Consider the following 56,472-nt stretch of genomic DNA (forward strand, 5'->3'; position numbering starts at 1 on the left):
GGGCGTAGCTCAGTTGGTAGAGCACGGGATTGTGACTCCCGTTGTCGTGGGTTCGATCCCCATCGTCCACCCCATATTTCGAAAGGCGCCAGATGTAACAGTCTGGCGCCTTTGCTTTAAAAAGCTTCATCCGCGGATGTGGTGGAATTGGTAGACACACTGGATTTAGGTTCCAGCGCCGCGAGGCGTAAGAGTTCGAGTCTCTTCATCCGCACCAATCAAAGCTTCATTCATGCCGTTGGCCGGGTGAAGTTCTACAAAGAAGTTGTTTGGCTTCTTTGGCACGCAATATGGTGGGCGTAGCTCAGTTGGTAGAGCACGGGATTGTGACTCCCGTTGTCGTGGGTTCGATCCCCATCGTCCACCCCATATTCCGAAAGGCGCCAGATTTAACAGTCTGGCGCCTTTTTTGTTTTACGGTTTCGGATTTTGGCGGCTGCCGGTTTCGGGTCGCAGGGCAGGGTGCTTCGTCGTATCAATGTTGCTCGATGATGCTGCGCTGCCCGCCGGCCTTGCTTGCGAGGTCGGCTGTCAGGGAGATGACTCAACCGCCTCTATATATAGAAGAGGTTGGCGCAGAGCCCTGGCTTGAATTGGCTGTATTTGCTAACAGGGCGAGGCGCAACCGTTTGTCCCCGCCTTCAAATGGCCTGCTGTTTTTTTACCCGTTTTCAGTAGGGTGACTTCTTGAGTTTGACCTACTAGAATGCTTGCCCTTGATTCTTGGGTCGGAAACGGCCGGCTAACGTCTGTGCAACGAGGAATATCCATGCAAGTTTCTGTTGAAAATACTACTGCTCTTGAGCGCCGCATGAGCATCACCGTGCCGGCTGAGCAGATTGAGAGCCAGGTCAACAAGCGTCTGCAGCAGACTGCCCAGAAAGCCAAAATTGCTGGCTTCCGTCCAGGCAAAGTGCCAATGAGCGAAATCAAACGTCGTTTCGGTGCTGACGCACGTCAGGAAGCGATCGGCGACGTGATTCAAAAATCTTTCTACGAAGCTGTGGTTGAGCAGAAGCTGAACCCGGCCGGTTCGCCATCGATCGAGCCTAAGTCGCTCGAAGCTGGCAAGGACCTGGAATACGTAGCCGTATTCGAAGTGTTCCCTGAGTTCACCGTTGCCGGCTTCGAAGGCATCACCGTTGAGCGCCTGAGCGCTGACGTGGCTGACGCCGATCTGGACAAGATGCTGGACATCCTGCGCAAGCAGAACACCCGTTTTGAAGTGGCCGATCGCGCTGCCCAGAACGAAGACCAGCTGAACATCGATTTCGTTGGCAAGGTTGACGGCGAAGTGTTCGCTGGCGGTTCCGCCAAGGGCACTCAGCTGGTACTGGGTTCCGGCCGCATGATCCCAGGCTTCGAAGAAGGCCTGGTCGGCGCTAAAGCCGGCGAAGAGCGCGTTCTGAACCTGACCTTCCCAGAGGACTATCAGAACCTGGACCTGGCTGGCAAAACCGCTGAGTTCACCGTGACTGTAAACACCGTTTCCGAGCCAAAGCTGCCTGAGCTGAACGAAGAGTTCTTCGCTCAATTCGGCATCAAGGAAAGCGGCATCGACGGTTTCCGCACCGAAGTTCGCAAGAACATGGAGCGTGAACTGCGTCAGGCGATCAAATCCAAGGTCAAGAATCAGGTAATGGACGGTCTGCTGGCTACCAACCCGATCGAAGTGCCTAAGGCTCTGCTGTCCAACGAAGTTGACCGTCTGCGCGTGCAGGCTGTTCAGCAGTTCGGTGGCAACATCAAGCCTGACCAACTGCCGGCCGAGCTGTTCGAAGAACAAGCCAAGCGTCGCGTTGTACTGGGTCTGATCGTGGCTGAAGTGGTCAAGCAGTTCGACCTGAAGCCAGACGAAGCCCGCGTTCGCGAAATGATTCAGGAAATGGCTTCGGCTTACCAAGAGCCTGAGCAGGTCGTGTCCTGGTACTACAAGAACGAGCAGCAACTGAACGAAGTTCGTTCGGTTGTGCTGGAAGAACAAGTTGTGGATACTGTTCTGCAGAAAGCTAGCGTGACCGACAAATCGGTCTCTTACGAAGAAGCGGTCAAGCCGGTAGAAGCTCCAAAAGCCGACTGATTGTTTTTGCGTTAGAAGCACACACCATAAGCCAGCCTTCGAGCTGGCTTATGCGTATTCAAGACATGACTATTTGGGAGTGACTGCAGAGCATGTTCCGTAATTCCTATATTCAGCAGAACTCTGATATCCAGGTCGCCGGCGGCCTGGTCCCGATGGTTGTCGAGCAGTCTGCTCGTGGCGAGCGCGCCTATGACATCTACTCGCGTCTTCTCAAGGAGCGAGTAATTTTTCTGGTGGGTCCTGTAGAGGACTACATGGCCAACCTGATTTGCGCGCAATTGCTGTTCCTTGAAGCGGAAAACCCGGACAAGGACATCCATCTTTACATCAACTCCCCGGGCGGTTCGGTGACAGCGGGCATGTCGATCTACGACACCATGCAGTTCATCAAGCCGAACGTATCGACTACCTGTATCGGTCAGGCGTGCAGCATGGGCGCATTCCTGCTGACGGCCGGTGCACCTGGCAAGCGTTTCTGCCTGCCGAACTCGCGCGTGATGATTCACCAGCCACTGGGCGGTTTCCAGGGCCAGGCATCGGACATCGAAATCCATGCCAAGGAAATCCTCTTCATCCGCGAGCGTCTGAACACGCTGATGGCCAAGCACAGCGGCCGTACGCTTGAAGAAATCGAGCGCGACACCAACCGCGACAACTTCATGAGTGCAGAAGCTGCGAAGGAATACGGTCTGATCGACGAAGTGATCAACCAGCGCCCAGCTTAAAAATAAGCAGCTCAAAATAGGCTTGGTCGGCGCGTCTGATCAGCGGCGGGCTTGAAAAAGCCCGCAATAGCCTTCATCTTGTGTTGCAAGCCTATCGGATTTGGATCGAACGAATGACTGACACCCGCAACGGCGAGGACAACGGCAAGCTGCTCTATTGCTCCTTCTGTGGCAAAAGCCAGCATGAAGTGCGCAAATTGATTGCCGGCCCCTCGGTCTTTATCTGCGACGAGTGCGTCGACCTGTGCAATGACATCATCCGCGAGGAGGTGCAGGAAGCACAGGCCGAAAGCAGCGCGCATAAATTGCCTTCGCCTAAAGAAATCAGCGGCATCCTTGATCAGTATGTAATTGGTCAGGAACGTGCCAAGAAGGTTCTGGCAGTAGCGGTGTACAACCACTACAAGCGTCTGAACCAGCGTGACAAAAAGGCTGACGACGTCGAACTCGGCAAGAGCAACATCCTGCTGATCGGCCCGACAGGCTCCGGTAAAACCCTGCTGGCCGAAACCCTGGCCCGCTTGCTGAACGTTCCGTTCACCATCGCCGACGCAACCACCCTCACCGAGGCGGGTTACGTGGGTGAAGACGTCGAGAACATTATTCAGAAGCTGCTGCAGAAGTGCGATTACGACGTAGAGAAAGCCCAGATGGGCATTGTCTACATCGACGAAATCGACAAGATTTCGCGCAAGTCCGACAACCCGTCGATCACCCGGGATGTTTCCGGTGAAGGCGTGCAGCAGGCCTTGCTCAAACTGATCGAAGGCACGGTCGCTTCCGTTCCGCCGCAAGGTGGCCGCAAGCATCCGCAGCAGGAATTCCTTCAGGTTGATACCCGTAACATTCTGTTCATCTGCGGTGGCGCATTCTCCGGTCTGGAGAAGGTCATTCAGAACCGTTCCACCAAGGGTGGCATCGGTTTCAACGCAGAAGTGCGCAGCAAGGAAGAAGGCAAGAAAGTCGGTGAATCCCTGCGTGAAGTCGAGCCTGACGATCTGGTCAAGTTCGGTCTGATCCCGGAATTCGTCGGTCGTCTGCCGGTCCTCGCGACGCTGGACGAGCTGGATGAGGCTGCTTTGATGCAGATTCTCACCGAGCCGAAAAATGCCCTGACCAAACAGTATGCCAAGCTGTTCGAGATGGAAGGCGTGGATCTGGAATTCCGTTCCGACGCGCTGAAATCGGTCGCCAAGCGTGCCCTGGAACGTAAAACCGGTGCCCGTGGCCTGCGTTCGATTCTCGAAGGTGTGCTGCTCGACACGATGTATGAAATCCCCTCGCAGTCCGAGGTGAGCAAAGTCGTGATCGATGAAAGCGTGATCGAAGGCAAGTCCAAGCCACTGTATATCTACGAAAACAGTGAGCCGGCTGCCAAGGCTGCACCGGACGCGTAAGCGCCCGGTCTGCCGGAACAAAGAAGGGGCCTTCGGGCCTCTTTTTTTTTATGTCGTTTTTTACATCCGCTTTGCGCTTGTTTTTTTTCAAGTCAGCCCCCATCTTGGTTTCAAGCTCAATTCCATCTGATTACGGCCATATGGCCGCCGTAGAGGCGAAATCATGAAGACCACCATCGAATTGCCTCTCCTGCCATTGCGTGATGTCGTTGTGTATCCGCACATGGTTATCCCGCTGTTCGTGGGGCGCGAGAAATCCATCGAAGCCCTCGAGGCCGCGATGACGGGTGACAAGCAGATCCTGCTGTTGGCCCAGAGAAACCCGGCTGATGATGATCCCGGTGAAGAAGCTCTCTATCGCGTAGGTACCATCGCCACTGTTCTGCAGCTGCTGAAACTGCCGGACGGCACCGTCAAGGTGCTGGTCGAAGGCGAGCAGCGTGGCGCTGTCGAGCGCTTCAGCGAAGTCGATGGCCACTGCCGTGCCGAAGTGTCGCTGATCGACGAAGTCGACGCCGCCGAGCGCGAATCCGAAGTGTTCGTGCGCAGCCTGCTGTCTCAGTTCGAGCAATATGTGCAGCTGGGCAAGAAAGTCCCCGCTGAAGTCCTGTCGTCGCTCAACAGCATCGACGAGCCTGGCCGCCTGGTAGACACCATGGCCGCGCACATGGCGCTGAAGATCGAGCAGAAGCAGGAAATCCTCGAAATCATCGATTTGTCGGCCCGGGTCGAGCACGTTTTGGCCTTGCTGGACGCCGAGATCGACCTGCTGCAAGTCGAAAAACGCATTCGTGGCCGCGTCAAAAAGCAAATGGAGCGCAGTCAGCGCGAGTACTACCTGAACGAGCAGATGAAGGCCATTCAGAAAGAACTCGGCGACAGCGACGAAGGCCACAACGAAATCGAAGACCTGAAAAAGCGTATCGACGCTGCCGGTCTGCCGAAAGATGCCCTGGCCAAGGCCACTGCCGAGCTGAACAAGCTCAAGCAGATGTCGCCGATGTCTGCCGAAGCCACCGTGGTGCGCTCGTACATCGACTGGCTGGTTCAGGTGCCGTGGAAGGCCCAGAGCAAGGTACGTCTGGACCTGGCCCGTGCCGAAGACATTCTCGACGCCGATCACTACGGCCTCGAAGAGGTCAAGGAACGCATCCTTGAATACCTCGCCGTGCAGAAGCGCGTGAAGAAAATCCGTGGCCCGGTGTTGTGCCTGGTCGGTCCTCCGGGCGTGGGTAAAACCTCGCTGGCCGAGTCGATCGCCCATGCCACCAACCGCAAATTCGTGCGCATGGCCCTCGGTGGCGTGCGTGATGAAGCGGAAATCCGTGGTCACCGTCGGACCTACATCGGTTCGATGCCAGGAAGATTGATTCAAAAGATGACAAAAGTGGGTGTGCGCAACCCGCTGTTCCTGCTCGATGAAATCGACAAAATGGGCAGCGACATGCGTGGCGACCCGGCGTCGGCGTTGCTGGAAGTGCTCGATCCAGAGCAGAACCACAACTTCAACGACCACTACCTGGAAGTCGATTACGACCTCTCGGACGTGATGTTCCTGTGCACCTCGAACTCGATGAACATTCCGCCAGCGCTGCTGGACCGGATGGAAGTCATTCGTCTGCCGGGCTACACCGAAGACGAGAAGATCAACATCGCGGTCAAGTACCTGTCGCCGAAGCAGATTGCAGCCAACGGCCTGAAGAAGGGCGAGCTGGAATTCGACGAAGAAGCGATCCGCGACATCATCCGTTACTACACCCGCGAAGCCGGTGTGCGTGGCCTCGAGCGGCAGATTGCCAAGGTCTGCCGCAAGGCGGTCAAAGAGCACGCGCTGGAAAAACGCTTCTCGGTAAAAGTGACAGCTGATCTGCTGGAGCATTTCCTCGGCGTTCGCAAGTTCCGCTACGGTCTGGCCGAGCAGCAGGATCAGATCGGTCAAGTGACCGGCCTGGCCTGGACTCAGGTCGGCGGCGAACTGCTGACCATCGAAGCCGCTGTGGTGCCGGGTAAAGGTCAACTGATCAAGACCGGTTCGCTGGGTGATGTAATGGTCGAATCGATCACTGCGGCCCTGACCGTGGTGCGCAGCCGTGCCAAGAGCCTGGGCATTCCCCTGGACTTCCACGAGAAGCGCGACACGCACATCCACATGCCGGAAGGTGCTACGCCGAAAGACGGCCCGAGCGCCGGTGTAGGCATGTGTACAGCGCTGGTGTCGGCGTTGACGGGTATTCCTGTGCGTGCCGATGTCGCCATGACCGGCGAGATCACCCTGCGTGGTCAAGTTCTTGCCATTGGCGGTCTGAAGGAAAAACTGCTGGCCGCTCACCGTGGCGGAATCAAGACAGTGATTATTCCGGAAGAGAACGTGCGCGATCTGAAGGAGATTCCTGACAATATCAAGCAGGATCTGCAGATCAAACCGGTTAAATGGATTGACGAGGTCCTGCAAATTGCGCTGCAATACGCGCCGGAGCCCTTGCCGGATGTGGCTCCGGAGATAGTTGCCAAGGACGAAAAACGTGAGTCTGACTCTAAGGAAAGAATTAGCACGCATTAATACGCTTTTGCCTGGGGGGCTTCCTTGACAGCTTTTTAGAGCCCTTGTTATAAAGCGGCTCTTAAGTGTCTGTAGGCCATTCAGCACTCGTTTTTGCTTTCACCAAAAAACTTAGAATCATACTCAAATAGATATAAGGGGACTTAGAGTGAACAAGTCGGAACTGATTGATGCTATCGCTGCATCCGCTGATATCCCGAAAGCTGCTGCTGGCCGTGCGCTGGACGCTGTAATCGAATCCGTCACTGGCGCTCTCAAGGCTGGCGACTCCGTTGTTCTGGTTGGTTTCGGTACTTTCTCCGTAACTGATCGTCCAGCTCGCATCGGTCGTAACCCACAGACCGGCAAGACTCTGGAAATCGCGGCAGCCAAAAAGCCAGGTTTCAAAGCCGGTAAAGCCCTGAAAGAAGCCGTCAACTAAGTTTGATTCAGGTTTTTACCCATCCGGGTCGGGGTCATGCCTGACTTGGCAGCGGAGCGGTAGAGCAGGCGGTTGGAATAGCTGCCTGTCACACCGGGATCGAGGGTTCGAGCCCTGTCCGCTCCGCCAGTTACGAGAAGGCGCATCCTCGGATGCGCCTTTCTTCTATCCGGATTCTACCCACGCTCCACGGTTGCCTAATTTTGAAGTTCAACCGTTTCTGGGGGACGCATGCTGCAGAATATCAGGGACAATTCACAAGGCTGGATTGCCAAGACCATTATCGGAGTCATCGTTGCACTGATGGCTCTGACCGGTTTCGACGCCATTTTCCAGGCCACGACTCACAAGAATGAGGCGGCCAAGGTCAACGGTGAAGAAATCAGCCAGAACGAGCTGAGCCAGGCGGTGGATATGCAACGCCGTCAGCTGATGCAACAACTGGGCAAGGACTTCGACGCTTCCTTGCTGGACGAAAAAATGCTGCGCGAATCGGCCCTCAAGGGTCTGATCAATCGCAAGCTGCTGCTGCAAGGCGCAGAACAATCGAAATTCGCTTTCTCCGAAGCGGCCCTGGACCAAGTGATCCTGCAGACGCCTGAATTCCAGGTCGACGGCAAGTTCAGCTCCGACCGTTTCGATCAGGTGATCCGTCAACTGGGCTACAGCCGCATGCAGTTCCGCCAGATGCTGGCTCAGGAAATGCTGATCGGCCAACTGCGCGCCGGTGTGGCGGGCAGCGGTTTCGTGACCGACGCTCAGGTGCTGGCCTTCGCCCGTCTGGAAAAACAGACCCGCGATTTCGCCACGCTGAACATCAAGGCTGACCCTTCGGCCGTCAAGCTGACCGATGACGAGGTCAAGGCTTACTACGACGAGCACGCCAAGGAATTCATGACCCCGGATCAAGTGGTCATCGATTACCTGGAGCTGAAGAAGGCTTCGTTCTTCGATCAGGTTGCCGTAAAGGACGAAGACCTGCAGGCGGCGTATCAGAAAGAGATCGCCAACCTGTCGGAACAGCGTCGAGCGGCGCACATTCTGATCGAAGTCAACGACAAGACCACCGAAGCTCAGGCCAAGGCGAAGATCGAAGAAGTCCAGGCGCGTCTGGCCAAGGGCGAGAAATTCGAAGCGCTGGCCAAGGAGTTCTCGCAGGATCCGGGTTCGGCCAACAACGGCGGTGACCTGGGTTATGCCGGTCCTGGCGTTTACGATCCAGCCTTCGAGAAAGCCCTGTACTCGCTGAACAAGGATCAGGTTTCCGAGCCGGTTCGCACCGACTTCGGTTTCCACTTGATCAAGCTGCTGGGTGTCGAGGCGCCTGAAGTGCCGACCCTGGCCAGCCTGAAGGACAAGCTGACCCGCGAGCTGAAAACCCAGCAAGTCGAGCAGCGTTTCGTCGAGGCGACCAAGCAACTGGAAGACTCGTCGTTCGAAGCGTCCGACCTGGCCCAGCCAGCGCAGGACCTGAAACTGACCGTGCACACTTCCAAGCCATTCGGCCGTGAAGGTGGCGAAGGCGTTGCAGCCAACCGTGCTGTAGTGACGGCCGCGTTCAGCACCGAAGTGCTGGAAGAGGGTGCCAACAGCACCGCCATCGAGCTGGATCCGGAAACCGTGATCGTGCTGCGCGCCAAGGAGCACCTCAAGCCTGCTCAATTGCCGCTGGAAAGCGTGGCTGCTGCCATTCGCACCCAGTTGACCAAAGAGCACGCCAGCGCGGCTGCCAAGACCCACGCCGAGCAACTGATCGCGAGTCTGCGTGATGGCAAGACCCCGCTGGACAAGGCGGTGGACGGTCAAAGCTGGAAAGTCACTGAAGCGGCGAACCGCGCTCAGGAAGGCGTTGATCCGGCAGTGCTGCAAGCGTTGTTCCGCATGCCGAAACCGGCTGCCAAGGACAAGCCGACCTTCACCAGCGTGACGCTGGCGGACGGCAGCCTGACCATCGTGCGCCTGAACGGCGTGAACGAAGCGGCGGCTCCGACCGATGAAGAGAAAGCGCAATACCGTCGCTTCCTCGCATCGCGTGTGGGCCAGCAAGACTTCGCGGCGTACCGCAAGCAGCTGGAAGCCGAAGCCGACATCAAGCGTTTCTGATGCTTGGCTGAGCCGCAAGACCCGAGCCCCGGATGAAAATCCGGGGCTTTTTTGTGCGCGCTATCTGGCGTTCGGGAAGCCATGGCTTCGGGCATTGATGGTCGCATACAAGGTCAGCAGCAACAGACCTGCGACCAGCCACGGGTAAGTCCCGACGCCCAGATTGTTCAGCAACAGGCCTCCTGCAAGTCCACCGCCGGCAATGCCGACATTCCACAGGGTCACCAGCATCGATTGCGCGGTGTCGGCAGCCTCCCTGGCGGTTTTCGCCAGGGCCGTCTGCAACAGCGAGGGCATCGCGCCGAACGCCAGACCCCAGACGGCGGTGGCGGTGTAGACCACACCCGGCCATTCGCGCCACAGGCCCAGAGCAATCGCCGACAGCAGGAACAGCGTGGCACTGACCAGTACCAGCTGACGCAGCCAGCGATCAATCAGACTGCCGACGATCCACAGGCTCAATACCGACGCCAGGCCAAACACCAACAACACTCTATCGATTTCTGCGCCAAGTCCCGACGGCTCCAGAAATGGCGCGATGTAGGTGTACAGAAGGTTGTGCGCGACGACGTAGGACAAGGTCACAAACAACACGGATCGCACGCCCGGCAAGGTAAACACCTGGCGCAGTGGCAGGCGTTTGCCGGCGCGTTCACCGGCGAAGTCCGGTACTTGCCAACGCACCCAGATCACCAGCAGCACGGTCAGCCCGGTCATGATCGCGAAGCTCAGGCGCCAACCGACGGCCGTGCCCAGCAAGGTGCCGGCGGGAATGCCCAGTGACAGCGCAAGCGGCGCCCCGAGCATGGCCACCGTAATCGCCCGGCCTTGTAGGTGGGGTGCGACCATCCGGCTCGCGTACCCCGCCAGCAAAGCCCACAGCAGCCCCGCAAACACGCCTGCGATCAAGCGTGCAATCAAAGTCAGCCAGTACAGTTCCGACAACGCAGTGATGCTGTTGGCGATGGCAAACCCACCAATGGCCGACAGCAGCAGCGGACGCCGACGCCAGCCTCGGGTGGCGATGGTGAGAGGAATTGCCGCCAGCATCGAACCAATGGCGTACAGCGTGACCAGTTGCCCGATCAGGGCCTGAGAAACATCAAGCCCAGCACTCATCTGCGGCAGCAGGCCGGCGGGCATCGCCTCGGTCAGCACGGTGATGAATCCGGCGGTGGCCAGTGCGAGCAGTGCGCCCAGCGGTAATCGCTCTGCGGGTTCGACGGTGCCGACGAGCGTGGGGGAAGTGAGTGGCGCATCGTTCATGGGCGGGTTTCCATTTTGCCAAAGGAGACGAAGACCATAGGGTAGGGCGCTGCACATTCGGGAAAAACAGGTTAGGGTTCCGAACATCTCGGACAAGAATGTCGTGAATCAGGGAGGGATGAATGGACAGCCTGGGCAGTATTTCGGTGTTCGTGCAGGTGGCGGAAACCCGCAGTTTTACCGAAGCGGGACGCTTGCAGGGCGTGTCTTCGTCGGCGGTCGGCAAAAGCATCGCCCGCCTGGAAGCGCGGCTCAATGTGCGCTTGTTTCATCGCACCACCCGCAGCATTACGCTGACCAGCGAAGGCGCGCTGTTTCTTGAGCGTTGCCGCAAGATTCTGGCCGAAGTGGAAGCGGCGGAGTTTGAACTGTGTGACGCCGCAGCGGCGCCTCACGGCAAGTTGCGGGTCAGCCTGCCGCAGGTGCATGACCTGGTGATGCCGGTCATGAATGAATTCATGGCGCTGTACCCGCAGATCGAGCTGGATCTGGACCTGACCGATCGCATGGTGGATGTGGTTGAAGAGGGCTTCGATGCGGTGATCCGGACGGGTAAGCCGCGAGACTCGCGATTGATGGCGCGACCGTTGGGCGAGTTTCACATGGTGCTGGTGGCCAGCCCCGCGTATCTGCGCGAGCGCGGCGAACCGCAGACCCCGGCTGATCTGGCGGAGCACGCCTGCTTGCGCCATACGTTTCACGCCACGGGCAAACTGGAGCCCTGGCCGCTGAAGCGCGAGGAGGGCGCGCCCGAGCCGACCTTGCCGACACGTCTGGTCAGTACCTCGATCGAAGCCGTGCGGCATGCGGCGCTGGCGGGGATGGGCATCGCCTGTCTGCCGGACTTCATGATCCATGAAGCGCAGCAACAGGGTCGCCTGCAGCGCGTGCTCGATGAGCATCTTGAGCACGTCGGGCAGTTCTGGGTCCTGTGGCCGTCGAGCCGGCACGCAACCGCCAAATTGCGCGTGTTCATCGATCATTTATCGGCGCGACTTTTTCCTGTCGCCCATGACCGGTAGAGTTGTAACTGTTTTAAGACACTAATCCATACGCCGCGGGACAGCGATCTGTTGCACAATACGCCCCGGACCGTTTTCCCCTCAGGATGTTTAATGTTGAATTCTATTCCCGTGCGTTTTTTCGGGTTGGCGTTGTTGCTGACCGCCGCTGCCGGCTGCTCCAAGGACAAGCCTATCTACGAGCATGAGAATTTCGACGACTCCGGCACCTTTTCGCGCAATTACCCGGTGACCGACACCGCCAGTTGCGAAGCGGCCCGCCGAGCGTTGCTCAGCCAGGGCTACATCATTACCAGCAATGACCCGAAACTGGTCAGCGGGCACAAGAGCTTCCAGCAGACCGGCGAAACCCACCTGGAGATCAGCTTCAACGTGGTGTGCGCCGATGATGGCAGCGCCGGCCATCACGCCACCGTGTTCGCAAACGCCCTGCAGGACCGCTACGCGCTGAAGAAGACCAACAATTCGGCCAGCCTCGGTGTCGGCGTGTTGGGCTCGGTGTCGATGCCGATCGGCTCGTCTGACGATTCGATGGTCAAGGTCGCCAGCGAAACCGTGTCGTCGCAGAAGTTCTACGAGCGCTTCTTCACGCTGGTCGAGCTGTTCCTGCCGGCCGATGCGAAGAAAGCTGCGCACATCACTGAAAAACCGAAGACCGACCTGGGTGTACCGGAAGCGAAGGCGACACCGGCTCCATTGGCTCCAGCCCCAGCGGCTGAACCGACCCCGGCCCCAGTGCCGGCCGCCGAGCCCGCTGCGGCACCGACGCCAGCGCCTGCAGAAGCGACCCCGGCCAGTTCCGAGCCGGTAGCACCGCCGGCCGAAGCCGCGCCGATCACCCCGGCACCGGTTGCCGAGCCTGCGCCTGCGACGGAAACCATCACGCCGCCGGCCAACCCGACGGACATCCCGCCGCCCTCCGAGCCGATTCCGGCCATGCCTGCCTCCGGGCAGTAAACTTCACGCCACGCCTCCGACCCCTGTCGGACGCGTGGCGTTTTGTTGTCTCCCTTGAGCTTCTTCCTGCAAGCCCCGTCGAAAAATTTCCCGCGATAAATTCCTGACCGCCTGCTACGTTTATTTCATGAAGGACGCGTTTCATTTTTCCTTCACACGGGCACTTTATGCTCGAGGCACTGGTCATTTGTTCCAGGCCATTTCAAGCAAGCAGTAGGGGGATTACGCAATGGATGACTATCAAGAAGAACTGCTCGAATTCCAGGCTTACGAACTGGATTCACCAGAGCCTGCGGAAGACGCCACCGAGCTGTGACACGTCAGCCTGTCTTGCGGTGACTGCGGCGAAATTCGCCCGGTGTCTGGCCGTTCCAGCGCTTGAAGGCGCGCTGGAAAGCTTCGGCCGAGGCAAAACCCAGCAGGTAGGCAATTTCACCGAATGCCAGTTCGGTGTCGCGGATGTAGGTCATCGCCAGATCACGGCGGGTGTCATTGAGGATCGCGCGAAACTGCGTGCCTTCCTCGGCCAGCTTTCGCCGTAACGTCCAGGTCGGCAGCTTCAGGCGTGCCGCCACTTCTTCCAGGTCCGGTTCCCGTCCGCCATTGAGCAACGGCCCGAGCAATTGCGTGATGCGTTCGCGCAGGCTGCGGGTGCGTGTCAGTTGTTCCAGCTCCCGTTCACACAAACCGAGCAAATGTTTCCAGGTGCTGGGGCAATGCTCCGGGTTGCGTTGGGCCAGGCTGGTGAGGCTCAGGCGCAGTTGATTGTGTTCGGCGCCGAACTGGATCGGGCATTCGCCGAGCACCGTATAAGCGTCGCGATAATCCGGACTGTCGAATTCGATCTCGATCCGCTCGGCACGCAAGGGCTCAGGGCTGACGCTGGACAACTGATGCAGCCAGCCGGCAATGATCGAATCCACCACAAAGCGGTTGTAGGCGTTGTACGGGCTGATTGAGTAGAAGCGCAGCCACGCACCGCTGGCGTCCTCGTGGAAACTCGACTGGCCGCGATAATTGGAACCGTACAACGGTTCGAAGCGAGTCAGGCAGCGGGCGGCCTCGCGCACGGTCGGCGCCTGCGCGGCGGTCACGCCGGCCAGCCCGGCCTGACTCAATCGACTGAGCCCGCCCATGCGCAAACCCAATGCCGAATCGCCAGTCAGCTGGATCGCGCCATGTCCCAGGCGCATGTAACGCGGGATCGACAGGCGGGCGCCGGCTTCGGCCAGGCGCGCGGCATCCAGGCCATACTGTTCGAGCAAAGGCAGCGGATCGACGTCATGGCTGCGCACGGCATCGGCCAGGCTGTGGACGAAGCCCACCGACAGATCCCCGAGACGCATCGGCTGCGGTTTCATGGGTTACAACCAGAGGTTCAGCAGGCGCGCGCCGCGGGCTTCGCTGTCGGCGAATTGCTGGCCGTTGCTGCTGAGGAAGCTTTGCCCGGAGCTTGGTTTGTCCCAGAACTGCCCGCGCAGGAACACACTCATGCCGGCCAGCGCCTTGCTGGCCGGCGGTTGCGCGGTCAGGGTCAGTTGGTGCCAGGCCTGGCCTTCGCTGACGTCTCCCGGTTTAAGGCTGACCGAGTCCGGCACGCTCAAGCCTTTGTAACCCTTCCACGGTTGATCCCAAACGCCATGACCGACGACGAACGCAGGCACCGCGATGAGCTGCGCGCCTTGCTCGTCGAGTTTGCGGTAGTTGTCCGGATACCAACTGTCGTTGCCGATCAACACGCCTAGGCGTCCGGCCGGAGTGTCGACCACATTGATCCGCGAAGCTTCGCGGGTGCCGGATGGTTCGTCCTGATCGAAGATCGGGCGCATCTGCCGCTGTGGCTGACCGAGCGGGGCGCCGTCCCGGCCAAACACTACGGTGCTGTTGTACAGCGCACCACTGCCGGCCTTGAGTCGGCCATCGGTGATGTTCGGTTCAGGCAATACGATCGAGCCGGCCACCAGGGTGATGTGGAATTCCTTGGCCAGGCCACCGAACAGCGCCTGATAGTCCTTGGCCATGTCCCGGGACTTCATGCGCAAATGTGCGTCATCCAGACGGCTGCTGCCCTTGGCAGTGAGCCAGGCGCGAGCAAATTGCACCGGGTTGCTCGCGGCCAGCCAGTTCATCGCTTCGGCGAGGGTGGCGGCCTGGTACAGCTCGTCTTTCTCGCCGCTGATCATCAGCCAGGTGCCGACATGCTCCGGCAGGATGACCACGGTTTTGTCATTCAACAGCCCCTGATCCTGCGCCTGCTGCAAATAGGCGGCGAGCTTGCGGTGCAGGCGTTCGGGGCTTTGGTAGTCGGTGGGGAACAGCTCGGGCTGGATGCCCAGCAGGTTGCCGCGATCAGCGGGCGTGCCCTGATCGACCGCGAGTTTGATCCGCAGGTCCGACAGGTAATGACCGGCCGGGCGGTCAGCCGCCCACATGGCGTAGAAGGTGAGCGCGGCGATGAGCGCCATGGAAAAAGTCAGGTACAGAAGTTTGCGCATGAAATCCAACAACAACCGGGTACAGGGTGTGCGGACAGGGTAGGGCGCCAGCCCCGGCTTGCCAAGGGGCGCTGCGCATTTGGATCAATAACTTGTCAGTTACGGTCATTGAGTGACAGCGATGCGACTTCTAATCTGTCGAACATGACTGACGGGGGACGCAGAGCTCCCGCATTTTCCGTGATCGCTGCTGTGGAGTTAACGATGACCGCCACTCAATACCCGCACTTGTTGGCCCCGCTGGACCTGGGATTCACCACGTTGCGCAACCGCACCCTGATGGGCTCGATGCACACCGGCCTGGAAGAGAAGCCGGGTGGTTTCGAACGCATGGCGGCGTATTTCGCCGAGCGTGCCCGTGGCGGTGTCGGCCTGATGGTCACTGGCGGTATCGGCCCGAACGACGAGGGCGGCGTGTACTCCGGCGCGGCCAAGCTGACCACCGAAGAAGAGGCGCTCAAGCACCGTATCGTGACGCGCGCCGTGCATGATGCGGGCGGCAAGATCTGCATGCAGATCCTCCACGCCGGCCGTTATGCCTACAGCCCGAAGCAGGTCGCACCGAGCGCCATTCAGGCGCCGATCAACCCGTTCAAGCCCAAAGAGCTGGACGAGGAAGGCATCGAGAAACAGATCAGTGATTTCGTCACCTGCTCGGTACTGGCCCAGACCGCCGAGTACGACGGCGTGGAGATCATGGGCTCGGAAGGTTATTTCATTAACCAGTTCTTGGCGGCCCACACCAACCATCGTACCGACCGCTGGGGCGGCAGCTACGAAAACCGCATGCGCCTGCCGGTGGAAATCGTTCGCCGCGTGCGTGAAGCGGTCGGCCCGAACTTCATCATCATCTTCCGCCTGTCGATGCTCGATCTGGTGGAAGGCGGCAGCACTTGGGAAGAAATCGTCACCCTGGCCAAAGCCATCGAGCAGGCCGGCGCGACCATCATCAACACCGGCATCGGCTGGCACGAAGCGCGGATCCCGACCATCGCCACCAAAGTGCCGCGTGCGGCATTCAGCAAGGTCACGGCCAAGCTGCGTGGCTCGGTGAGCATTCCGCTGATCACTACCAACCGCATCAACACCCCGGAAATCGCCGAGCAGATTCTGGCCGAAGGCGATGCCGACATGGTGTCGATGGCGCGGCCGTTCCTCGCCGACCCGGACTTCGTCAACAAGGCTGCTGAAGGCCGTGCCGACGAAATCAACACCTGCATCGGTTGCAACCAGGCCTGCCTCGATCACACCTTCGGCGGCAAGCTCACCAGCTGCCTGGTCAACCCGCGTGCCTGCCACGAAACCGAGCTCAACTACCTGCCGGTCAAGCAGATCAAGAAGATCGCCGTGGTCGGTGCCGGTCCTGCCGGTCTGTCCGCCGCCACCGTGGCCGCCGAGCGCGGGCATCAGGTGACGCTGTTCGATTCGGCCAGCGAGATCGGTGGCCAGTTCAACGTCGCCAAACGTGTGCCGGGCAAGGAAGAGTTCTACGAAACCCTGCGTTATTTCAAACGCAAACTGCAGACCACTAACGTCGAGGTGTGCCTGAACACCCGCGTCGACGTGGCAAAACTGGTCGAGGGCGGTTACGACGAAGTCATCCTGGCGACCGGCATTGCACCGCGTCTGCCGGCGATTCCGGGTGTAGAGAATGCCAAAGTGCTGAGCTACCTGGATGTGCTGCTTGAGCGCAAACCGGTCGGCAAGCGTGTGGCGGTGATCGGTGCCGGCGGTATCGGTTTCGACGTGTCGGAATTCCTCGTGCATGAGGGTGTGGCTACCAGTCAGGATCGCGCCGCGTTCTGGAAAGAGTGGGGCATCGACACGAATCTGGAAGCCCGTGGTGGCGTGGCCGGGATCAAGGCTGCACCGCACGCACCGGCGCGCGACGTGTTCCTGCTGCAACGCAAGAAATCCAAGGTCGGCGACGGTCTGGGCAAGACCACCGGCTGGATTCACCGTACCGGTCTGAAGAACAAGCAGGTGCAGATGCTCAACAGCGTCGAGTACCTGAAGATCGACGACGAAGGCCTGCACATCCGCATCGGCGAAACCGGCGAGCCGCAAGTGCTGCCGGTGGACAACATCGTCATCTGCGCCGGCCAGGATCCACTGCGTGAGTTGCATGACGGTCTGGTCGAAGCCGGGCAGAACGTGCACCTGATCGGCGGCGCCGATGTGGCGGCCGAACTGGATGCCAAACGTGCGATCAATCAGGGTTCGCGTCTGGCCGCCGAGCTCTGATCCACCCTAGAATGCCGGCTCTTTGCACAGAGCCGGCCTTCATGTTTCTGCCTCATACCGACTGGCTACCTCAAGCCCCCCTCGAACCGCTTGATCTGGACTGGCTCACCACCGCCGGCATTGAAGTCGCGATCCTGCGTCTCGACCGGATCGATCCGCTGATCAGCGGCAACAAGTGGTTCAAACTCGTCGAACATCTCAAAGCCGCCGACCGCGCGGGTGCCGAAGGCATCATCAGCCTGGGCGGTGCGCACTCCAATCATCTGCATGCACTGGCGGCTGCGGGCAAGCGCCTGGGATTTACAACGGTCGGGCTGTTGCGCGGGCATCCGCAGGACACGCCGACGGTGAAGGATCTGCAGGATTTCGGCATGCAACTGCACTGGCTCGGTTACGGCGGTTATCGGGCGCGGCACCAGCCGGGGTTCTGGCAGCCGTGGCTGGCGCAATACCCGATGCTGCATCCGGTGCCCGAAGGGGGCGGTGGTTTGCCGGGGGCGCTGGGGTGCGCGTCATTGAAGGATCAGGTCAGTCAACAACTCGGCAAGCTTGGTTGGGATGACTACCACGGTTGGTGGCTGGCCTGCGGCACGGGAACCACGCTCGCGGGATTGGTGTTGGCCGAGGCAGGAAAACATGCTGTGTACGGCGCAATGGCCGTGCCCGACGATCACGGCGTCGCGGCCAATGTCGAGGCCATTGTCGGTGAGGCCGGGCGCTACGAGCTGATCGACGCCAGCCGTGGCGGTTTCGCCAAGGTCGATCCGGCGCTGCTTGAATTTATCGCGCAAACCGAACAGGCCAGCGGTATTCCCTTCGAACCGCTGTACACCGGCAAGGCCTTGCTGGCGCTCAAACAACAGATCGAGGCGGGCCGCTTCGCTCGGGGTTCACGCTTGATCTTCATCCACACCGGCGGCCTGCAGGGCCGGCGCGGATTCGACGGTTAACCCTGGCTGCGCTTGGGCATCATCCGCAGCAACGTGTTATCGCGCACCACGTAATGATGATAGATCCCTGCCAGCGCATGCAGGCCGATCAGCCAGTAGCCGATGGTGCTGATCAGCACATGCCAGTGCTCGACGTCTTTGGCGAACACCTTGTCTTCACTCACCAGCAACGGCAGGTCGAAACCGTAGAACATCACCTGATGACCCTCGGCGCTGGTGATCAGCCAGCCGAGGATCGGCATGCTGATCATGAACAGGTACAAGGCCCAGTGCATCAGGCGTGCGAGGGTGGTTTGCCACTGTGGCGAGGCCGGAAAGATTTTCGGCGCCGGGCCCAGGCTGCGGGCGAACAGGCGAAACCAGACCAGCACGAACACAGTCAACCCGAGCATGTAATGCACTTCGCGGATCAGCGTGCGGCCACCGCTGCCCTTGGGAAACAGCCCGCGCAATTCCATGCTGGCGTACACCAGCACCAACAGCACCAGCATCAGCCAGTGCAACAGGATCGACACGGTGCTGTAACGGGATTCGGAATTTGTCCACGGCATACGGCGTTCCTCACGGTTCAGGGCTCAAGCGTGCCGTTCTGCGACGGCATGCCTTAACTGTAATCCCCTTTGGCGCGTTTGCCCGAGGCTAAAAAAGCTTTCACTGAGCTGAGTCAGCGATTTGACTGAAAACCCCCATGAAAAAACGCCAGTGTCGTGCAGACACTGGCGTTTTTGTTTGCCGCGATAGACGCAATCAGCTGCTTTGCGGCATCTCGCCGTTGGCCAGGCGCTTGTTGATGTCGGCGATCACTTCCGGCAGATCGCTGATGGTGTCGATCATGTAGTGCGGGCGCGAACCTTCGAACAGCGCGTGAATGCGCTTGCGTTCGCTGGCCAGCGCGTCGCTGCCCAGTGCGCGATAGCCTTCGTAATCCAGGCCAAGCGCGTTGCCGGAACAGATCAGCGCCACGGTCCACATCCCGGCGCGACGGCCTTCGAGAATGCCCGGCACGGTGTCGTCGATCTTCACGCAGGCGGCGACATCGTCGATGCCCAGCGCAATCACGTTGGCCAGCGCTTGTGCAGGCCATGGGCGGCCGTTCGGCACTTCGTCGGTGGCGACGACATGGTCGGCGATGTAGCCGTTGGTGGCGGCCAGTGCCACGACCTTGTCCATCACTTGCTTCGGATAACCCGAGCAGGAACCGATCTTGATCCCTTGCTGACGCAGGTTGGCGATGGTCTCCAGGGCGCCGGGAATCAGCGCCGAGTGCTCGGCGATTTTCTCGATCTGCAGCGGCATGAAGCGGTTGTAGATCGCAGTCACGTCATCGTCGGTCGGGGTGCGGCCGAACGCCTTGCGATAGCGCTCGGCAACCTGCGGCTGATCGCACAGGGTGCGGATGTGATCCCATTTGCCCATGCCCATCGGGCCTCGGGCCTCTTCGATGGAGACCTGGACGTCGAACTCGGCGAAGGCTTCGACAAAGATCTGGGTCGGTGCGAAAGAACCGAAGTCGACCACGGTGCCGGCCCAGTCGAGGATGGCGGCTTGCAGCTGGGTTGGGTTGTTGTAGTTCATGTTGGTCAGAATCCTGTATTGGCAATGCAATTCAAATGAGGGAGCGGGCCGGGTGAATCAGATGTCGAGCACTTCCATTTCGCGCAGCACTTCACCCACCGCCGCGACGGCTTCGCGCATCTGCGCCGGGGTGACGTGGCCGATGCAGCCGACGCGGAAGGTTTCGACCTGGGTCAGCTTGCCGGGGTAGAGGATGTAACCCTTGGCCTTGACCCGTTCGTAGAAGTCCTTGAACTGGTAGCGCGGATCTTTCGGTGCGTGGAAGGTCGCGATGATCGGCGCCTGTATCGCGGCGGGCAGGAAACTGCGCAAGCCGAGTTTGCCCATCTCTTCCATCAGCGCCTGGCAGTTGGCGGCGTAGCGCGCATGTCGCGCCGGCAGACCGCCTTCTTCGTTGTATTGCAGCAGGGCTTCGTGCAGCGCGGCGACCACGTGGGTCGGCGGGGTGAAGCGCCACTGGCCGGTCTTCTTCATGTAGCTGTGCTGGTCGAACAGGTCCATCGCCAGCGAATGGGAGTTGCCGGCGGCAGCGGCCAGGGATTCCTTGCGGGCAAACACGAAGCCCATGCCCGGCACGCCTTCCAGGCATTTGCCGGAGGCGGCGATCAGCGCGTCGAAAGGGACTTTTTGCGCATCCACCGGCAACGCGCCGAACGAGCTCATGGCATCAATGATCAGGCGTTTGCCGTGTTGCTCGACGACCTGAGCGATCTCCGGCAGCGGATTGAGGATGCCGGTGCTGGTTTCGCAGTGGATCAGCGCGACGTGGGTAATGCCGCTGTCGGCGCGCAGCAGGCGGTCGACGTCGGCGGCGGTGGTCGGCTCATCTTCAGCGGTTTCAAAGGTGCTGAACGAGCGGCCCAGCACTTCGCAGATTTTCGCCAGACGCTTGCCGTAGGCGCCGTTGATCAGCACCAGCACCTTGCCGTCACGAGGGACGAGGGTGCCGATCGCGGCTTCGACGGCGAAGGTGCCGCTGCCCTGCAACGGTACGCAATGGTGGGTGGCGGCGCCGTTGAGGATGGCCAGCAGTTGTTCGCACAGGCTGGCGGTCAATTGGTTGAAGCGGTCATCCCATGAACCCCAGTCGACCATCATCGCCTGGCGGGTGCGGGCCGAGGTGGTCAACGGGCCGGGAGTGAGCAGGATGGGTGCGGCAGTACTCATTCGTGTGTCCTCGCGATAGCGCTGTGGGATGAAGCTACGGGGCATACGTTGCAATTCGGCGGATCATCAATCAAATTGTTTGTTGTTATGCCAGCCATCAGTGAGGGTTATTCATGAACCTGTTCCAGCTCCGCGCCTTCGACGCCGTGGCCCGGGAAGGCAGCTTCACCCGTGCCGCCGCACGCTTGTTCATCAGCCAGCCGGCGGTCACCGGGCACATCAAGGCGCTGGAGGAGCATTACCAGATCACGCTGTTGCGACGGACGGCGCGTCGGGTCGAGCTGACCGAGGAGGGCATCAAACTGGCGGCGATCACCCGGGCGATGTTCGGCATGGCCGAAGAGGCGCAGGCGTTGCTTGAGGCTAATCGGCAATTGCTGACCGGACGCCTTGAGGTCGCGGCGGACGGCCCGCACATGGTCATGCCGATGCTCGCCAGCCTGCGGGCGCGCTATCCGGGGATCACGGTGAATCTGCGATTGGGCAATGCTCAGGAAACGTTGGCGGCGTTGTTGTCCGAGCATGCCGATGTGGCGGTGCTGACCGAGGTGGAACCGCGCAAGGGCCTGCACCTGCAAGCGTTGAGTGAATCGCGGATCTGCGCGCTTGTGCCGGCCGCGCATCCGTGGGCGGCACGTACCGGCGAGGTCAGGCTCAAGGAGCTGGATCAGGTGATCATGGTGTTGCGTGAACCGAGTTCGATTACCCGGCGCACGTTTGATCAGGCCTGTGCGCAGGCTTCGGTCAGCCCACGGGTGTTGCTTGAACTGGACAGTCGCGAGGCGGTGACGGAAGCAGTGGCGGCGGAACTGGGTGTCGGCGTGGTGTCATCGGTGGAGGTCAGTCATGACCCCCGTGTCGTCGCGATTCCCATTGCGGGAGACGGGCTGGTGAACCGGCACATGATCGGCTGCGTGGAGCGGCGGCGGGAGTTGCGCTTGATTCAGGCGTTTTTCGGGTTGGCGCCGGTCTGAACAAGGCTTTCGCGCACCATCTCGAGAAACGTCGCCACCACCCGCCGCGAACTCTGCTCGCGCAGGCACACCAGCGTCTCGGTCAACCTCCGGGTGCAATCGATAATCGGCAGCGCGCAAACCCGTGAGTCCGCACCAAACTCCGCCGCCGACACCACACCCACGCCAATCCCCACCACCACTGCTTCCCGCGCCGCTTCCCGGCCTTCGACCTGGATCGCCGGGCGGATGCGGAAACCGGCGCGGGCCATTTCTTCTTCCAGGGTCTGGCGGGTCACCGAGCCGTGTTCTCGCAGCACCAGCGGCGTGTCGTCCAGATCTTCCAGGCAGATCGATTCACGCTCGGCCCACGGATGATGGCGCGAGACGAACGCCACCATCGGATCGTTGCGCAGCGGCACGCACAACAAACGTTCATCGCTGACATCACGTCCGAGCAACGCCAGATCAGCCTGATAGTTGAACAGCCGAAACAGCGATTCATCGGTGTTACCGGTTTCGATCTTCACGCTGATCCCCGGATAGCGCTCACAAAACCGGGCGATCTGCGGCAACACGTGCACCGGCGCATCGACCGCCAGAATCAGGCTGCCGGTCTGCAAGGCCTGGGATTCCTGCAACAACTCCTGGGCTTCGGCCTCGACCACGAACAGACGCTGGGTGATTGCCAGCAAGCGTTCGCCGAGATCCGTCAGGCGCACCGAGCGCTTGTTGCGGTGGAACAGCAACACACCGAAGCGTTCTTCCAGCTTGCGCACCTGGTCGGAAATCGCCGGTTGCGTCAGATAAAGCCGCTCGGCGGCCTTGGTGAAGCTTCCGTGCACGGCCACGGCGTGAAAGGCTTTGAGCTGGGCGTGGGAAACAGACATTTCTAACTCCAGTAACAAGCTGAGCTTATGTGTGAAATACGATAAATCGATTTTATTTATTAAACAGTAATTGCTTTGATCGGCTCACGCCAACGCTGACTGCCCGGTCGGGCAGCGACGCTGGCCATGAGCCTGTGCGTGCAACACCAGGACTCATCTGACCGGTATCGCCGAAGGGACGGGGTGATATCGCAGTGCTCAACAATAAAAAACACAGGCGTTTACTCATCGATTCTGCCGGCACACTCACACCCTGAGGTCAGAACCACAATGAACAAGCACATCGGCACCATTGCGCGTTGGCGCATGCAGATCTTCGCTGTCACCTGGCTCGCTTACGCCGCGTTCTATTTCACCCGCAAAGCTTTTTCGGTGGCCAAACTGGGCATCGCCGAAGACCCCAGCTTCACCCTCGACAAAATGGCCATGGCCAACCTCGACGCGATTTACCTGGCGGCCTACGCCATCGGCCAGTTCACCTGGGGCATGCTCGCCGACCGCTTCGGCCCAAGGGTCGTGGTACTGGGCGGTTTGCTGATTTCCGCCGCTGCGGCGCTGGTGATGGGCAGCTTCGCGACCTTGCCGATCTTCGCCACCTGCATGCTGATTCAGGGGCTGGCGCAGTCCACCGGCTGGTCGGGGCTGTGCAAGAACCTCGGCAGTTTCTTCCCCTCCGAACAACGCGGGCGAGTGCTCGGGTTGTGGAGTTCCTGCTATGCATTCGGCGGGCTGGTGGCGTCGCCGTTCGCCGGCTGGTGGGCGTACACGCTGATTGGATCGTGGCACGCGGCGTTTATTTCCAGTGCGGCAGTGGTCGCGGTGGTGGCGGTGTTGTTCTTCATCTTCCAGCGCGACAAACCGGAAGATGTCGGCCTGCCCGCCGTGGAGCCGGAGCCGGTCATCAGCGCCGAAGAGGCCGAAGCCAACAGCAAACTCAGCGTCTGGGAACCGCTCAAGGAAATCCTGCGTAACCGTACGGTGCTGGTGCTGGGTCTGGCGTATTTCCTGCTGAAACCGGCGCGTTACGCGATTCTGCTGTGGGGCCCGGTGATCGTGTTCGAACAGATGCCCTCGGTCGGCAAGGTCGGTGCGGCGATCATTCCCACCGCGTTTGAACTGGCCGGGCTGCTGGGCCCGATCATGATCGGCCTGGCCTCGGACAAACTGTTCGGTGCCCGACGCATGCCTGCCTGCGTGTTGAGTCTGCTGGCGCTGACCGTGACCCTCGCGCTGTTCATGGGCGCCTTACACACCGGCAGCGTGATGTTGGTGGTCGCACTGTTGTTCGTGATGGGCCTGACCCTGTACGGCCCGGACTCGATGATCAGCGGCGCGGCAGCGATTGATTTCGGCAAGGCCAAGGCCGGCGCCACGGCGGCGGGATTCGTCAACGGCTGCGGCTCGGTCGGTGCGGTGCTCGGTGGTTTGCTGCCGGGCTACTTCGACTCGGTGACCGTGTTCATCGTGTTCGCCGGTTGCGCACTGTTTTCGGCGCTGGTGCTGATTCCGCACTGGAACAGCCGCCCGGTCGGCGTCATGGAACCACGTGCCTATGTGCCCAATCGCGCCCTGACCATCAAACCCCTGCGTAACTGAATAAACCCTGCCTCGCGGCCTGCTGCGGCACTCGCGGCAGGCTGTGCCGTGGCCGACTGACTGGAGAATTTTCATGAGACCGTTTTGGCTGGAGCAGGCTTTGCAGCTCGACACGTCCGAACCTTGCCCGCCGCTGCAAGGCGATGTGCGCACCGACGTGTGCATCGTCGGCGGCGGTTACACCGGGTTGTGGACGGCGATCATGCTCAAGCAGCAGACCCCCGAGCTCGATGTGGTGCTGATCGAAGCCGATATCTGCGGTGCCGGCGCCAGTGGGCGTAACGGCGGTTGTGCGCTGTCGTGGTCGGCGAAGTATTTCACCCTCGAGCGGCTGTTCGGCGTCAAAGAGGCGGTGCGGCTGGTCAAGGAATCCGAGCGCAGCATCCACGCCATAGGCGAGTTCTGCGAGCAATACGGCGTCGATGCCGATTACCGTCTCGATGGCACGCTTTACACCGCCACCAACCGCGCGCAATGCGGCTCGACCGATGCGGTGATTGCGGCACTGGAGCGCAATGGAATCAACTCGTTTACCCAGCGGCCGGTCGCCGATGTACAGCGCATGGCTGGTTCGGAAAAACACCTGGAGGGCTGGTTCTCGCCGGCTGCCGCCAGCGTGCAGCCGGGCAAACTGGTACGTGGCTTGCGTCGGGTGGCGTTGCAACTGGGCGTGCGGATTCATGAAGGCACGGCAATGACCGGGCTGGAAGAGGGCCGTCCGGCGCGTATTCACACGGCGAACGGCTGCGTGACCGCCGACCGCGTGGTGCTCGCGATGAACGCGTGGATGGCCCGCGCTTTCCCGCAGTTCGAACGCAGCGTGGCGATCGTTTCCAGCGACATGCTGATCACTAAACCGCGTCCGGATCTGTTGCAGGAAATCGGTTTGACCAGCGGCGTCACCGTGCTCGATTCGCGGATTTTCGTGCACTACTACCACAACACCCCGGACGGCCGGATCATGCTCGGCAAGGGCGGTAATACCTTCGCTTACGGCGGGCGGATGCTGCCGGTGTTCGATCAGCCATCGCCCTATACCGGATTGCTCAAGCGCAGTCTCGACGACTTCTTCCCGGCGTTCGCCGATGTGAAAGTCGATGCAACCTGGAACGGCCCCTCGGATCGCTCGGTCACCGGCCTGCCGTTCTTCGGCCAAATGAGTGCCAGCGGCAACGTGTTCTACGGTTTCGGTTATTCCGGCAGCGGTGTCGGGCCGTGCCACATGGGCGGGCAGATTCTCGCTTCGCTGGTGCAGGGTCTCGACAACCCGTGGACGCGTTCGCCGCTGGTCAACGGGCCGCTGGGGTATTTTCCGCCGGAGCCGATCCGCTACCTAGGCTCGCTGATGGTGCGCAACGCCATTCGCCGCAAGGAACGCGCCGAGGATCACGGTCGGCGGCCCCGGCACCTTGATGTGCGTCTGGCGAAATTCGCGGCGGCGGCGGGCAAGGCCGACAAAGGTTGATCGTCAGCGCGGCGGGGCGGAGCGGTTGAGCAGCCAGTCGAGCAGGAGGTCGTCGTCGGGCTCGGTTTCGGTGGGCTGCGACGTTCGGGGGCGGCAGGCGTCGAGGCAGAGGATCGGCCGGTCGGGATCGCTGTCGAGAAAACTCACCCAGACCTCGCTACCCGCGCAGGGCAGATTTTCCCGAGGCAGGCCGCCGCCGGCGTGGGGCATGACCACCGGTAACCACAGTCCTTCGCTGGCGCTGGAATCAGGTTGGTCAGGCCATAACCGCACGGCGATCCGCCCCTGATCGTCCACCTGCGCCGGTTGCCCCGGCGCGCCGAGCACTTGCGCCGGCTGATACCCCGGAATGCCCGGACGCAGTTGTTTCGGCGGCGGGCGAAACGGGGTCGACCAGGGCAGCGCGGTGAAGTCGTTGTGATAGCGGCGAACCGTCGGCACTGGATCGAGAATCGAAGGTTGCTGGCCCTGATGACGCAAGTCGGTGATCAACCACTGCTCGTTGAACGCGTTTACCGGGTGCTCCATGACTTGCAACAGGCGCCCGCTGAGCAGTCGCGGACAATCGCTGCGGCCCTGGATCGAGCGCGACCGGCAGCGTTGGCGCTCCAGCAGGCGACGACTGCGCTGGGCCGCGTGACGTTGCGCAGTCGGCAGAAATCCCGGTGGGGCGACGGCACTGCCCAGCGTGTGATTGGCAGCGTCCTGGCCCGTAATCGAATGCCCTCGCTCACGCACGCCGGCGGGCAACTGAGGCAGCACCGCCTCGTGGCGCTGGAACAGACTGCTGAGGCCGGTTGTCGGCGCATCTATCTGCGTGTTGAAAGCAATCGCCGTCGGTTGCTGCGGCAGGCTCAGGCTGTCATCGGCGAACACCACCACATGGCCGTCCGGCTGATGTTCGAAGTGATAGTGGATGCCTTCCTCCTCGCAGAGCCGTTGCAAAAAGGCCAGATCGGTTTCCTCGTACTGAATGCAGAACGGGCGCGGCGGGTAGTGGCCGACGGTCATCTCGATCCGGTAACTGTGGGCCGGCAGGTGATGTTCGCTGAGCAGTTGCTCAAGGATGGCAGGCACGTTCAGTTGCGTGAAGACCCGGCGTACGGGATGTTGCTCCAGCGCTTGCAGATGCGGCATCAGCACCAGTTGATAGGCGATCCGGTGCGTCGCGCGGTGTTCGCAACTGGCACTTTGGATGATGCCGTGAATCCCGTGGTCGTCATCCAGGTGCAGAAACGCCGCCTGATGCAACAGTGTGCCGGGGGACCAAGCGGGCGCCAGGCCCATGACTTCGATCTCGAACCGATAGGGCTGATTCAGCGCTTCGTGGCCGCTGAAGCGCAGGACCGGCAGGCTTATCCCGCCTTCGGCCAGGGTCAGCGAAAACGGACTTTCCTTGTCATTGAGCATTCGGGCGGGCTCTGTTCAGGCAATACGGGCCACAGAGGGTACGAAAACGCGAAGTTGAATGGACGTGGCAAACCGGTTTTTCAGAATCGCCCTACAAGGCGCGTAGAAGATGTCGATGCGCATCGGAATTTTTGGTCGATTGCCGACTTTAGGCCGTATAAACTTGGCGCCATGCGTCGGCCAATAGATGTCTCGGCGCCACAGATCAAGAGAGTGAGTAATGGGCGCACAGTGGAAGGTTAAACACAAAGAAGCGGCAGCCAACGCCAAGGGCAAGATCTTCGGCAAACTGGTGAAGGAAATCACCATTGCTGCGCGTAACGGTGCCGATACCGCCACCAACGCACACCTGCGTCTGGTGGTCGAACAGGCCAAGAAAGCCTCGATGCCCAAGGAAACCCTGGACCGCGCCATCAAGAAGGGTGCTGGCCTGCTGGGCGAAACCGTTCAGTACCATCGCGTGACCTACGAAGGTTTCGCGCCGCATCAGGTGCCGCTGATCGTCGAGTGCGTGACCGACAACATCAACCGTACCGTGGCGGAAATCCGCGTGGCGTTCCGCAAGGGCCAACTGGGTGCATCCGGTTCCGTTGCCTGGGACTTCAACCATGTCGGCATGATCGAAGCGTCGCCGGACACCCCGGACGCCGATCCGGAAATGGCCGCGATCGAAGCCGGTGCCCAGGATTTCGAGCCGGGCGAAGAGGGCGCGACCCTGTTCCTGACCGACCCGACTGACCTGGACTCGGTGCAGAAAGCCCTGCCGGAACAAGGCTTCACCGTGCTGTCGGCCAAACTGGGCTACCAGCCGAAGAACCCGGTCAGCGGCCTGAGCGACGAGCAGATGGCTGAAGTCGAGGCGTTCCTCGAAGGCCTGGACAACCATGACGACGTGCAGGACATGTTCGTCGGTCTGGCCGGCTGACACACCAGAAAATCGCAGCCCTCGGGCTGCGATTTTTTTCAGGCGTTCTGCAACGCCTGGCTGATCTCGCCAAACCCCGGCCGCGCCAGCACATCCGGCTGACAGCAGCGCTGTTCCAGGGCTTCCAGCACCTGACGCTGTTCATCGCTCAACCCCGAGTCGGTGCGCGCCAGCAGTTCCCCCAGCAAAATCCCGAACGCACGCACTTCGAGGCGTTGCAGCGCGCGGGTTTCAGGTGTGTCCGCCGTGGCATGGAACGACGCCGCACCAAAATCCCCCAGCAGACAATCGCCCTGATCGTTCAACAGGATGTTGTGTCCGTAGAGATCGCCATGGGTGATGCCGTGACGGTGCAGATGCCCGGCGACCGAAGCGATGCCCCGGGCAATGCGCAGGGCAACGTCGGCACTGAAGCGGCAGTCCTCGGCATACACATCCCGCGAACAGGACGCCAGGCTCGGCAGCCCGGCCAGGTTGCGGTAGCTCGGATCGATCAACTGCATCACCAGGCCTTGCTGGCCGTCGGGATGCTGGTCGATGCGGCCTTCGACGCGGATCAGGTTCGGGTGCAGCCCGGCGGTGATGCACGCGTTCATTTCATGCAACGGCGAACCGTCGCTGGTCATTTCGCCTTTGTACAACTTGACCGCCACGGACGTGGCCGGCTGATTGGCAGGCTGCCACTGCGCCCGGTAAATGACCCCGGAAGCGCCTTCGCCCAGCCGTTTTTCCAATTGCAGCGCCGACCAGTCGATCAGGGGCGCTTTGTCGAGGGCGGCGGCATCGGCTTCGGTTTCCAGCGGATTGCCGGCGTAAGCCAGCCAGGTCAGGCTCGGCAGGGTCAGCAGCCATTGCGGCAATTCAGTCAACTGGTTGGCGGCGATGCGGATCAGCTCCAGCCGATGGCACTGGCTCAGTGACGGCGGCAGGGCGCGCAGGCGATTGCCGGCAAGCATGAGTTTTTGCAGCAACGGGCGCTCGCCCAGTTCCGTGGGCAGGGTCTCGATGGCGTTGTCGGTCAGGATCAGCCAGCGCAATTGCGGCGGCAGCGCCGCGCCGGGCACCTGAGTGATCCGGTTGGCCTTGAAACCGATCATCGTCAGCGCCTGGCACTGGCCCAGGCATGCCGGCAATTGCGTGAACTGATTGTCGGAGCAGAACAGCACGCGCAAGCGCGTCAAACGGTGCAAGTCATCCGGCAGGCTGCTCAGGGCATTGCCGCTGAGGTTGAGCACTTCCAGCGTGTCGGCCAGGTTGAAAATCTCCGGCGGAAATTCAGTCAGGCCTTCGGCCAGATCCAGTCGGGTGATGCCCGACAGTTCGGCGGCGCGCAGTTGTGCAAGGGTGTGCATGAAAAGGATCGCTATCGAGAAGGCGCAGGGCGCCGGAAATGGGCCGCATGATAACGGTAAATCAACCCGGTTCGTGCACTTCGCGCAATTGCCCGAGCCGGCTGCGGGTGCGGGCCAGATCGATCGCCTGGCCGCCGAGGCTTTCGTGCAACGGGAGTTGGCCGAGCAGGGTCAGGTGTTTGTCCTGGTCGTAGAGCACGTCGATCAGGTTGATGAAGCGCTGCTGGGCAGCGATCGAACATTCGTTCAGTTCCGGCAGTTCGTCGATGATCCAGTGGTCGAAGCGCCGGCACAGTTCCAGGTAATCCATCACCGCCGTGGGCTGTTCGCAGAGGTCGTTGAAGGTGAAACCGACGCGCCGGTCTTCGCACAGCCGCGCCTGCAGATGCCGGCTGCCGACTGCCAAAGGCAATGGCGTGGCGTCGAGGGGCGGCAGGTTCAAGGCCAGGCGCTGCGCCGGGCTGGCCGGCCAGACGTAATGACCCTGGGTGAACATTTGATGCGCATGCCGACGCGCCTGGCTGCGGTAATCGTGCGGGCCGCCGACTTCCATGACCTGCATGCGCGCATTGATCAGGTCGATCACCGGTTTGAACCGCGCGTGGTACAGCGGGTTGGGCAGCAAGCCTTCGGGCGGGTAGTTGGAGGTCACCAGCAGCAGGATTCCGCGCTTGAACAGCGCCTTGAACAGGCGGGTGATGAGCATCGCATCGCCGATGTCATGCACATGAAATTCATCGAAACACAGCACCCGACAGTCCATCAGTAGCGCATCCAGGGTGACGGCGAGGGCGTCGTCGCGGTCGCGGTGCTCGAACATGCCTTGGTGCAACTGGGCAAAGAAACCATGGAAATGCAGGCGGCGCTTTTGCTGAATCGGCAACGCCTGGAAGAATCCGTCCAGCAACCAGCTCTTGCCGCGCCCGACCGCCCCGTGCAGATACAGGCTGGGCGGGTTTTGCGCAGGAGTGCCGAACAGCAGGCCGGCCTGATGGGCCATGCAGTCGATGACCCGCTGCTGGCTGTGGCTGAGGGTGTAGCCCTGGCCGTGGGCCTTTTGCCGGAAGTAGTCGCGCACCGATTGCGCGCTGGCGGCGCACTGGCCTGCGTTTGTAACGGCGCGTTTGCCGAAGAAATGGCGCAAGGCTGACCAGCGCTGAGTCAGACGCGAACGGTCGGGCGGTCGGGCGGGCACTGCATTCACTCCGTCATCATCGGGCCGGCTCCCCCCGAGCGCGGCGGCGTAGTTTAACCAGACGGGTAGTTTTGCTTCCACTGCGCTTTATCGTTTTTCCATAGAGCAATCTGCGGCGTGTACAGGATTTTTCAACACTTTAAATCGGCGTGTTGCCAACCTTTCGAAACAAATCCCGGCGGGTGACTGGATCCAATCGACTGGCGCAATCGGCGTCCGTTGCTAACCTGAAACACTGTAACGACAGAGACGCTGTCGCCATCAAGGAACGGGCGGTGAATGCAGGGATGGTCTGGGCATTGCTGGGCGGGCTCGCGGTACCGGTTCACGCCGCCGACCTTCAGGTCGAGGTGCGGGTCGATGTGCAGCGCGGTTGCCAGTTGATCGGCCAGCAACGCGAGGCCGGTATCGAGCAACTGGGCGTGCTCGATTTCGGCACCACGGCGCGGCTCGGCGACCAGGGCGGGCCACTCGGCGCCGCGCTCACGAATTCGCGCCTGCCACGTCTGGAATGCAACCCGGACACTCCGTACCAGTTGCGCGTCGATGGTGGCCTGCACGGTGGCGTTGGCGAGGTGCGATATATGGCGGGAGAGGCCGGCAGCAAACCGATTCCTTATCGCCTGTATCAGGACGCCGCGCGGCGGGTTCCGCTGGTGGTGGATGTGCCGGTCAGCGGTCGGGTGCCGGACAGCGGCACAGTGGACTTGCCGCTATACGGGCGGATCGAGCGGATGGCCGAAGTGCCACGGGTCAGCCGGTATTCGGATCTGGTGAAGGTGACGGTTACCTGGTGATCGTGGAGTTTTTTCAGCCATCCGGTGGAGCCGGGTGGCGCAGGGAAGGGCGTTCAATGACGAGCGCAGTGGTCGAGTGATCCTGAAGGAGTAGGGGCTCAATGATGGGCAGACACGGGCGGATAATCGCCACAGCCACATTGCTGTTGTTCACCGAGGTCGCATCGGCGGCGGTCAGTGGGCAGATCCTTGCGCGGCTGACGCTGATTGCCGGTTGCGAAGTGACCAATACGTCCAGCCCCGCCAGCCCGGTGGATGGGCTGGGCTCTCTCGATTTCGGCCAGCAGGGCCCGACCTGGAACGCACCGATCAAGGCCAGCCTCAGCGAAGCGGGCAGCGGCCAGCTGAATGTCGCCTGCAACCCTTCGGTCACCGGGTTCACCGTGACCATCGACGGCGGCACCCATGGCGACGGCACCACACGCCGTCTGAGCAACGGCCGCCAGACACTTCCCTATCAGCTGTTTCTCGATGCCTCCGGCAGCCAGAGCTACAGCATCGGTCAACAACACAATTTCGCTGTCACCAGCGGCGCACAGATACCCATCCCGGTATTTGGCTCGGTGGTGGCGAACACCCGTGCGGTACCGGCCGGTGTCTATACCGACACCCTGACGGTGACGCTCGACTGGTAACCCCGTAGAGGACGGACACCATGCGTACGATTGCATCAAGGATAGGTTTGTCGTTGCTCGGCCTGACGCTCGCTTCCAGCGTCAACGCCGCCACCACGGTCACCGGCCAGATCACCTCCAGCCTGATCCTGATCAGCAGTTGCCAGGTCAACGGTTCCGGCGGTTCTACCGGGCTGAACTTCGGTGCGTTGAACTTCGGCACCGCCAACAGCCTGTTCACCACGGCCACCGGGCAGGTGCTGGGCGGCGGGGGCGGGGCGCTGTCGATCCTGTGCTCGGCCGGCACCACGCCGACGGTCAAGGTCCGGGCCGGCGCCCATGACGGGCTCTCGCCGGGCGGTACTCGCGCGCTGTACGACGGGGTCGCCAACTACGTGCCGTATGACCTGTACACCGACGCCGGGCACTCGCAATTGCTGGCCATCGACGGGGTGATCAACCTCGCCGCCAGTACTGGTGTGGCGCAGACCGTGAACATCTACGGTCAGGCGGTGGGCAAGGCCGGACTGCCGGCGGGCACCTACACCGACACGATTTCCGTTGAACTGACGTTCTAGTGCCATGGGCCGGCATGGCTGTGCGGCGCTGCTCCTGCTGTGTGCGGGCAGTTTGCCGCTGCCGTTGGCGGCGGTGACCAGCCAGAGCTTTCAGGTCAGTGCCACGGTGACGCCGGGGTGTCTGGTGGTGGGGGGCGTATCGAACTATGGCGGGCTGAATTTCGGTTCGCGTTCGGCGCTGGCCACCGGCACGGTGCAGGTCGCGTTGACCGGCGGCGTCACGCTGCAATGCACGCCGGGGGTGGCGTTGAACATGACGGTCGATGGCGGCCAGTACAACAGCGGCGGGCGACGCATGCAGATCAGCGGAGGCAGCGCGAAGGTGGCGTATGCGCTGTTTCGCGATGCGGCGTACAGCCAGAGCCTGGGCATCGGCCAGAGTGTGGCGGTGGCCTACAGCGATGCGAACAACATCAGTCTGCCGATCTACGGTCAGGTGCAATTGCCGGGCAATCAGCCCGGGGGGACATACAGCGATGTGTTGCAGGTGCAACTGTCGTGGTGATGTGAAATGACAAGGAGCAGGTTTATGGGGTTTTTCACGTCACGCCATGCGTCCGTGTGTTGCGCCGTGCTGGCGCTGGTCATGTTCGGGACGCTCAAGGCCCAGGCCGCCAGTTCGGTGCTGATCTGGCCGATCGACCCGGTGCTGGAGGCCGATCAGCAGGCCAGTGCGCTGTGGCTGGAAAATCGCGGCACGGAAACCGCCAACCTGCAGATCCGCGTGTTCGGCTGGAGCCAGAGCGGTTTCGAAGAGCAATACCGCAATCAGCGCGAGGTGATCGGCAGCCCGCCGGTGGCGAAGATCGAGCCGGGCCAGAAACAACTGGTACGCCTGACCCGCACCAAGGACGTGCCGCCAGGTCAGGAGCTGGCGTACCGGATCATCATCGATGAAATCCCCTCGGCCCAGCCCCCCGTCGCCGAAGACGGCAAGACCGCTGCGGCGATCCGCTTCCAGATGCGCTACTCGGTGCCGCTGTTCGCCTATGGCGCTGGGCTGTGGAGCAAGGAAGACAGCGCCCGTCAACGTGACCCCAAAGGCATCGGCCTGCCGCAACTGAGCTGGCGCACGGTAGCGGTGGAGGGCCGTCCATATGTGGAAGTGCGCAATCAGGGTGCGGTGCATGCACGACTGACCGATGTGGCCGTCACACAGGGCGGTCAAAGCAAGCCGCTGGCCGAGGGATTGCTCGGCTACGTATTGCCCGGCGCGGTGATGCGCTGGCCGGCACCGGGACCGGTGGCGGGAGAATTGGCTGGGCGGATCAATGGCGCGGCAAAGGTGCAGAGCATTCCGCCGGCGCGATAGCCGTAGCGAGTCATGTCGAAGCTTTCGGGTTTCGGCGCCAGCGGTTTCAGGAGGAATCAGTCCATTGACGGACGTAACACGCTAATGAGTCCGGGATGGGCTCGACGTATTCAGCGTCCGTTGTGGCTCATGACCGGCGCGTGGTGCCTGATGTTCATTCATCCATCCGGGGCCGGCGAACTGCCGCCGCCTCCCAGCGGCATGGAGGCCGTCAGCGATGCACAGTTGTTTCTGGAACTGGTGGTCAACCAGATGAATACCGGTCGGGTGGTGGCAGTGGAGCAGCGTGGCGGTCGTCTGTTCCTGCCGGCCAGCGTATTGCGCGACACCGGTATGAAGCTGCCGGAAGAGGCCGGTGCCGAAGTCGATCTCGACGGCCTGCCGGGCCTGCACAGCGATTACGACAGCGTCAGCCAGCGCTTGCTGCTCGACGTACCGCCGGACTGGCTGCCGGAGCAGTTCATCGGTAACCGTGAAGTCTATCCGCGCACCCCGGCGCTGAGCAGTTTCGGCGCGTTGTTCAACTATGACCTGTACCTCAATGACACCGATGACGCCGGCACCTATCTGGCGGCGTGGAACGAGGTGCGGGTGTTCGACAGCTGGGGAACGTTGTCGAACACCGGGCAATATCGCCGCACGTTGTCGGGGGATGCGGTCAGCACGCTGGACAACGGTTATCTGCGTTACGACACCACCTGGCGCTACTCCGATGACGAGCGGATGCTGACCTACGAGGCCGGGGACGTGGTCAGCGGCGCCTTGCCCTGGAGCAGTTCGGTACGGCTGGGCGGCGTGCAGTTCTCGCGGGATTTTGCAGTGCGCCCGGATCTGGTGACCTATCCGCTGCCGCAGTTCGCCGGGGAAGCGGCGGTGCCGTCCTCGGTGGATCTGTTCATCAACGGCTACAAATCCAGCAGCACCGACCTGCAACCGGGGCCGTACACCCTGACCAACATTCCGTTTATCAACGGCGCGGGTGAGGCGGTGGTGGTGACCACCGATGCGCTGGGCCGGCAAGTGTCGACCACGGTGCCGTTCTATGTCACCAGCAGCCTGTTGCAAAAGGGCCTGAGTGATTTTTCGGTGGCCGCCGGTACGTTGCGCCGGGATTACGGCCTGAAGGATTTCAGCTATGGGCCGGGCGTGACCTCGGGCAGTCTGCGCTACGGCGTCAGCGACACGTTTACCCTGGAAAGCCACGCCGAAGCGGCGGACTCACTGACCCTCGGCGGGCTGGGCGGCAACTTGCGGCTGGGCAATTTCGGGGTGCTCAACAGTGCGATCAGCCAGAGTCGTTTCGACGGCGACGGCGGTCAGCAACTGAGCCTCGGTTATCAATACAGCGGGCAGCGCTACAGCTTTTCCTATCAGCGTCTGCAGCGCCGCGACCGCTACGCCGACCTGACCTTGGTCGACAGCCCTTACACCACACTCAGCAAGCGCAGTGAGCAGGCGACCCTGAGCCTCAACCTCGAACGCTGGGGCAGTCTAGGCGTCGGGTATTTCGACATTCGCGCGGCAGACGAAACCCGCACGCGGCTGCTCAACCTGAGCTGGAGCAAACCGCTGTGGCGCAACAGCAGTTTCTACCTGTCGGCCAATCGCGAAATCGGCGACAGCAACTGGGCGGTGCAGGCGCAACTGGTGATTCCGTTCGACCTGCGCGGCAGCCTGGCCATCAGCAGCGAACGCAGCAAGACCGGGCAGACGCAGCAACGGGTCAACTACAGCCGCGCCGTGCCGTCCGAGGGCGGGGTGGGCTTCAATCTCGGCTATGCCAAGGGTGACGGCGCCGATTACCGTCAGGCTGACGTGACCTGGCGTCTGCAATCGGTGCAATTGCAGGCCGGCGTTTACGGGACGTCCGACGCCGAAACCCGTTGGGCCGATGCCAGCGGTTCGCTGGTGTGGATGGATGATCAAGTGTTCGCTGCCAATCGCATCGACGATGCGTTCGTGGTGGTCAGCACCGATGGCTACGCGGACATTCCGGTGCGTTACGAGAACCAGCAGGTCGGCCAGACCGACCGTAACGGCCACTTGCTGGTGCCGTGGAGCAGTGCCTATTACCGCGGCAAATACGAAATCGATCCGTTGAACCTGCCGGCCAACGTGCGCAGCCCCAATGTCGAGCAACGTGTCGCCGTACGCCGGGGCAGTGGCTATCTGCTGGAGTTTCCGTTGAGCCGGGTGATTGCCGCGAGCATCGTGCTGGTGGATGCGCAGCAAAAGGAATTGCCGCTGGGCAGTGGCGTGCTGCACGAGCAGAGCGGCACGCGGACGGTGGTCGGCTGGGACGGACTGGTTTACCTGGAAAACCTCCAGGCGCAGAACTCGCTGCGGGTCACCCTGGCGGACGGCGAGATTTGCCAGGCGCAATTCAGCGTCGATCTGCAGCAGAACGAAGTGCCGCTGATCGGCCCGCTGGTGTGCCAATGAACCGGGCGCGGCTTGTTCTGTGGTTGCTGTTGCTGCTGCCGGGGCTGGCGCAGGCGCTGTGTTCGGTGGTCACCACCACGCCGGCCGGGTTCGGGAACATCAGTTCGATCGCCGTGCGCACCACCTCGCAATCCAGTTCCACCCTGAACGGAGGCTTGAGTTGCACCGGCTCGTTGCTGTCGCTGTTGACCAACAATGACCATTTCTGGGCCACCGTCACCTCGACCCAGAGCGGTTTGCTCGGGCCCACCGGCGACGTGATCGGTTACACGATCTACGCCAACAACAGCACCAGTTATCCCCTGACGCGCGGCACCGCCTATGACTTCGCCCGCAATGGCATCATCGATGCCCTCGGTTTGCTCGGCGGTACGGTGCCGAAAACCGTTCCGCTCTATATCGGTACCACCATCGGCAGCAACGTGGCGGCCGGGGTATACACCGAAACCCTGAGCATCTTCTGGAACTGGAATTATTGTTCGGGCATCGGTGTCGGCGGGCTTTGCCTGGGCCGCGACATCAACAGCGGCACCACCACACTGACGGTCAACCTGACGGTGTCCAACGATTGCACCATCACCGCGCCGAACATCGCTTTCGGCAGTGCGCCGGTGGTCAGCGCGTTCACCCCGGTGACCGGGCAGACCATCAACCTCGCCTGCACCAAGGGCAGTGCCTACACCGTGGGGCTGAACGACGGGCAGAATGCGCTGAGTGTCGGCGGACGGCGACGGATGATTTCCGGTAGCAACTATCTGGCTTACGACATTTTCAAGAGCGCCGGGACCACCCGTTGGGGCAGTGTCGGCGCGGCTCGCCGGGCCAGCAGCGATGCCGAGGTCAACCCCGGCAACGGGCTGGGCACCGGCAGCCAGATCTTCAATTACAACGCGAAAATCTACACCGACCAGACCACACCGCCCGCCGGAACCTACCTGGACAATGTGGTGCTGGATGTGGGGTTCTGAAACGGCTAGAAACTCACGGATTGCTTGAGCATTTTCGCCGCCGGGGTATCGGTCGGGCTGACCATCGCATAGTTGTAGCCCTTGCCGGACCAGTACTCGGCCTGCAGATCCCCGTCCTGACGGCTGCCCCGGGGCAGAAAGGTATTTTTCGGTCCCGGTGGACGCACGTAGAAACTGACCTTGTGCCCGCTCTGGTCTTCATACATCACCATCGCCGCCGGGCCTTCATCGGTGCTCAGCAGGCGGCCGCTGACTGGTGCAAACCCGGCCGACGTCAGGTCCGGCAGGCGATTTGCCTGAGTGAAATAGCGGTCGAGCCAGCGCTGGATGTCACCGTCGCCATCGACCTTGTAGTCCGCCGGCAGAAGCCCTTGCTGGGCGATCAAACGGTAGGCCTGCAAGGCGTCCGTCATCGGTGCCGGGGGATGAAACACGGTCATGTCCCGGGCTTTCCAGCCACCGACTCCGCCGAGGCTGACGGCAATCAGCAGCACTGCCGCGCTGGCCCATTGGCGGCGCGACTGGCGTTTGAGTCGCTGACGGATCAGCGATGGATCGAGGTCCGGATTGGCCGGTTGTTGCAAGGCACCGCCGAGGGCGGCGCGCAGGTGCTGGGCGTCCTGTTGCCAAGCGCGAACCTGCGCCGCTTCGTCCGGATGGCTGGCGAGCCAGGTTTCCAATACATGCCGGTCGGCCTCGCTGAGCTGATGGTCGACATAGGCGTGCAGGTCACGTTCGTTGGGGGGCAGACTGATCATTTGAGTATCCGCAAGGAAGGGCTGCTGATTTCCCCGTCGCTGAGCTGGCGCAGGGCCTGGCGAGCACGGGACAGGCGCGACATCACGGTGCCGGTGGGGACGTCGAGAATCTCGGCGACCTCCTTATAAGTCAGGCCTTCCACCGACACCATCAGCAGCAGCGCGCGCTGTTCGGTGGGCAATCGGTCGAAAGCCTGCAGGGTCGATTGGGCAATGACCGTGCGTTCCACCGAGGGCTCGGCGTCTTCGCGGCCGGTGAAGAATTCGAGCATCCGCGCATAACGCCGCGAACGCCGATGCGCATCGAGGAATTGCCGGTACAGGATCGAAAACAGCCAGGCGCGCAGATCGCCGTCGGCGCGTTTGTCGCCCCAACCCGACAACGCCTTTTCCAGGCTGGCCTGTACCAGGTCGTCGGCGCTGCTGCCGTTGCGTGTCAACGACACGGCAAAGCGCCGCAATCTGGGAATGATTTCTCTCAGTTGTTCGTCGAATTCGCTCATGAAGTTCTGCTAGTCACTACGCTGTGGACTAGGAAGACGCCCGGCATTGGAGGTTATTCCACGTTCTGAAAAATAAATACCGGGCCGTGGAATAAATCCCGATGGCGTGCGTCTTGCTGATTCTTCCTACTTGTGGCCGATGGCCCTGGAGTGCTTCATGGTTGATCGCAGCTCATCGCCCGGCGGGCCACAACGCCCGCCACTGAGTGCCGCGAGCCTGGTATTGCGGCTTGGCGGAATCGCCGTGGTGGTCGCAGCCCTGGCCGGGGCGTTTGCCTACGTTCATGGTTCATTTGACCCACAACGCCTGACGCCGAAAGCGTTGGTCGATGTGCTGGAGAAGAACAACGGCGTGCATCCCGGCTTTCGCCGCAATCACGCCAAGGGTGTTTGCGTGATCGGACATTTCGAGAGCAGCGGCGAGGCTCGCTCGTATTCTGTCGCGCAAGTGTTCAACGAGCCGCGCACCCCGGTGGTCGGGCGCTTTGCGCTGCCGGCCGGCAGTCCGTATGCGCCGGACAGCGCCGTACCGATCCGCAGTCTGGCGCTGCGTTTCACTCAGGCCAACGGCCAGCAGTGGCGCACCGGGATGAACAGCATGCCGGTGTTCCCGGTCGGCACGCCCGAGGCGTTCTATCAGTTGCAGCAGGCGCAATCGCCGGATCCTGCCACAGGCAAACCGGATCCGACCAAGGTGCCGGCATTTTTTGCCTCACACCCGGAAGCCGTGCCGTTTCTGACCTGGATAAAAACCGCCAAACCTTCGGCCAGTTACGCGACGGAAACCTACAACAGCGTCAACGCGTTTTATCTGGTGGATGCCAGCGGCAAGAAGCAAGCGGTGCGCTGGAGCATGTCGCCTCTGGCCCAGGACGCTGCCGGTGCGACTGCGCCTGAAGGTAGCGACTTCCTTGAAAAAGACCTGGTGCAGCGCTTGGCCGAAGGGCCGCTGCGCTTTCAGTTGAACATCACCTTGGCCAACGCCGACGATCCGGTGAACGATGCGAGCAAGACCTGGCCCGCCGGCCGCAAGATGTTGAACGCCGGCACCCTGGTGCTGGAAAAGACCCAGCCGCAGCTCAGCGGCGAATGCCGTGACATCAACTACGATCCGCTGGTGCTGCCGGCCGGCATTCAGGGTTCCGACGATCCGTTGCTGGCCGCGCGTTCGGCCGGTTACGCCGATTCCTACCTGCGTCGCACCAGCGAAGTCAGCCAACTGCCAACCGGCAAAAAGGAGGCTCGCCCATGAGCACGCAACCGACTCATTTCAATCCGCTGGCGCGGTTGCTGCACTGGTTGATGGCGTTGATGATCATCGCGATGTTGTTCATCGGCGCAGGCATGGTGACCTCGGTGTCGGCGCGGCATGAATGGCTGATCAATCTGCACAAACCGTTGGGTATCGCGATACTCGCTTTGGTGATTGTGCGCATTCTGGTGCGACTGGGCACCCGTCAGCCGCCGTTGCCGGCGGATCTGCCGGGCTGGCAGGTGATGGCGGCCAAGGCCTCTCATCTGTTGCTGTATGCGCTGATGCTAGTGTTGCCGCTGCTGGGCTGGGCGATGATCAGCGCGGCGGGGGACCCGGTAATGCTCGGCACGTCGCTGCAATTGCCGTCGATCGTGCCGGCGGATGCGCAGGTGTTCGCGCTGCTGCGCAAGGCTCACGGGTATCTGGCGTATCTGTTGTTCCTGACTGTGCTGCTGCACCTGGCGGCCGCGCTGTTCCATGGCTGGGTGCGCCGCGACGAGGTGCTCGACAGCATGCTGCGGGGACGTAATCGCGGTTGATAGTGTGTCAGTCCGACGTGGCGAGGGCGCAAGCAGCCTCGCTACGTTTCGGTGTGGCCAGCGTTCGCCACCAGTACAGCAACGCGACCATGTTGATTGCGGCACCCAGCCAGCAGACGCCCGGCCATCCTGCCCAGGCGTACATGGTTGTCGAGGCGATTGAGCCCAGCGCGCTGCCGATCGAATAAAACAGCATGTAGCCGGCGGTCAGTCGACTCTGCGCCTCTGGGCGGACGCTGTAGATCATGCTCTGGCTGGTGACGTGCACGGCCTGCAAGCCCAGATCCAGGGTGATGACGCCAAGCAGCAGTGCCCATAACGAAGTTTGGGTGAGTGCGATTGGCAGCCACGAGCCCAGCATCAGCAGCAGCGACAGGCCGCTGACCCATTGCCCCCATCCTCGATCCGCCAGATGTCCGGCTCTGGCAGCGGCCAGTGCACCTGCAGCGCCGGCGAGTCCGAACAGTCCGATTTCACTGTGGGAAAGTGACAGCGGCGGGGCGGCCAGCGGCAAGACCATCGGCGTCCACAGCACCATGGCGCTGGCGAAGGTCAGCAGGGCGAGGATCGCCCGTTGGCGCAGCACCGGTTCCTCACGAAACAGACTGAACACTGAAGCGATCAATGCCACGTAACGTGTGCTCGGTCGTGCGTCTTCATCTTTGGGCAACACCCGAAACAGCAGCGCGGCCATCACCAACGTCAATCCCGCCGACAGCAGATAGATCGAGCGCCAGCCGGCCAGATCGGCCATGCCGCCCGCCACCGTACGCGCAAGCAAAATGCCGACGACGATGCCGCTGGTGATCACGCCCACAACCTTTCCGCGTTGTGCCGGGACGGCCAGAGTCGCGGCGTAGGCGACCAACACCTGGGTGACCACGGCGAGCAGGCCGGTCAGGGTGACGCCGATCAGCAGCCAGGCGCTGTTCGAGGCCAGAGCAATCATCAGCAAGGCTGCGGCGGACAACAGCGTTTGCGTGACAATCAGCCGCCGGCGGTTGAGCAGGTCGCCGAGGGGCACGAGCAATAGCAGGCCGAGGCCGTAGCCGACCTGAGTCAAGGTCATGACGATGCCGACGCTGCCCGGCGACAGGCCGAAGGCGTCGGCCATCGCATCCAGCAGCGGCTGGGCGTAATACACGTTGCCCACCGCGAGGCCGCAAGCGATGGCGAAAAGCAGCACGACACCTTTATCGAGTGTTGCAGTTTTCATGTCCCGGATCCTTTCAGGTTTCAAGTTGAAACTTGATTGACAGTAAGTAATTCGGTTTTGATTTGCAACCTGACTGGGTAAAAGTCGACACAAAAAAAGATCGCAGACAGGCTGCGATCTTTCGTGAAACGAAAATCAGGGGGGAATCAGCGCAGGGTGTCGACCATGTCCGCGATGGTGGTCAGCACGTCCTTGCCCAGTTGCTTCGAGCGTTTGCCCGACCAGCCGGTGAGCGGGTTCGGCGCGTCATCGTGATCCTTGAACGGCATTTCCAGGGTCAGCGACAGGCAGTCGAACTTCTGGCCAACGCTGTTGCAGGCCAGGGTCATGTTGGCCTGGCCCGGTTCGTCGCGGGTGTAGCCGTACTTGGTCTGGAAGTCTTTGGTGGTGTGCTTCAGGTGGCTGCGGAAGTGCTCTTCGAGCTTCTCCAGGCGCGGGGTGTAGCCCGGATTACCTTCGCAACCGGCAGTGAACACGTGGGGAATTTCTTCGTCACCGTGTACGTCGAGGAACAAATCGACGCCGTACTTTTCCATCTGCTGCTGTACGAAAAGTACTTCCGGGCTGATTTCCTGACTGGCGTTCTGCCAGGCGCGGTTCAAGTCCTGGCCCATGGCGTTGGTGCGCAAGTGACCGTGGAACGCGCCGTCCGGGTTCATGTTCGGCACCAGGTACAGATCGGCGCTGGCCAGCAGTTTGTTCAGCACCGGATCGTCATGATGTTCCAGGCGTTCGATCACGCCTTCCATGAACCACTCGGCCATGTGCTCGCCGGGATGCTGCTGGGCGATGATCCAGATCTTGCGGCGGCCTTCGGCGCCGGTGCCTTTGCGTAGCAGCTGGATGTCGCGGCCTTCGACGCTTTTGCCGGTGGCCAGCAATTCGGTGCCGGCCTTGGTCAGCGCTTGCTCGATCAGCCAGTCATGACGGCCACGGCTGTAGGGTTCGAAATAGGCGAACCAGGCGTGGGTTTGCTCGGCTTCGAGGCAGAAGCGCAGGCTGTCGCCTTCGAATTGGGTCGGAATGCGGAACCAGTTGACGTGGTCGTAGGAAGCGACCGCCTGATAACCGGTCCAGGCCTTGTTGTAGGAAGACTGGCTGGCGTTGACCAGGCGGAACCAGTGTTCCTGATGAACATGCAAGCCGCTGGCCTTGAAGTGGAACCACTGGAAATGGGCGCTGCGGGTATCTGGCCGAATTGCCAGAACCGGGTTGAGCGGATTGCTGATGTCGATGACTTGGATGTTGCCGCTGTCGAAGTTGGCGCTGATGTCGAACGAAGATTTGGCCACGGTCATAATCGGTTCCTGAATATGATTTTTATGGCGGCTACTTTACACGCAAGACAGGGGTGAAACCGAGGGAAATTGCGGGTTGTGGCGGGGGGGCGTCCTCCATGACGCGGATGCAGCTTAGTGGCTGTGCGATTGATTCTCAAGTGCTAATTGGCATTACTTTGCCCCAATGTGGCCGGGGTCCGCTTGCCAAGCAATATTCTTTTGATATTATCCGCGCCATCGAATTTGCGGCACCCAAAGACTTCATTAGCCTGAAGCCACAAGCCAGAAAACTGGCAAAAAAAAGACCCGGCAAAAAGCCGGGTCAAAAACCGTGATTAGCCTGATGAGGAGATAGTCCAGAAGACCGACCTAAGGTCTCTGGTCCATCGACTGATCTCGCGACCAGCTGCTTGCAATAATAATCATTATCATTTGCAAGTCAAATGTTTTTATCTGCGCGATTGGAAAATTCTTTCCCGTCCGTTCGAACTCCCGTTTTCAGCGAACCGCGCCATCGAGCGAGTGATCGACCATCGCCCGCGCCATGTCCACCATGTGCACGACCGAAAACGCCAGATCCCGACTCACGCCCTGCAAGCCGTCCGCCGCCTTGAACGCCGTAGCCGCTGCACATCGCAGCAGATCGGAGGCGTGAACCAGGGATTCTTCGCCACTCAGGTTGCTGTTCACACCGAAAAAGCGCTCGTCCACTTCCGGTTCTGACACAGCTGGTTTCAAGTAATAGTCCAACGCCCGTTGCGCAGCGGCGCACCCTTGCGGGGACGTGAAGGTGGTGTCCATTTGCAGGTCGGGCAAGTCTTTGCTGGTGATATTCATGGTGAAAGGTCACTCCTTGGTCGATTCAAATCCGTGACTCAAGCATAGTACTATCAGTATTTGTGACCAGAATTAAAATACTACAATATGTGTTTTGCCGGCCGCAGGCGTCCACGTATGGTGCCGCACATGGATAAATGGATTGAGTTGGTCAAGGCCAAAATGAGTGAGCTCAACGTCACTCAAGTCGAGCTCGGCGAGCGCGTCGGCATGTCTCAGGGCGGTATCGGCCATTGGCTGAACAAGCGCCGCGAGCCCGGCATCACGCAGATGAACCGCGTGCTGAAAGCGCTGGGCATGGAGTTTCTCGAGGTCGCGGTGGTGATTCGTGAACCGCAGATTGATGCGGACGACGAAATGCCCCTGGCGCAGAAGTACAACCCTTACTTTCGCTACCCGGTCAGCGAGTGGAATGCGCCGGTCGAGGCCCGTGAGAGTCAGCCAGCGTATTCGAGTGCCAAGGACAAACGACGTTTCGAACTGACGGACTACCACGCCCGTGGCCCTGCGTTCTGGCTCACGGTGATGGGGAATGCGATGACCGCGCCTACCGGGCAAAGCATCGGCGAGGGGATGATGATTCTGGTGGACCCGGCGTTGGAAGCCGAGCCCGGAAAACTGGTGATCGCCCAGTGGCCGGACAGCGACGAGGCGATTTTCCGCAAACTGATCGAAGAGGGCGGCCAGCGTTACCTGGTGCCGCTCAATCCGACCTGGCCGAAAGCATTGTTGACCGACGAGTGCCGAATTATCGGTGTCGTGGTTCAGGCAACGGCCAAATACTAGTCAGATCGATCCTCGCCAGGCGTAGGATCGATCCACCTTTCACGCTTCTTCCAGTTCGACCAGCGCGCTGCCTTCGCTGACCATTTCGCCTTCCTGGCAATACAGCGCCTTGATCACGCCGGCGTGGGGTGCGCGGATGCTGTGCTCCATCTTCATCGCTTCCAGCACCACCAATTGCGCGCCGGCCTCAACCGATTGCCCGGCCTCCACCAGCACCCGCACGATGCTGCCGTTCATCGGCGCCGTCAGACCGCCCTGATGGCTGTGACTGGCTTCGACAGCGCTGATCGGGTCGTACGTTTTAACGCGTCGCAGCTCGCCGTCCCATTGCAGAAACAGAACCTCACCACGACGAATCGCCCGCAGCTGTCGGCGCAGCCCGTCGTGCTCGACCACCAGTTGTTCGCCGACCAGTTTTGCATTGCCGCCAGCACCGAGCGTCAACGCCCGATCCTGCCCCTCGCAACTCAAATGCAGAGTGATTTCCCGTGGCAACCCAGCGCGCAAACCGCTGTGAAGCGCCCAAGGCGAAGCCGGATCATCCGCCCGAACCATCCCCGGCAAACTCTGCGCAAAAGCCTGCGCCGCCGCATCCCAGAACTCATCACTTAGCGCAGCAGGCGCTGGCAACAGTTGCTCCTGATAGCGCGGAATGAACCCGGTATCCAGCTCTGCCGCCGCAAACGCCGGATGACCAATGATCCGTCGCAGGAAGTTGATGTTGGTCTTCAACCCGCCAATCGCAAACTCATCGAGCATGCTCAGCAGCCGCAACCGCGCCTGCTCACGATCCTCGCCCCAGGCAATCAGCTTGCCGAGCATCGGGTCATAAAACGGCGAAATCTCATCGCCTTCCTCAACGCCGCTGTCCACACGGCGCCCCGGTCCTGCGGCGGATTCGCGGTACAGATCCAGACGCCCGGTCGCTGGCAGGAAATCATTCGATGGATCTTCTGCGTACAACCGCACCTCAATCGCATGCCCGTTCAGCGGCACTTGATCCTGAGTGATCGGCAGCGCTTCGCCACGTGCAACACGAATCTGCCAGGCAACCAGATCAAGGCCAGTAATGGCCTCGGTGACCGGGTGCTCGACCTGCAATCGCGTGTTCATCTCCATGAAGAAAAACTCGCCGCGCGCATCCAGCAGAAACTCCACCGTGCCAGCACCGACGTAACCGATGGCCTGCGCCGAACGCACAGCCGCTTCACCCATCGCCCGACGCAGCTCCGGGCTCAGCCCCGGTGCCGGCGCCTCTTCGACGACCTTCTGGTGCCGACGCTGGATCGAGCAGTCGCGCTCGTTCAGGTACAGGCAATTGCCGTGCTGGTCGGCAAACACCTGGATTTCCACGTGGCGCGGCTTCAGCAGGTATTTCTCCACCAGCATCCGCGAATCGCCGAACGACGACTGCGCTTCACGCTGGGCGGAGGCCAACGCTTCAGCCAATTGGCTGACGTCTTCAACGACCTTCATGCCCTTGCCACCACCGCCAGCGGTGGCCTTGAGCAGCACCGGATAGCCGATGCGCTCGCAAGCATCGCGGAAAGTGTCCAGATCCTGAGCTTCGCCGTGATAACCCGGCACCAGCGGCACGCCGGCAGTTTCCATCAAGGCTTTGGCGGCAGATTTGCTGCCCATCGCGTCGATGGCCGAGGCGGGCGGGCCGAGAAAGATCAGGCCGGCCGCTTCAATGGCGCGAGCAAAACCAGCGTTCTCCGAAAGAAAACCATACCCCGGATGAATCGCCTGAGCGCCGCTGGCCTTGGCCGCCGCGATCAGTTTGTCGATTTGCAGATAACTGTCGGCCGCTTTGCTACCGCCCAGATCGACGCGGATATCCGCTTCACGGCTGTGCCGCGCTTCGCGGTCGGTGGCGCTGTGCACGGCCACGGTGGTCAGGCCTAGGGCCTTGGCGGTACGCATGACCCGGCAAGCGATTTCGCCACGGTTGGCCACCAGCAGGGTGGTGAGAACAGGTGCGCTCATCAACGCGGCTCCTTGGTGGTGGTTGCGGCTTGCCAGCTTGGTGGGCGTTTCTGCAAAAAGGCCCGCAGACCTTCCTGGCCTTCCGGGCTGACACGGATGCGGGCGATGGCGTTTTCGGTGTAGCGGCGCAGGGCCGGGGTCAATGCGCCGTTGCCGACTTCACGCAGCAGATCCTTGCTGGCGCGCATGGCGGCGGGGCTGTTGAGCAGCAGGTTGTCGATCCATTGCTCGACTTTCTGCTCAAGCTCGGTCGCTGGATAGCTCTCGGACAACAAACCGATTTCCCGCGCCCGCTGCCCGCCGAAACGTTCGGCCGTCAGCGCATAACGCCGCGCCGCGCGCTCGCCGATGGCTTGCACCACAAACGGACTGATCACCGCCGGCGCCAGGCCAATGCGCACTTCCGACAGACAGAACTGCGCGTCATCGGCGCCAATCGCCATGTCGCAGCAACTGATCAGACCCAGCGCGCCGCCGAACGCCGCGCCTTGCACCACGGCCACGGTCGGGATCTTCAGCTTGGCGAGGTTGTACATCAGCTCCGCCAGTTCCCGGGCGTCGTCGAGGTTGGTGTGGTAATCGAGTTCGGCCGATTGTTGCATCCAGGCCAGATCCGCGCCGGCGCTGAAGTGTTTGCCGCGTCCGCGCACCAGCAGGAAACGCAGGCTGGCGTCGCTGGCGACCTTGTCCAGCGCCAGGATCAGCTCGCGGATCATCTCGGCGTTGAACGCATTGTTCTTTTCTTCGCGGCTCAGCCACAGGGTTGCGAAACCCCGTGGGTCGCTGTGCAATTCGAGGGTGTTGAAGTCGCTCATGAGGTTCTCCCGATCACATCCGGAACACGCCGAAGCGGCTCGGTTCGATAGGCGCGTTCAACGACGCGGACAAGGCCAGGGCCAGCACATCGCGGGTCTGCGCCGGGTCGATGATACCGTCGTCCCACAGCCGTGCGCTGGAGTAGTAGGGATGACCCTGCTCTTCGTACTGGTCGAGAATCGGTTGCTTGATCTCGCTTTCCTGCTCGGCACTGAAGGCCTGGCCGCTGCGTTCGGCCTGCTCGCGCTTGACCTGAACCAGCACGCCGGCCGCCTGTTCGGCGCCCATCACGCCGATCCGCGCGTTCGGCCACATCCACAGGAAACGCGGATCGTAGGCCCGCCCGCACATGCCGTAGTTACCGGCACCGAAGCTGCCGCCGATGATCACGGTGAATTTCGGCACCTTGGCGCACGCCACGGCGGTCACCAGTTTCGCGCCGTGCTTGGCGATGCCGCCGGCCTCGTATTTCTGGCCGACCATGAAGCCGGTGATGTTCTGCAGGAACAACAGCGGGATGCCGCGCTGACAGGCGAGTTCGATGAAGTGCGCGCCTTTTTGCGCGGCTTCGGCGAACAGGATCCCGTTGTTGGCGAGGATCGCGATCGGGTAGCCGTGCAGATGGGCGAAACCGCACACCAGCGTCGTGCCGAACAAGGCTTTGAATTCATCGAACACCGAACCGTCGACCAGTCGCGCAATCACTTCGCGCACATCGAACGGCTGCTTGGCGTCCGCCGACACTACACCGTACAACTCGTCGCTGGCGTACAGCGGCGCAATCGGTGCGCGCTGCTGCACGTCGCCGAGCTTGCGCCAGTTGAGGTTGGCAACACTGCGGCGGGCGAGGGCGAGGGCGTGTTCGTCGCTTTCGGCGTAGTGGTCGGCGACCCCGGAAATCTTGCAATGCACATCGGCCCCGCCGAGGTCTTCGGCGCTGACCACTTCACCGGTCGCAGCTTTCACCAAGGGCGGGCCGGCGAGGAAAATCGTCGCCTGATTGCGCACCATGATCGCTTCGTCAGCCATCGCCGGCACGTAAGCGCCGCCTGCGGTGCACGAGCCCATGACCACGGCAATCTGCGGAATGCCCATGGCGCTCATGTTGGCCTGGTTGAAGAAGATCCGCCCGAAGTGCTCGCGATCGGGAAACACTTCGTCCTGACGCGGCAGGTTGGCGCCGCCCGAGTCCACCAGATAAATGCACGGCAGACGGTTTTGCTGGGCGATGGTCTGGGCACGCAGGTGTTTCTTCACGGTCAGCGGGTAGTACGAGCCACCTTTCACGGTCGCGTCGTTGGCGACGATCATGCACTCGACACCTTCCACGCGGCCGATCCCGGCAATCACGCCAGCGGCCGGCACGTCTTCGCCATACACGGCGTGAGCGGCCAACTGACTGATTTCCAGAAACGGCGAACCCGGATCGAGCAAGCGGTTGATCCGCTCACGGGGCAGCAGTTTGCCGCGAGAGGTGTGACGTTCCTGAGCTTTCGCGCCGCCGCCCTGAGCCACTTGGGCGAGCAGGGTGTGCAGGGCGTCGACCTGTTCGAGCATCGCTGCGCTGTTGGCGGCGAACTCCGCTGAACGAGGGTTGAGCTGGGTATGCAGGATAGCCATGGACAGCTCCGTTTAGCGGGTTTCGTTGAACAGTTCGCGACCGATCAGCATGCGACGGATCTCACTGGTGCCGGCGCCGATTTCGTACAGCTTGGCGTCACGCAGCAGACGACCGGCCGGGAATTCATTGATGTAGCCGTTGCCGCCGAGAATCTGGATCGCATCCAGAGCCATTTGCGTGGCGCGTTCGGCGGTGTAGAGGATCACGCCGGCGGCGTCCTTGCGCGTGGTTTCGTTGCGCTCGCAGGCCTGGGCCACGGCGTAGAGGTAGGCGCGGCTGGCGTTGAGCTGGGTGTACATATCGGCGACCTTGCCCTGGATCAGCTGGAATTCGCCGATGCTCTGGCCGAACTGCTTGCGGTCATGGATGTACGGCACGATCAGATCCATGCACGACTGCATGATCCCGGTCGGGCCACCGGACAGCACGACGCGCTCGTAGTCGAGACCGCTCATCAGCACTTTCACGCCGCCGTTGAGCACGCCGAGGATGTTTTCTTCCGGCACTTCGACGTCATCGAAGAACAGTTCGCAAGTGTTGGAGCCGCGCATGCCGAGCTTGTCGAACTTGTTGCTGCGGCTGAAGCCTTTCCAGTCACGCTCGACGATGAATGCGGTGATGCCGTGGGGGCCTTTTTCCAGGTCGGTCTTGGCGTAGATCACGTAGGTGTTGGCGTCGGGGCCGTTGGTGATCCAGGTCTTGCTGCCGTTGAGGACATAGCGGTCGCCGCGTTTTTCGGCGCGCAGTTTCATCGAGACCACGTCGGAGCCGGCGTTCGGCTCGCTCATTGCCAGAGCGCCGACGTGTTCGCCGCTGATCAGCTTCGGCAGGTATTTGGATTTCTGCTCGTGATTGCCGTTGCGGTTGATCTGGTTGACGCAGAGATTGGAGTGGGCGCCGTAGGACAACGCCACGGAAGCCGAGCCACGGCTGATTTCTTCCATCGCCACGACGTGCGCCAGGTAACCCAGGCCAGCACCGCCGTACTCTTCCGGCACGGTGATCCCGAGCAGGCCCATGTCACCGAACTTGCGCCACAGATCGGCCGGGAACAGGTTGTCGCTGTCGATCTGCGCGGCACGCGGGGCGACTTCTTTGGCAACAAAGGACTGAACCTGATCGCGCAGCATGTCGATGGTTTCGCCGAGGGCAAAGTTCAGGGATGGGTAGCTCATGGGTCACCTTTTGGCTTTTTTGTAGGGTGGGGAGAAGGGCGTTTCAGTTCTCACCTTTACGTTAACGTAAGCCTGTGACGAATGGCTGTCAATCACCCTTTACGTTAACGTCAACTTGAGCGAGAGTAGAGCCAGTTCTGAATGGTCGGAGCTCATATGGCTCCGGTCCAACACCCACTAATAAAGACAATAGGGGTCGTCATGGATCAACCCAGTGCAAACCCGCAGCGCAGCTATACCCGCGGTTCCCAGAGCAAAGCCTTGCTGGCGATGACCATCGGGCAGAAGTTCGACGAGACCGTCGCGCAGTACCCGGACGGCGAGGCGCTGGTGGTGCGTCATCAGCAACTGCGCTATAGCTGGCGGCAACTGGCCGATGCGGTGGATGTTCACGCCAGAGCCCTGCTGGCGTTGGGTTTGCAGGCCGGTGATCGTCTCGGCATCTGGGCACCGAACTGCGCGCAGTGGTGCATCACTCAGTTTGCCACCGCGAAGCTCGGCGTGATCCTGGTCAACATCAACCCGGCCTACCGCAGCTCTGAACTCGAATACGTACTCAAGCAATCCAGTTGTCAGTGGCTGGTCTGCGCCGGGGCGTTCAAGAGCTCCAACTATCACGGCATGTTGCAAGGCTTGCTGCCGGAACTGGCCGAGCAATCCATCGGCGAACTGCGCAGCGAGCGCCTGCCGGAGCTGCGCGGGTTGATCAGCCTTGATCCCCAGCCGCCTTCGGGTTTTCTCCCGTGGTCGCAACTGGCAGATCTGGCCGCCAGCGTCTCTCCAGAACAATTGCGTGAACACAGCGACAGCCTGCACTTCGATCAGCCCGTCAACATCCAGTACACCTCCGGCACCACCGGTTTTCCCAAGGGCGCGACCCTCAGTCACTACAACATCCTCAACAACGGTTACATGGTCGGCGAAAGCCTCGGGCTGACCGCTGTCGATCGCCTGGTGATCCCGGTGCCGCTGTACCACTGCTTCGGCATGGTCATGGGCAACCTGGGCTGCATTACCCACGGCAGCACCATGATTTATCCCAACGATGCCTTCGATCCGCTGCTGACCCTGAGCACCGTGGCCGAAGAAAAAGCCACCGCGCTGTACGGCGTGCCGACCATGTTCATCGCCATGCTCGATCAGCCGCAGCGCGCCGAGTTCGACCTGTCGACCCTGCGCACCGGGATCATGGCCGGCGCCACCTGCCCAATCGAGGTGATGCGCCGGGTCATCAGCGAAATGCATATGAGCGAAGTGCAGATCGCCTACGGCATGACCGAAACCAGCCCCGTGTCCCTGCAGACCGGGCCATCCGACGAACTGGAACTGCGCGTGACCACCGTCGGCCGCACCCAGCCACAGCTCGAAAGCAAGATCATCGACGAGGCCGGCAATCCAGTGCCACGCGGCACCATCGGCGAGCTGTGCACCCGTGGCTACAGCGTGATGCTCGGCTACTGGAACAACCCGAATGCCACCGCCGAAGCCATCGACGCGGCAGGCTGGATGCACACCGGCGACCTGGCGAGCATGAACGACGAGGGTTACGTGTGCATCGCCGGGCGTAACAAGGACATGATCATCCGTGGCGGCGAGAACATTTACCCGCGTGAACTGGAAGAGTTCTTCTTCACCCACCCGGCGGTGGCGGACGTGCAGGTGATCGGCATTCCCTGCTCGCGTTACGGTGAGGAAATCGTTGCCTGGATCAAATTCCATCCCGGCCACAGCGCCACTGAACAAGAGCTGCAAGCGTGGTGCAAGGAGCGCATCGCCCACTTCAAGACGCCGCGTTACTTCAAGTTTGTGGAGGAGTTTCCGATGACGGTGACGGGCAAGATCCAGAAATTCCGAATGCGCGAGATCAGTATCGAGGAGTTGCGCAGTAACGAGGGCTGAGGAAGAGATCTGTGGGGGCTTGGCTCCCACGATTTCAACTTTATATATCGTTCAGAGCCTTCGAAGCCAGGGCGCGGACCCTGGCTTCGAAAGCGGCGCTTATTGCTTTACTTCTACATTTTCCAACGCCTGATTCACCGCCAACTCACCCAACATCACCACCTGCGCAATGCCCAACAGCGCCGTCGTGGAGTTTTCTTGAATCGGGAAGTTCGTAGGGGGACACCGGATTCTAACGGTGGAATGACGGTCTTGGACATCAAACGATGGGTGGCGGCCATACGCGGGTTGGTAGACCGGCTGCAATAGGAACCCGGCGCTCACGAATGAGCCCCACGCATGACCACCATAAGACAGAGCCCCAAAAAAGGGACTGCATACGGTGTTGCCATACTGCTATTACAGACGGGCTACCAAACCCGATCACTGTTTTTCAGTGACAGGGAAACGATATAGCCCACCCCATAGCCGCGTAAGCCGGCGGATTCTGGCGTACGCGTAGGCAACGACGCAAGGTGTTGTAGCCCTTATGGCGTAACGGTTCGTGTACTTTAAACGCGCATGCGGCGTGGTGTTTACACACAGCGAAAGCCGAGAGCTCGCCGTGTTTTTGTTGGGATGATTTGTATGTGGGGGGCTGGATGTTGAGGCACAAGATCAATTGCCTCACTGAGATCTTGCCGAGTGAGCGCTTGTAGGAAGATCGAGAAGGGAGGGGATCTGTCGCGGACAATTTCAGAACGCCACACAGCACAAAGGGGAGCCGAAGCTCCCCTTTAATTTTGTCGTCGCGTGCTCTTTTTTATTATTGAGGGGCGGTCTGTTGTTGTTTTTGGCAACCGTGGCCCTTTACCGCTGTTTTTGGCGACCCCCATCCGGGGTCAAGAGCAAACGTATTTTTTTGAGCGCTGATCTGCTTTCTCGTCTAGCGATCCAACCGATTCGGGAGCTACCTGAAGGTAGTTTTATTGTTCTCTGCCCGGTTGCGGGTCATTCCGAGGAATACCCTGAAAAGCACACCTTCTCCAAAAAAATCTGTTAGCTGCGTCTCTGCCGTGTTGTTTTTGTTATGTCAGAGTCGGTACGTCTTATTTTTATTGGTTTGCTGCTTTTTATTCTTGTTATGCCATAGAGATAGCAGAAGCCGTGCCAACTTTTCAAAACCCTTGTAAATCAAGGGTTTGAGATTTTTGAAGGATTTTTCCTTCAGGCAGAACCAGACAATTTGTTTCCGTGTTACTCGCTTGTGCCCACGTTTCGCGCTCCGCGGTAACACCATCCCCTCACTGTGCGCTGCGAGCCTTGGCCACGCGCGAACCGGTCGGGCGTCCCAGCACGGCACTGATCTGTTGGCCGGCGGCAATCAAGGCGTCGAGGTCGATACCGGTCTCGATGCCCAGGCCGTTGAGCAGGTACACCACGTCTTCGGTGGCGACGTTACCGCTGGCGCCCTTGGCGTACGGGCAGCCGCCGAGGCCGGCGATCGAGCTGTCGAACACCGCGATGCCTTCCAGCAGGCTGGCGTAGATGTTGGCCATGGCCTGGCCATAGGTATCGTGGAAGTGGCCGGCGAGTTTCTCTCGAGGCACCTGTTTCGAGACCACTTCGAACAGTCGGCGGGTGGCGCCCGCAGTGCCGGTGCCGATGGTGTCACCCAGCGACACTTCGTAGCAGCCCATCGCGTACAGCTCGCGGGCCACCATCGCCACCTGTTCCGGGGCGACCTCGCCTTCATAAGGGCAACCTAGCACGCAGGACACGTAACCGCGCACGGTAACGCCGTGCTGTTTCGCCGATTCCATGATCGGCGCGAACCGCGCCAGGCTTTCGCTGATCGAGCAATTGATGTTGCGCTGCGAGAACGCTTCGGATGCCGCAGCAAACACCGCAACTTCCTTGACCCCGGCCGCCAGCGCATCTTCAAAACCGCGCAAGTTCGGCGCCAGTGCGCCATAGGTCACGCCGGGCTTGCGCTGGATCTGCGCGAACACATCGGCGGAACCAGCCATCTGCGGCACCCACTTGGGCGAGACGAAACTGCCGACTTCTATATAGCCAAGGCCGGCGGCGCTCAAGGCGTCGACCAGTTGCACCTTGTCGGCAACGCTGATGGGCTGGGCTTCGTTCTGCAGGCCGTCACGCGGGCCGACTTCGATCAGGCGTACTTGGGAGGGGAGGGACATGGCGTTGACCTGTTGTAATTGTCGGGAGGCTACTGCGCGACTTGCTGACTCTTGAGCGTCTGCTCCAGCGCCTGCACGCAGCGTTCTTCGGCGGTGTCGAGTTCCAGCTTCATCTGTTCGATGTCCAGCAGTTGCTGTTCAAGCTGTTCGCGGCGTTCGCTGATTTTCGCCAGCATGCTGTTGAGTTGTTTGGTGTTACCGCTGGAGGGGTCGTAGAGCTCGATCAGCTCGCGGCACTCGGCCAGGGAAAAACCGATGCGTTTGCCCCGCAGGATCAGCTTCAGGCTGACCTTGTCGCGCGGCGAATAGATGCGTTCCTGGCCTCGGCGCTCGGGGCTGAGCAGGCCTTGTTCTTCATAGAAGCGGATCGCCCGGGTGGTGATGTCCAGCTCGCGGGCGAGGTCGGAAATGCTGTAGGTCTGGCTGCTCATGAAAGCGCTCGAAGAAGGGTCTTGGCGCTAAGCTAATGGCAGGTTGACGTTTACGTCAAGTAGCGGGCGACTGCAGCTTGTCGAGCTTCTTCTCGTGCGCTGTCACTTGTTGGCACAACTCGATCATCTGCTCGCGCATCCAGCGGTTGGCCGGATCCTGGTCGGTGCTTTCGTGCCAGTACAAATGGGTTTCCACCGGGGGCACATCGTTGACCGGCAGATTGAACGCATGCAGGTCATGGCGACGGGCGAAACGCTCCGGCACGGTCATCACCATGTCGGTCTGCTGCAACACCTGGGACGCCATCAAGTAGTGCTGCGAGCGCAGGGCGATCTTGCGCTGGATGCCCATCTTGCCCAGCGCCAGATCGACATGGCCCAGACCACTGCGCCGGCTGGAAATATGAATGTGGGTCAGCGACAGGTAATCGTCGAGGGTGAATTTTTCCTTGGTCGCCAGCGGATGGCCCTTGCGCATCGCGCAGACGTAACGGTCTTCCATCAGCTTGACGTGGCGCACCTGCGGGTCGGTGTTGAGCGGCGCATCCACGGCAAAGTCGAGACGCCCGGCAGCCAGTTCCTTGGTGGTTTCCCGGCGTTTGGACAGGAAACTTTCGATGATCACCGTCGGCGCCAGACGACGCAGACGCTGGAACAGCGGCGGCAGAATCACCGCTTCGGTCAGGTCGGTCATGCTGATGCGATAGGTCTTCACCGCTTGCGAAGGGTTGAAAATGCGGCTTTCCTGAACCGACACCCGCAGCAGCGACAGCGCGTTGCGTACCGGGCCGATAATGTTCTGCGCCATGGGCGTCGGCACCATGCCCTGGGCCGTGCGTACGAAGAGCGGGTCGTTGAAGGTTTCGCGCAACCGCGCCAATGCGTTGGACACCGCTGGCTGGGTAATGCCGACAATCTGCCCGGCGCGGGTCAGGTTGGCTTCGGTGTAGATCGCGTCGAAGACGATGAAAAGGTTGAGGTCGACCTTGCTCAGATTCATTACGCGGCTCTCTTGTTATAGGTGAATGGCGCGGGTCAGGGCGGCCAGGAAAATCAACCAATCATATATCGGTGATGAATGTTTATACACGCCGAGAATAGGCTAGGTAAATTATCAACGCTGTTCTAGCATCGATTGCATGACTTAAACAACCTGCCGAAAAAAGGTAATTGCTCATGGATTTCGCTTATTCGCCCAAGGTGCAAGAACTGCGTGAGCGCGTGACCGCGTTCATGGACACTTACGTTTACCCGGCCGAAGCCGTGTTCGAACGGCAGGTTGCCGAGGGCGATCGCTGGCAGCCGACGGCTATCATGGAAGAGCTCAAGGCCAAGGCAAAAGCCGAAGGGCTGTGGAATTTGTTTCTGCCTGAGTCGGAACTCGGCGCCGGCCTGACCAACCTCGAATACGCGCCACTGGCGGAAATCATGGGCCGCTCGCTGCTCGGTCCCGAGCCGTTCAACTGCTCGGCACCGGACACCGGCAACATGGAAGTGCTGGTGCGTTACGCCAACGAAGAACAGAAACAGCGCTGGCTCGAACCGCTGCTGCGCGGCGAGATCCGCTCGGCGTTCGCCATGACCGAGCCGGACGTCGCGTCCTCCGACGCCACCAACATGGCTGCTCGTGCAGTGCGTGATGGCGATGAGTGGGTGATCAACGGCAAGAAATGGTGGACCTCCGGCGCCTGCGATCCGCGCTGCAAGATCCTGATCTTCATG

49 protein-coding genes, 2 tRNA genes and 1 pseudogene (1 of these 52 cut by a window edge) are annotated in these 56,472 nt (G+C 61.1%); 29 read left to right on the top strand and 23 right to left on the bottom strand.

Annotated features, from left to right (window positions below; all coding sequences use genetic code 11):
- Positions 1–132: 132 nt before the first annotated feature.
- From AC1RT4_RS01025 to AC1RT4_RS01060, 8 genes are all read left to right on the top strand, one after another.
- A tRNA-Leu gene (locus tag AC1RT4_RS01025) sits at positions 133–217 on the top strand.
- 76 nt (positions 218–293) lie between these two features.
- Positions 294–369: transfer RNA gene (locus AC1RT4_RS01030), tRNA-His, on the top strand.
- A 400-nt stretch (positions 370–769) separates the two neighbouring features.
- Complete coding sequence (tig, locus tag AC1RT4_RS01035) at positions 770–2,080, top strand: trigger factor (protein WP_045121656.1); 1,311 nt, start codon at positions 770–772, stop codon at positions 2,078–2,080.
- Between the two features lie 92 nt (positions 2,081–2,172).
- Entirely contained in the window at positions 2,173–2,808 is a 636-nt protein-coding gene (gene clpP / locus AC1RT4_RS01040) for an ATP-dependent Clp endopeptidase proteolytic subunit ClpP (protein WP_493082977.1), read from the top strand.
- Positions 2,809–2,921: 113 nt separating this feature from the next.
- A complete protein-coding gene (gene clpX, locus AC1RT4_RS01045; protein ID WP_007951558.1) occupies positions 2,922–4,205 on the top strand; it encodes an ATP-dependent Clp protease ATP-binding subunit ClpX in 1,284 nt (427 codons plus the stop codon).
- A gap of 163 nt (positions 4,206–4,368) precedes the next feature.
- Positions 4,369–6,765 carry an endopeptidase La gene (lon, locus tag AC1RT4_RS01050; RefSeq protein ID WP_007951557.1) on the top strand — a complete coding sequence of 799 codons (2,397 nt, stop codon included), beginning with the start codon at positions 4,369–4,371 and terminating at the stop codon, positions 6,763–6,765.
- Between the two features lie 148 nt (positions 6,766–6,913).
- Positions 6,914–7,186, top strand: coding sequence for an HU family DNA-binding protein (locus AC1RT4_RS01055; RefSeq protein ID WP_002552737.1), 273 nt, complete (start codon positions 6,914–6,916; stop codon positions 7,184–7,186).
- 231 nt (positions 7,187–7,417) lie between these two features.
- Positions 7,418–9,289, top strand: a complete 1,872-nt coding sequence (locus AC1RT4_RS01060; RefSeq protein ID WP_493082979.1) for a SurA N-terminal domain-containing protein — start codon at positions 7,418–7,420, stop codon at positions 9,287–9,289.
- 60 nt (positions 9,290–9,349) lie between these two features.
- Here the strand turns inward: AC1RT4_RS01060 and AC1RT4_RS01065 are convergent, their stop codons facing one another.
- Positions 9,350–10,555, bottom strand: a complete 1,206-nt coding sequence (locus AC1RT4_RS01065) for an MFS transporter (protein ID WP_493082981.1) — start codon at positions 10,553–10,555, stop codon at positions 9,350–9,352.
- A 122-nt stretch (positions 10,556–10,677) separates the two neighbouring features.
- Here AC1RT4_RS01065 and AC1RT4_RS01070 point away from each other — a divergent pair, with 122 nt between their 5' ends.
- Both AC1RT4_RS01070 and AC1RT4_RS01075 read left to right on the top strand, forming a co-directional pair.
- On the top strand, positions 10,678–11,577 hold the full coding sequence (locus AC1RT4_RS01070; protein WP_493082983.1) for a LysR family transcriptional regulator: 900 nt from the start codon (positions 10,678–10,680) through the stop codon (positions 11,575–11,577).
- Positions 11,578–11,670: 93 nt separating this feature from the next.
- A complete protein-coding gene (locus AC1RT4_RS01075) occupies positions 11,671–12,534 on the top strand; it encodes a DUF2242 domain-containing protein (protein ID WP_493082985.1) in 864 nt (287 codons plus the stop codon).
- A 320-nt stretch (positions 12,535–12,854) separates the two neighbouring features.
- On the opposite strand, the gene AC1RT4_RS01080 is transcribed toward AC1RT4_RS01075, so the two are convergent.
- Positions 12,855–13,895 carry an AraC family transcriptional regulator gene (locus tag AC1RT4_RS01080; RefSeq protein WP_493082987.1) on the bottom strand — a complete coding sequence of 347 codons (1,041 nt, stop codon included), beginning with the start codon at positions 13,893–13,895 and terminating at the stop codon, positions 12,855–12,857.
- A 3-nt stretch (positions 13,896–13,898) separates the two neighbouring features.
- Positions 13,899–15,029, bottom strand: a complete 1,131-nt coding sequence (locus AC1RT4_RS01085; RefSeq protein ID WP_493082989.1) for a nitrilase-related carbon-nitrogen hydrolase — start codon at positions 15,027–15,029, stop codon at positions 13,899–13,901.
- 204 nt (positions 15,030–15,233) lie between these two features.
- Here AC1RT4_RS01085 and AC1RT4_RS01090 point away from each other — a divergent pair, with 204 nt between their 5' ends.
- Entirely contained in the window at positions 15,234–17,273 is a 2,040-nt protein-coding gene (locus tag AC1RT4_RS01090) for a 2,4-dienoyl-CoA reductase FMN-binding domain-containing protein (RefSeq protein WP_493082991.1), read from the top strand.
- A gap of 41 nt (positions 17,274–17,314) precedes the next feature.
- Entirely contained in the window at positions 17,315–18,223 is a 909-nt protein-coding gene (locus AC1RT4_RS01095; protein WP_493082993.1) for a 1-aminocyclopropane-1-carboxylate deaminase/D-cysteine desulfhydrase, read from the top strand.
- Here AC1RT4_RS01095 and AC1RT4_RS01100 read toward each other — a convergent pair.
- The 3 genes from AC1RT4_RS01100 to AC1RT4_RS01110 form a co-directional block, all read right to left on the bottom strand.
- Positions 18,220–18,774 (bottom strand): cytochrome b, encoded by a 555-nt coding sequence (locus AC1RT4_RS01100; RefSeq protein WP_064597845.1) that lies wholly within the window; start codon positions 18,772–18,774, stop codon positions 18,220–18,222. The two genes, AC1RT4_RS01095 and AC1RT4_RS01100, sit on opposite strands and share 4 nt — an antisense overlap.
- Positions 18,775–18,970: 196 nt before the next feature.
- On the bottom strand, positions 18,971–19,798 hold the full coding sequence (gene phnX, locus AC1RT4_RS01105) for a phosphonoacetaldehyde hydrolase (RefSeq protein WP_007951546.1): 828 nt from the start codon (positions 19,796–19,798) through the stop codon (positions 18,971–18,973).
- A gap of 57 nt (positions 19,799–19,855) precedes the next feature.
- Complete coding sequence (locus tag AC1RT4_RS01110) at positions 19,856–20,965, bottom strand: 2-aminoethylphosphonate--pyruvate transaminase (protein ID WP_493082996.1); 1,110 nt, start codon at positions 20,963–20,965, stop codon at positions 19,856–19,858.
- Between the two features lie 113 nt (positions 20,966–21,078).
- On the opposite strand from AC1RT4_RS01110, the gene AC1RT4_RS01115 reads away from it, so the two are divergent.
- On the top strand, positions 21,079–21,939 hold the full coding sequence (locus AC1RT4_RS01115) for a LysR substrate-binding domain-containing protein (protein ID WP_493082998.1): 861 nt from the start codon (positions 21,079–21,081) through the stop codon (positions 21,937–21,939).
- On the opposite strand, the gene AC1RT4_RS01120 is transcribed toward AC1RT4_RS01115, so the two are convergent.
- Positions 21,909–22,808: a LysR family transcriptional regulator gene (locus tag AC1RT4_RS01120; protein ID WP_493083000.1), complete on the bottom strand. Its 900-nt coding sequence runs from the start codon at positions 22,806–22,808 to the stop codon at positions 21,909–21,911. The genes AC1RT4_RS01115 and AC1RT4_RS01120 overlap by 31 nt on opposite strands.
- Before the next feature lie 270 nt (positions 22,809–23,078).
- Between AC1RT4_RS01120 and AC1RT4_RS01125 the strand changes: the two genes are divergently transcribed.
- Both AC1RT4_RS01125 and AC1RT4_RS01130 read left to right on the top strand, forming a co-directional pair.
- A complete protein-coding gene (locus AC1RT4_RS01125) occupies positions 23,079–24,404 on the top strand; it encodes an MFS transporter (RefSeq protein ID WP_007951542.1) in 1,326 nt (441 codons plus the stop codon).
- Between the two features lie 67 nt (positions 24,405–24,471).
- Positions 24,472–25,869, top strand: coding sequence for an FAD-dependent oxidoreductase (locus AC1RT4_RS01130; protein ID WP_493084412.1), 1,398 nt, complete (start codon positions 24,472–24,474; stop codon positions 25,867–25,869).
- A gap of 3 nt (positions 25,870–25,872) precedes the next feature.
- Here the strand turns inward: AC1RT4_RS01130 and AC1RT4_RS01135 are convergent, their stop codons facing one another.
- Positions 25,873–27,279 carry a type VI secretion system Vgr family protein gene (locus AC1RT4_RS01135; RefSeq protein WP_493083002.1) on the bottom strand — a complete coding sequence of 469 codons (1,407 nt, stop codon included), beginning with the start codon at positions 27,277–27,279 and terminating at the stop codon, positions 25,873–25,875.
- Positions 27,280–27,499: 220 nt separating this feature from the next.
- Here AC1RT4_RS01135 and AC1RT4_RS01140 point away from each other — a divergent pair, with 220 nt between their 5' ends.
- Positions 27,500–28,204 (top strand): YebC/PmpR family DNA-binding transcriptional regulator, encoded by a 705-nt coding sequence (locus tag AC1RT4_RS01140; protein WP_007951538.1) that lies wholly within the window; start codon positions 27,500–27,502, stop codon positions 28,202–28,204.
- 38 nt (positions 28,205–28,242) lie between these two features.
- Here the strand turns inward: AC1RT4_RS01140 and AC1RT4_RS01145 are convergent, their stop codons facing one another.
- Together AC1RT4_RS01145 and zapE are read right to left on the bottom strand one after the other, a co-directional pair.
- Positions 28,243–29,556 (bottom strand): leucine-rich repeat-containing protein kinase family protein, encoded by a 1,314-nt coding sequence (locus AC1RT4_RS01145; protein WP_493083004.1) that lies wholly within the window; start codon positions 29,554–29,556, stop codon positions 28,243–28,245.
- Positions 29,557–29,617: 61 nt separating this feature from the next.
- On the bottom strand, positions 29,618–30,751 hold the full coding sequence (gene zapE / locus AC1RT4_RS01150; RefSeq protein WP_493083006.1) for a cell division protein ZapE: 1,134 nt from the start codon (positions 30,749–30,751) through the stop codon (positions 29,618–29,620).
- Between the two features lie 287 nt (positions 30,752–31,038).
- Here zapE and AC1RT4_RS01155 point away from each other — a divergent pair, with 287 nt between their 5' ends.
- The 7 genes from AC1RT4_RS01155 to AC1RT4_RS01185 all read left to right on the top strand — a co-directional run bounded on the left by AC1RT4_RS01155 (position 31,039) and on the right by AC1RT4_RS01185 (position 37,462).
- On the top strand, positions 31,039–31,548 hold the full coding sequence (locus tag AC1RT4_RS01155; protein WP_493084414.1) for a Csu type fimbrial protein: 510 nt from the start codon (positions 31,039–31,041) through the stop codon (positions 31,546–31,548).
- Between the two features lie 101 nt (positions 31,549–31,649).
- Complete coding sequence (locus AC1RT4_RS01160; RefSeq protein WP_493083008.1) at positions 31,650–32,183, top strand: Csu type fimbrial protein; 534 nt, start codon at positions 31,650–31,652, stop codon at positions 32,181–32,183.
- 20 nt (positions 32,184–32,203) lie between these two features.
- Positions 32,204–32,740 (top strand): Csu type fimbrial protein, encoded by a 537-nt coding sequence (locus AC1RT4_RS01165; RefSeq protein WP_007951533.1) that lies wholly within the window; start codon positions 32,204–32,206, stop codon positions 32,738–32,740.
- Between the two features lie 4 nt (positions 32,741–32,744).
- Positions 32,745–33,245 (top strand): Csu type fimbrial protein, encoded by a 501-nt coding sequence (locus AC1RT4_RS01170; protein WP_007951532.1) that lies wholly within the window; start codon positions 32,745–32,747, stop codon positions 33,243–33,245.
- A 24-nt stretch (positions 33,246–33,269) separates the two neighbouring features.
- Positions 33,270–34,052 carry a fimbrial biogenesis chaperone gene (locus AC1RT4_RS01175; RefSeq protein ID WP_493083011.1) on the top strand — a complete coding sequence of 261 codons (783 nt, stop codon included), beginning with the start codon at positions 33,270–33,272 and terminating at the stop codon, positions 34,050–34,052.
- Between the two features lie 84 nt (positions 34,053–34,136).
- Entirely contained in the window at positions 34,137–36,494 is a 2,358-nt protein-coding gene (locus AC1RT4_RS01180) for a fimbria/pilus outer membrane usher protein (RefSeq protein WP_493083013.1), read from the top strand.
- On the top strand, positions 36,491–37,462 hold the full coding sequence (locus tag AC1RT4_RS01185; RefSeq protein WP_493083015.1) for a Csu type fimbrial protein: 972 nt from the start codon (positions 36,491–36,493) through the stop codon (positions 37,460–37,462). Before AC1RT4_RS01180 ends, AC1RT4_RS01185 begins: the two co-directional genes overlap by 4 nt.
- Positions 37,463–37,467: 5 nt before the next feature.
- Here the strand turns inward: AC1RT4_RS01185 and AC1RT4_RS01190 are convergent, their stop codons facing one another.
- Positions 37,468–38,220, bottom strand: coding sequence for an anti-sigma factor family protein (locus AC1RT4_RS01190; protein WP_102687151.1), 753 nt, complete (start codon positions 38,218–38,220; stop codon positions 37,468–37,470).
- A complete protein-coding gene (locus AC1RT4_RS01195) occupies positions 38,217–38,723 on the bottom strand; it encodes an RNA polymerase sigma factor (RefSeq protein ID WP_493083017.1) in 507 nt (168 codons plus the stop codon). Before AC1RT4_RS01195 ends, AC1RT4_RS01190 begins: the two co-directional genes overlap by 4 nt.
- Positions 38,724–38,880: 157 nt before the next feature.
- On the opposite strand from AC1RT4_RS01195, the gene AC1RT4_RS01200 reads away from it, so the two are divergent.
- Positions 38,881–39,975 (top strand): catalase family peroxidase, encoded by a 1,095-nt coding sequence (locus AC1RT4_RS01200; RefSeq protein WP_493083019.1) that lies wholly within the window; start codon positions 38,881–38,883, stop codon positions 39,973–39,975.
- Complete coding sequence (locus tag AC1RT4_RS01205; RefSeq protein ID WP_011335009.1) at positions 39,972–40,517, top strand: cytochrome b; 546 nt, start codon at positions 39,972–39,974, stop codon at positions 40,515–40,517. The genes AC1RT4_RS01200 and AC1RT4_RS01205 overlap by 4 nt, the downstream gene beginning before the upstream one ends.
- Positions 40,518–40,524: 7 nt before the next feature.
- On the opposite strand, the gene AC1RT4_RS01210 is transcribed toward AC1RT4_RS01205, so the two are convergent.
- Positions 40,525–41,733, bottom strand: coding sequence for an MFS transporter (locus AC1RT4_RS01210; protein WP_493083022.1), 1,209 nt, complete (start codon positions 41,731–41,733; stop codon positions 40,525–40,527).
- A gap of 146 nt (positions 41,734–41,879) precedes the next feature.
- Positions 41,880–43,031, bottom strand: coding sequence for a M14 family metallopeptidase (locus AC1RT4_RS01215; RefSeq protein WP_007951522.1), 1,152 nt, complete (start codon positions 43,029–43,031; stop codon positions 41,880–41,882).
- Between the two features lie 98 nt (positions 43,032–43,129).
- On the opposite strand from AC1RT4_RS01215, the gene AC1RT4_RS01220 reads away from it, so the two are divergent.
- A complete protein-coding gene (locus tag AC1RT4_RS01220; protein WP_143492966.1) occupies positions 43,130–43,348 on the top strand; it encodes a hypothetical protein in 219 nt (72 codons plus the stop codon).
- Between the two features lie 163 nt (positions 43,349–43,511).
- Here AC1RT4_RS01220 and AC1RT4_RS01225 read toward each other — a convergent pair whose 3' ends face one another.
- Positions 43,512–43,850, bottom strand: a complete 339-nt coding sequence (locus tag AC1RT4_RS01225) for a DUF6124 family protein (protein ID WP_007951520.1) — start codon at positions 43,848–43,850, stop codon at positions 43,512–43,514.
- A 129-nt stretch (positions 43,851–43,979) separates the two neighbouring features.
- On the opposite strand from AC1RT4_RS01225, the gene AC1RT4_RS01230 reads away from it, so the two are divergent.
- Complete coding sequence (locus tag AC1RT4_RS01230) at positions 43,980–44,636, top strand: LexA family protein (protein ID WP_493083025.1); 657 nt, start codon at positions 43,980–43,982, stop codon at positions 44,634–44,636.
- Between the two features lie 39 nt (positions 44,637–44,675).
- On the opposite strand, the gene AC1RT4_RS01235 is transcribed toward AC1RT4_RS01230, so the two are convergent.
- From AC1RT4_RS01235 to AC1RT4_RS01250, 4 genes are read right to left on the bottom strand one after another with little or no spacing between them, the layout of a single operon-like run.
- Positions 44,676–46,625, bottom strand: coding sequence for an acetyl/propionyl/methylcrotonyl-CoA carboxylase subunit alpha (locus AC1RT4_RS01235; RefSeq protein WP_493083027.1), 1,950 nt, complete (start codon positions 46,623–46,625; stop codon positions 44,676–44,678).
- Positions 46,625–47,440 carry a gamma-carboxygeranoyl-CoA hydratase gene (locus AC1RT4_RS01240; protein ID WP_085745947.1) on the bottom strand — a complete coding sequence of 272 codons (816 nt, stop codon included), beginning with the start codon at positions 47,438–47,440 and terminating at the stop codon, positions 46,625–46,627. Before AC1RT4_RS01240 ends, AC1RT4_RS01235 begins: the two co-directional genes overlap by 1 nt.
- A gap of 13 nt (positions 47,441–47,453) precedes the next feature.
- Complete coding sequence (locus AC1RT4_RS01245) at positions 47,454–49,061, bottom strand: carboxyl transferase domain-containing protein (RefSeq protein WP_493083029.1); 1,608 nt, start codon at positions 49,059–49,061, stop codon at positions 47,454–47,456.
- A gap of 12 nt (positions 49,062–49,073) precedes the next feature.
- Positions 49,074–50,237, bottom strand: coding sequence for an isovaleryl-CoA dehydrogenase (locus tag AC1RT4_RS01250; protein ID WP_102621744.1), 1,164 nt, complete (start codon positions 50,235–50,237; stop codon positions 49,074–49,076).
- Between the two features lie 201 nt (positions 50,238–50,438).
- On the opposite strand from AC1RT4_RS01250, the gene AC1RT4_RS01255 reads away from it, so the two are divergent.
- Entirely contained in the window at positions 50,439–52,136 is a 1,698-nt protein-coding gene (locus tag AC1RT4_RS01255; protein WP_493083031.1) for an AMP-binding protein, read from the top strand.
- Between the two features lie 99 nt (positions 52,137–52,235).
- On the opposite strand, the pseudogene AC1RT4_RS01260 reads toward AC1RT4_RS01255, so the two are convergent.
- The 4 genes and pseudogenes from AC1RT4_RS01260 to AC1RT4_RS01275 form a co-directional block, all read right to left on the bottom strand.
- Positions 52,236–52,319: pseudogene (locus AC1RT4_RS01260) on the bottom strand (DUF6124 family protein); the annotation flags it as partial.
- Between the two features lie 1,100 nt (positions 52,320–53,419).
- On the bottom strand, positions 53,420–54,319 hold the full coding sequence (locus tag AC1RT4_RS01265) for a hydroxymethylglutaryl-CoA lyase (RefSeq protein WP_007951509.1): 900 nt from the start codon (positions 54,317–54,319) through the stop codon (positions 53,420–53,422).
- A 29-nt stretch (positions 54,320–54,348) separates the two neighbouring features.
- Positions 54,349–54,750 (bottom strand): MerR family transcriptional regulator, encoded by a 402-nt coding sequence (locus AC1RT4_RS01270; RefSeq protein WP_007951507.1) that lies wholly within the window; start codon positions 54,748–54,750, stop codon positions 54,349–54,351.
- Between the two features lie 55 nt (positions 54,751–54,805).
- Positions 54,806–55,750 (bottom strand): LysR family transcriptional regulator, encoded by a 945-nt coding sequence (locus AC1RT4_RS01275; RefSeq protein WP_493083033.1) that lies wholly within the window; start codon positions 55,748–55,750, stop codon positions 54,806–54,808.
- A gap of 176 nt (positions 55,751–55,926) precedes the next feature.
- Between AC1RT4_RS01275 and AC1RT4_RS01280 the strand changes: the two genes are divergently transcribed.
- On the top strand, positions 55,927–56,472 hold the 5' end (the start) of the coding sequence (locus AC1RT4_RS01280; RefSeq protein ID WP_041075051.1) for an acyl-CoA dehydrogenase. The gene runs 684 nt beyond the window's last position; only the first 546 of its 1,230 coding nucleotides appear in the window; the start codon lies at positions 55,927–55,929; its stop codon lies beyond the right edge, outside the window.

Source organism: Pseudomonas sp. GW821-FHT11D10, assembly GCF_058808435.1.

Bases quoted from the DNA above. Each gene is read 5' to 3' on its own strand.
- tig (WP_045121656.1), top strand. From the start codon at position 770: ATGCAAGTTTCTGTTGAAAATACTACTGCTCTTGAGCGCCGCATGAGC.
- clpP (WP_493082977.1), top strand. From the start codon at position 2,173: ATGTTCCGTAATTCCTATATTCAGCAGAACTCTGATATCCAGGTCGCC.
- clpX (WP_007951558.1), top strand. From the start codon at position 2,922: ATGACTGACACCCGCAACGGCGAGGACAACGGCAAGCTGCTCTATTGC.
- lon (WP_007951557.1), top strand. From the start codon at position 4,369: ATGAAGACCACCATCGAATTGCCTCTCCTGCCATTGCGTGATGTCGTT.
- AC1RT4_RS01060 (WP_493082979.1), top strand. From the start codon at position 7,418: ATGCTGCAGAATATCAGGGACAATTCACAAGGCTGGATTGCCAAGACC.
- AC1RT4_RS01065 (WP_493082981.1), bottom strand. From the start codon at position 10,555: ATGAACGATGCGCCACTCACTTCCCCCACGCTCGTCGGCACCGTCGAA.
- AC1RT4_RS01070 (WP_493082983.1), top strand. From the start codon at position 10,678: ATGGACAGCCTGGGCAGTATTTCGGTGTTCGTGCAGGTGGCGGAAACC.
- AC1RT4_RS01075 (WP_493082985.1), top strand. From the start codon at position 11,671: ATGTTGAATTCTATTCCCGTGCGTTTTTTCGGGTTGGCGTTGTTGCTG.
- AC1RT4_RS01080 (WP_493082987.1), bottom strand. From the start codon at position 13,895: ATGAAACCGCAGCCGATGCGTCTCGGGGATCTGTCGGTGGGCTTCGTC.
- AC1RT4_RS01085 (WP_493082989.1), bottom strand. From the start codon at position 15,029: ATGCGCAAACTTCTGTACCTGACTTTTTCCATGGCGCTCATCGCCGCG.
- AC1RT4_RS01090 (WP_493082991.1), top strand. From the start codon at position 15,234: ATGACCGCCACTCAATACCCGCACTTGTTGGCCCCGCTGGACCTGGGA.
- AC1RT4_RS01095 (WP_493082993.1), top strand. From the start codon at position 17,315: ATGTTTCTGCCTCATACCGACTGGCTACCTCAAGCCCCCCTCGAACCG.
- AC1RT4_RS01100 (WP_064597845.1), bottom strand. From the start codon at position 18,774: ATGCCGTGGACAAATTCCGAATCCCGTTACAGCACCGTGTCGATCCTG.
- phnX (WP_007951546.1), bottom strand. From the start codon at position 19,798: ATGAACTACAACAACCCAACCCAGCTGCAAGCCGCCATCCTCGACTGG.
- AC1RT4_RS01110 (WP_493082996.1), bottom strand. From the start codon at position 20,965: ATGAGTACTGCCGCACCCATCCTGCTCACTCCCGGCCCGTTGACCACC.
- AC1RT4_RS01115 (WP_493082998.1), top strand. From the start codon at position 21,079: ATGAACCTGTTCCAGCTCCGCGCCTTCGACGCCGTGGCCCGGGAAGGC.
- AC1RT4_RS01120 (WP_493083000.1), bottom strand. From the start codon at position 22,808: ATGTCTGTTTCCCACGCCCAGCTCAAAGCCTTTCACGCCGTGGCCGTG.
- AC1RT4_RS01125 (WP_007951542.1), top strand. From the start codon at position 23,079: ATGAACAAGCACATCGGCACCATTGCGCGTTGGCGCATGCAGATCTTC.
- AC1RT4_RS01135 (WP_493083002.1), bottom strand. From the start codon at position 27,279: ATGCTCAATGACAAGGAAAGTCCGTTTTCGCTGACCCTGGCCGAAGGC.
- AC1RT4_RS01140 (WP_007951538.1), top strand. From the start codon at position 27,500: ATGGGCGCACAGTGGAAGGTTAAACACAAAGAAGCGGCAGCCAACGCC.
- AC1RT4_RS01145 (WP_493083004.1), bottom strand. From the start codon at position 29,556: ATGCACACCCTTGCACAACTGCGCGCCGCCGAACTGTCGGGCATCACC.
- AC1RT4_RS01155 (WP_493084414.1), top strand. From the start codon at position 31,039: ATGGTCTGGGCATTGCTGGGCGGGCTCGCGGTACCGGTTCACGCCGCC.
- AC1RT4_RS01160 (WP_493083008.1), top strand. From the start codon at position 31,650: ATGATGGGCAGACACGGGCGGATAATCGCCACAGCCACATTGCTGTTG.
- AC1RT4_RS01165 (WP_007951533.1), top strand. From the start codon at position 32,204: ATGCGTACGATTGCATCAAGGATAGGTTTGTCGTTGCTCGGCCTGACG.
- AC1RT4_RS01170 (WP_007951532.1), top strand. From the start codon at position 32,745: ATGGGCCGGCATGGCTGTGCGGCGCTGCTCCTGCTGTGTGCGGGCAGT.
- AC1RT4_RS01175 (WP_493083011.1), top strand. From the start codon at position 33,270: ATGGGGTTTTTCACGTCACGCCATGCGTCCGTGTGTTGCGCCGTGCTG.
- AC1RT4_RS01180 (WP_493083013.1), top strand. From the start codon at position 34,137: ATGAGTCCGGGATGGGCTCGACGTATTCAGCGTCCGTTGTGGCTCATG.
- AC1RT4_RS01185 (WP_493083015.1), top strand. From the start codon at position 36,491: ATGAACCGGGCGCGGCTTGTTCTGTGGTTGCTGTTGCTGCTGCCGGGG.
- AC1RT4_RS01190 (WP_102687151.1), bottom strand. From the start codon at position 38,220: ATGATCAGTCTGCCCCCCAACGAACGTGACCTGCACGCCTATGTCGAC.
- AC1RT4_RS01195 (WP_493083017.1), bottom strand. From the start codon at position 38,723: ATGAGCGAATTCGACGAACAACTGAGAGAAATCATTCCCAGATTGCGG.
- AC1RT4_RS01200 (WP_493083019.1), top strand. From the start codon at position 38,881: ATGGTTGATCGCAGCTCATCGCCCGGCGGGCCACAACGCCCGCCACTG.
- AC1RT4_RS01205 (WP_011335009.1), top strand. From the start codon at position 39,972: ATGAGCACGCAACCGACTCATTTCAATCCGCTGGCGCGGTTGCTGCAC.
- AC1RT4_RS01210 (WP_493083022.1), bottom strand. From the start codon at position 41,733: ATGAAAACTGCAACACTCGATAAAGGTGTCGTGCTGCTTTTCGCCATC.
- AC1RT4_RS01215 (WP_007951522.1), bottom strand. From the start codon at position 43,031: ATGACCGTGGCCAAATCTTCGTTCGACATCAGCGCCAACTTCGACAGC.
- AC1RT4_RS01220 (WP_143492966.1), top strand. From the start codon at position 43,130: ATGACGCGGATGCAGCTTAGTGGCTGTGCGATTGATTCTCAAGTGCTA.
- AC1RT4_RS01225 (WP_007951520.1), bottom strand. From the start codon at position 43,850: ATGAATATCACCAGCAAAGACTTGCCCGACCTGCAAATGGACACCACC.
- AC1RT4_RS01230 (WP_493083025.1), top strand. From the start codon at position 43,980: ATGGATAAATGGATTGAGTTGGTCAAGGCCAAAATGAGTGAGCTCAAC.
- AC1RT4_RS01235 (WP_493083027.1), bottom strand. From the start codon at position 46,625: ATGAGCGCACCTGTTCTCACCACCCTGCTGGTGGCCAACCGTGGCGAA.
- AC1RT4_RS01240 (WP_085745947.1), bottom strand. From the start codon at position 47,440: ATGAGCGACTTCAACACCCTCGAATTGCACAGCGACCCACGGGGTTTC.
- AC1RT4_RS01245 (WP_493083029.1), bottom strand. From the start codon at position 49,061: ATGGCTATCCTGCATACCCAGCTCAACCCTCGTTCAGCGGAGTTCGCC.
- AC1RT4_RS01250 (WP_102621744.1), bottom strand. From the start codon at position 50,237: ATGAGCTACCCATCCCTGAACTTTGCCCTCGGCGAAACCATCGACATG.
- AC1RT4_RS01255 (WP_493083031.1), top strand. From the start codon at position 50,439: ATGGATCAACCCAGTGCAAACCCGCAGCGCAGCTATACCCGCGGTTCC.
- AC1RT4_RS01265 (WP_007951509.1), bottom strand. From the start codon at position 54,319: ATGTCCCTCCCCTCCCAAGTACGCCTGATCGAAGTCGGCCCGCGTGAC.
- AC1RT4_RS01270 (WP_007951507.1), bottom strand. From the start codon at position 54,750: ATGAGCAGCCAGACCTACAGCATTTCCGACCTCGCCCGCGAGCTGGAC.
- AC1RT4_RS01275 (WP_493083033.1), bottom strand. From the start codon at position 55,750: ATGAATCTGAGCAAGGTCGACCTCAACCTTTTCATCGTCTTCGACGCG.